Genomic DNA, 54,809 nt, shown 5'->3' with positions numbered 1-54,809 from the left:
CCCAGAGCGCGTAGGCGAGGTTCGTCTCGGCGGTCGCGGCGTGTTCGCTCTCGTCGCCGATCTGGAGCGCCTCGCGGTAGGCGCCGATCGCCTCATCGTACTCCTCGAGTTCGGCGTGGGCGACGCCCTTGTTCGTCCAGGCCTCCTGGGCGAGCAGGTCGTCCTCGGCGAAATTTGCGGTTCGCTCGAACGCCTCGGTGGCCTGCTCGAACCGGTTGATCTGCATGTAGTTGAGCCCGACGTCGAGCAACTCGATCGCGTCGACCTCGTCGCTGTCGATGTTCTGGCGGTCGAGGGTGTCGGTGACGACCCGGGAGTCGACGGGGTCGACCTTCGAGGGGTCGACGCCCAGTTCCGGCGGATCCAGATCGAACTCGTCGTAGTCGCCTCCGAACCCCTCCCCTTCGGAGAAGGGATGGTCGGAGTCGCCCTCTCGGTCAGTCATTGGTGGAAAGTGGTCGCGACGACTGTTAAGGGCTGCGACCTGGCGGTATCCGTCGTTCGAACTGATTTTACTGACGGGATCGGAAACACCACGAAAGCCCCCTCCCCTTTCGTGGTGGTCTCGGTCAGTTCGGTCACGACCCGGTTACGTGCGCGGACGATCCGTGGGGTTCCTTACCGCAACTGCCCTGAGAGCACCTTCGCCGCGACGAGGATCGGATCCCACGTCGTGTTGAAAGGCGGTGCGTACGCCAGATCGTAGTTCTCGAGATCCTCGACAGCGGCCCCTTCGTGGAGGGCCGCGACGGCGGCGTGGCTGCGGTGGACCGCGCCCTCGCCGTACTCGCTGACGAGACTCGCCCCGAGCACCCGCCCGGTGTCGCGGTCGGCTGTCAGCGTGACGGTGACGGTACCGTCCTCGGGGTAGTAGCCCGCCCTCGAGTTCGCGTCGATCGTTTCGCTGACGGGATCGAAGCCGGCCTCGCGGGCCTCCTCGTGGTCGAGGATTCCCGCTCGGGCCGCTTCGACGTCGAAGGCCTTGATCGCCGCCGTTCCAGCGATGGCGCCGCCCGTCGTCGGCTGCCCGGCGACGGTCTGGCCGACCGCGCGGCCGTGGCGGTTCGCGGTCAGCGCCAGCGGGACGTACGCCGGCTCGCCGGTTACCGTGTGGATCGCCTCCGCGCAGTCGCCGGCGGCGTAGACGTCGTCGACGCTGGTCTCCCGGTACGGGTCGGTCGCGATCGCACCCGTCTCGCCGAGCTCGATCCCCGCCTCTTCCGCCAGCTCTGTCCGCGGGCGAACGCCTGTTCCGAGCAGCGCCATCTCGACGCCGATCCGTTCGTCCGCGGCGACGACCGCCTCGACCGCGCCGTCGCCCTCAAGTCCCTCAACCTCGCTGCCGAGGTAGAGTCGGACATCCTGCTCGCGGAGGTGGTCGGCGACGGCCTCGCTGGTCGCCTCGCCGAACGTCGGCAGCAGGCGCTCGCCGCGCTGGAAGAGGTGGACCTCGAACCCGTTGGCGGCCAGCGCCTCGGCCATCTCGATGCCGACGTACCCGCCCCCGACGACCGCGACTGGACCCGTACAGTCCTCGAGATACTGACAGGCTATTCCCCGGTCGGGCTGCTGGAACGTCTCTTCCTCGCGTGCCCTGGCGACGTACTCTCGGAGCTCCTTCCCGTCGCTCATCGACCCCAGCGTGTAGACGCCCTCGAGATCGGTGCCGTCGACCGGCGGTTCGGTCGCGGCGGCGCCCGTCGCGAGCAGCAGGGAGTCGTACGACTGCTCGACGGTTCCGTCCTCGCTCTCGGCAGTCACCGTCTTCTCGTCGGGGTCGATCCCGACGACCTCGTGGCCAGTCCGCAGGTCGATGTCCCGCTCCTCGCGGAACTCTTCGGGGGTTACGGAGACCAGATCCTCGAGCGACTGTATCTCCCCCTTGACGTAGTAGGGAAGTCCGCAGGCGCCGTAAGAGACCCACTCACCTTTCTCGAAGACGACGACCTCGAGCTCGGGGTCGTCCCGTTTGGCTTTGCTCGCCGCTGACATCCCGGCAGCGTCGCCGCCGACGACGACGAAGGTGTCCGTCATACCCGCCCGTTCAGCCTGCAGCCGCTTAAGAGGGAACCACTTCGCCGTCGGCCTCGGTCCCGGGCACCGTCACCGTTGAGTACGATCCCGTCCAAGGGACGCGTATGCGACTGTTCGTCAGCGTCGATCTCCCGAACGACCTCGTCGAGCCGATCGCCGACCTTCAGAAGGAGTTCGCCGAGGCCAGCGGGCTGAACGTTACCGACGCCGAGCAGGCCCATCTCACGCTGAAGTTCCTCGGCGAAGTCGCAGAGGACCGCATCCCCACGCTCTCGCGGGAACTACGAGCTGCGGTTGACGAGGCCGCGGTCTCCCCATTCACCGTTCGGTTCGACGGACTCGGCGTCTTCCCCGACCTCGAGTACATCAGCGTCGTCTGGCTGGGCACCGAGGCGGGCGGAGCCGAGCTCACACGGCTCCACGAGGCCGTCGAGGAGCGAACGACCGCGATGGGGTTCGAGGAAGAGTCTCACGACTTCACGCCCCACGTCACCCTCGCGCGGATGGAACACGCTGGTGGCAAGGAGCTGATCCAGGAGCTCGTCCGCGAGCGCGAGCCGGCCGTCGGCGAGATGCGCGTCGACGAGATCCGCCTCACCGAGAGCACGCTGACCGAGGACGGCCCCGAGTACGCGACCGTCGAGCGGTTCCCCCTCGAGTAGGCCACTGCGAACCGTACCCCCGGGGCCTCGCGAGATGGACAACATTTTAACCCACCGCGGGCTACGTCCGGCTACTATGGGTAAGAAATCGAAGGGCCAGAAGAAACGCCTCGCAAAGCTCGAGAAGCAGAACAGCCGCGTGCCGGTCTGGGTCATGATGAAGACCGACATGGAAGTCACCCGGAACCCGAAGCGACGCAACTGGCGGCGCAACGACACTGACGAGTAACAATGAGTGCAAGCGATTTCGAGGAGCGGGTCGTCACCGTTCCGCTGCGTGACGTCAAGAAGGGCGCCAACCACGAGGCCGCCGACCTCGCGATGCGACTGGTCCGCGAACACCTCGCGAAACACTTCGCGGTCGACGAGGACGCCATCCGACTGGATCCCTCGATCAACGAGACGATCTGGTCGCAGGGCCGATCGAACCCGCCACGGAAGCTCCGCGTTCGCGCGGCTCGCTTCGACGAGGAGGGGGAGGCCGTCGTCGAAGCCGAGGTCGCCGACTAAACTTGCAGCGTCTCGCCTTCGCCGGGTCGGCCTACGTCGGCGTCTTCGCCCGCGCAACCGACTCCTGCGTGCTCGTCCGGCCGGACGTCGACGACGACACCGTCGCCGACCTGACCGACGAACTCGAGGTGCCCGCCGTCCAGACGACCGTCGGCGGCTCCTCGACGGTCGGCGCCCTCGCGACGGGCAACGACAACGGACTGCTGGTCAGTTCCCGCGTGCTCGAGTACGAGCGCGAGCGCCTCGAGGAGGAAGTCGACCTCCCGGTCGCCGAGCTCCCGGGGAACGTCAACGCCGCCGGCAACGTCGTGCTCGCGAACGACTACGGCGCCTACGTCCACCCCGATCTGACCCGAGAGGCGATCCAAGTCGTCAAGGACGTCCTCGACGTCCCCGTCGAGCGCGGCGACCTCGCGGGCGTTCGCACCGTCGGTACCGCTGCGGTCGCGACCAACTCGGGCGTACTCTGCCATCCCAAGGCGACCGACGAGGAACTCGACTTCCTCGAGGACGCCCTCGACGTCCGGGCCGACGTCGGCACCGTCAACTACGGCGCGCCGCTGGTCGGCTCGGGACTGCTCGCCAACGACGCCGGCTACGTCGTCGGCGAGGAGACCACCGGACCGGAGCTCGGTCGGATCGAGGACGCCCTGGGCTACCTCGACTGAGTTCGCTACTTCGTTTCCTCGTACCAGCGATATATCCACCCCGTCAGCGCCAGCGCCGCGATACCGCCGACCGCGATGGCGCCCCCGAGCAGCCACCGGCCGTCGAAGGCCACGAGCAACAGCCCGACGCCGGTCGCCAGCAGCCCGACGTGGGCGAAAAGGAGCGCGCTCACGAACGCGAGCAGCGTCTCCCGGGACATCTCGCTGAACGCCTCCTGTAGCTCCTCGCTCCCGTCGTCCTCCGAGTCGGCTTCGAACGGCGACGGGTCGTCCTCTTCGAGTTTCTCGAGCGGGTTGATCATGGTGTGTTGACCGACGGCCACACGCAGAGGGGAGCGTCGTTCATTCGACTGGCTCGAACTGGTGACGAACGACCTCGCTGTCGTCGTTCCACTCGAAGTCGTCGTGGGCGCGCTCGAGCAGCCGCTCGTAGGCCTCGAGGTCGTCCATCCCCTCTGCGCGGGCGTCCTCATCAGTGAGATCGCCGAGCGTCCGCTCGGTTACGTCCACGATCTCGAACGTCGTCCCCTCGATCGTGAACGTGTCACCCTCGTCAGCATAGCGGTGGCCGCGGTGGATCTGGGTCACCTCGCCCTCGAGAACCTGCCCCTGCATTCGTTCGCTCGGTAGCAACTCGGCCGGGTCGTGTTCGGTCATGGACGATCGTACGCTGGCTCGAGGGAAACCGTTTGGCCCAACACAGGAATCACCAGTCCGAACTGTTCACCTCAAGAACTATATTCCGTCCCGAACGATCGTTCAGTATAATGTTCAGCTCGCTGTTCAGACGGATCCGAACGGGTCTTCGGGTCGCGAAGGCGTCGTTCGGCGTCCTGCGCCGGGAGTACTGGCTGCTCGTCTTCCCGGTCCTGTACGGGATCGCCTGGCTGGCGGGAGCGATCGGTCTCGTCGCCGGTATCTTCGTCGCCCTCTTCGGCGCCAGCTACGGGCTGGCAGCCGTCGACCAGGTCGCGGCCGTCTCGGAGGGGCAGGCCGAAACGACCGTCACCGCACTTCTGGTGGCCGCTTCGGTCCTGTTCATGTTCGTCGCGACCGCGGTTGCGACGTTTTTCAGCGCGGCGCTCGTCCACTCGGTCGGCTCGCTGTTCGCCGGCGAGTCGACGAGCCTCAGGGACGGACTCGCGGGCGCGTGGGAGGCCAAACGGACGATTCTCGCCTGGGGTGCCGTCGGCGCCGCGGTCGGACTGGTCTTTCGGGCCCTCGAGAGCCGGGAGGGAACTGCGGCCCAGCTCGCCCGCTCGGTGGCCGGCTTCGCCTGGTTCGCGATGACGTTCTTCATCGTTCCCGTAATCGTCTTTCAGGACGGCGGCGTCCGGGAGTCGATGCGAAACAGCGTCGGACTATTCCGCGACACCTGGGGTGAGGCAGGCGGCACGACGCTCGGTATCGGGCTCGTCATCCTCCCGCTCGCAGCGCTCGTCGGCGGACTCGGGATTGGCCTCCCGCTGTTCGCGCTCGAGGCTCCGTGGGCCGTCCTCCAGTACACGCTCGTTCCGACGCTGCTCGCTATCGGCGCGTTGCTGGTCGTCCACAACGCGGCGACGGCAGTCGCGAAGACGGCGCTGTACGAGTACGCGACCGACGGCGAGCTACCGCCGGAGTTCGACGGAATCGATCCGGATCAGCTCGTCACGCGCAAGCGATCGGCCTCGTCGATGACGGGCTCGACCGGTCGCGGACCGGGCCAGATCTAGTGCCGACGGTTCGCCCGAAGCTACCCTCGAGCCACCCCCAGCTCCCCGTTCTGGGGCGAGTGCGTTCTCGCTGGCTGACTACGATGGAAGGGAAGATTCTTCCGACTGCCTGCCCCAAAGGCGGGTATGGGACAACAGCAACTTCAGCAGCTCTCGCAGGAACTTCAGGAGATCGAGGAACAGATCGAGGGGCTCCAGGGTAACGTCCAGCAGCTCCAGCAGGAGAAACACGACGTCGACGAGGCCATCGAGGCGCTCGACACCCTCGAGAGCGACTCGACGGTACAGGTGCCCCTCGGCGGCGGCGCCTACCTTCGGGCGACGATCGAGGATATCGACGAAGTGATCGTCGACCTCGGCGCCGACTACGCCGCGGAGTTCGAGGAGGACGACGCCGTCGACGCCCTCGAGAACCGCAAGGACCGGCTCGACGACCAGATCGAGGACGTCAACGAAGATATCACCGAACTTGAGGCCGAGAGCAGCGAGCTCGAACAGCAGGCCCAGCAGCTCCAGCAGCAGGCGATGCAACAGCAGATGCAGCAGATGGGACAGGGGCAGGGTCAGGGTCCGGACGAGTAACGTAAGGGGTCACACCCATGTTCGACAACCTGAAGAAGAAACTCGGGAGCTTCCGCGAGGACGCCGAGGAGGCCGCCGAAGAGAACGTCGAGGAGGTCGATGAGGAGTCGGCCGACGCGCTCGAGGAGGAGTCGGTCGACCGAACGGATGCCGAGGCGGCCGACCTCGAGGGGACGCCGACCGAATCCGACGAACCGGAGCCGGCGTCCGAACCGGCTGCACCCGATACTACCGACAAACCGGTCGGCGAGCACGACGTCGTCGCCGATCGCGACCGCGAGGTCGACGCGGTAACCGAGAGTGCGGACGCGGGTGCCGACGAGGCGGCTCGCGAAGCGGCGCCGTCGGCCGAGCCGACGAGCCGTGTGGACTCGACGCCCGGGTCCGGACTCGAGCCGGAAACGGCCGACGCCGACTCCGAACTCGAGAAACCGGAGGACTCGCTCGAGCCGGAGACGGACGCCGAGCCGGAGACGGACGTCGAGAGCGCCGAGGCGGGTGCCCCGGCGACGGTCGAGGAGAGCGATACGGTTCCGACCGACGACGGGGACGCCGTCGACGCGGCGTCATCCGCGCCCGAAGCCGAGCCCGAGCCCGAACTCGACGCGGATGCCGACGAGACCGAGGACGGAGCCGAAGCCGAGACCGAGGACGGAGCCGAAGCCGAGACCGAGGACGACAACAGTACCGGTTTCGGTGCCAAGGCTCGCTCGCTCGTCAAGGGGAAGTTCGTCATCGAGGAGGAGGATCTCGAGGAGCCGCTGCACGAACTCGAGATGGCACTGCTCACGAGCGACGTCGAGATGGGCGTCGCCGAGGAGATCTGCGACAACGTCCGCGACGAACTGGTCGGCGAGACCCGGACGTTTACGACCTCGACCGGCGAGGTCGTCGAGGAGGCGCTCCGGGACGCGATCTACGACGTGATCAGCGTCGGCCAGTTCGACTTCGACGAGCGCATCGCCGTCGAGGACAAACCCGCCGTCCTCCTGTTTACCGGCGTCAACGGCGTCGGCAAGACCACCTCGATCGCCAAGCTGAGCCGCTACCTCGAGGAACGGGGGTACTCGACGGTGCTCGCCAACGGCGACACCTACCGCGCCGGCGCGAACCAGCAGATCCAGCAACACGCCGACGCGCTGGATACGAAATGTATCAGCCACGAGCAGGGCGGCGACCCCGCCGCCGTGCTGTACGACGCCGTCGAGTACGCCGAGGCCCACGACGTCGACGTCGTGCTGGCCGACACAGCGGGTCGGCTCCACACCGACGAGGGCCTGATGGACCAACTCGAGAAGATCGACCGAGTCGTCGGCCCCGATCTGACGCTGTTCGTCGACGAGGCCGTCGCGGGTCAGGACGCGGTCAACCGGGCTCGCGAATTCAACGAGGCCGCCGCGATCGACGGCGCGATCCTCTCGAAGGCCGATGCCGACTCGAACGGTGGTGCGGCAATCTCGATTGCCCACGTCACCGGGAAACCCATTCTGTTCCTCGGGGTCGGACAAGAGTACGACGACTTAGAGCGGTTCGACCCCGACGAGATGGTCGACCGCCTGCTCGCCGACGAGGAGTAGCCGCCCCCATCGTTCGGCCTATCTTCGTTCGGCCTATCTTCGTTCGGAGCTGTCGGAAAGTCCCGTGTGAAGTTCTCACGTTCTCCGGTAGAACGGGTGTGCTACGAGAGTCGACTCGAGACCCCTTGTGGGTCCGACGGGACACAGGATGACGCCGTCACCCGACACCTCTCGATCAGGGACGTCCGCGAGAGCCGGGACGAAGAGCTCGCCGCGATGTTCGAGTGGTTCAATGAGTTGCCGATCGACGAACTGCAGGCCGACCACGACGTCGATTTCCACCGTTTCGAGGATTACCTCGAGCGAGCGTGGTAGGGCCGAGTGACTCGAGTTGGTCGATACTCTACTCGCGGTGATCCGCGTATCACGTCGCTCCATCCGGCAACAATTGCTGAGATATAGACGTACGGATCGATCGGTCAGCGCGTCAGTCGGTCGTTTTCGACAGCCACGAGACCGATCCGGTTCGGGATCGACATTGGTGCTGGCAAGTGTTACCTCGTCACGATAGCCCCGACATGGTTCGCCCGTTTGCGGGGCCGTATACGTGTGGACGTTCACCACGTGGTAATAGATGGCTTATCACGACCACTCGTCCGCCCGCTCGAGCCGGCGCGGCCTCCATCGTCGGTGGTGCCCATGAACACGACCGAGCGGTACAAACAAGAGAAACACCCGCTCGAGGTCGTCGACGACGTCTACGAGTACGCCGCGGACGGACTGACGTTCGAGGAGATCGAGGACCGCGCCGGCGGCGGGGAGTGGGAGCGCCTGAAGTGGGCCGGAATGTACGCCCAGAAACAGGCGGGCTACTTCATGATCCGGACGAAGGTGCCGGGTGGCCACCTCACGCCCGACCAGGCCGAAGTGATCGGCGAGTGCGCCGAGGACTACGCGGTCGCGCCCGAGGAGTACGGCGGGACGGAGCAGAACGAACTCTGGGGTGACGCCTACGTCGACATCACGACCCGCCAGGACATCCAGAAACACTGGATCCGGATCGAGGACGTCCCCGAGATGTGGGAGCGTTACGACGAGGTCGGACTCACGACGATCCAGGGCTGTGGAGACTCCGCTCGGAACGTGCTCGGCTGTCCCGCGGCCGGGGTCGGCGACCACGAGTGCTTCGACGCCCAGCCGGTCGTCGACGCAGTTTCCGACTTCTTCACGGGGAACCGCGAGTACGCCAACCTGCCGCGGAAGTTCAAGCTCACGATCACGGGTTGTGCCCACGACTGTGCCCAGTCACAGATCAACGACATCGGGCTCGTTCCGGCGGAGAAGGAACTCGACGGAGAGCACTTCTACGGCTTTCACGCCCGCGTCGGCGGTGGGCTCTCGGATGGGCCCCGGATGGCCTCCGAACTCGACGTCTTCGTCAAACCCGAGGACGCCGTCGAGTTCTGCCGCGCGGTCGCCCAGACGTTCAAGGAGCTCGGCGATCGGACGAACCGGGGCGTCTGCCGGATGCGCTACCTCGTCGAACAGCTGGGTCCCGCGAAATTCGAGGCAGCTGTTCGCGACCGCTGTACCGTCGATCTTCCCACCGGCGGCGAGAACCTGACCGTCGGCTACCAGGGCGACCACGTCGGCGTCCACGACCAGAAACAGGACGGCCTGCAGTACGTCGGCTTCAACGTCGTCGCCGGCCGAATGGGCGGCGACGAGTTCGCCGAGGCCGCTCGCGCGGCGCGGGAGTACGGCACCGAAAACGCCTCAGTTCGCCTGGCGACCGATCAGAACTTCCTCGTCACACACATCCCGGAGGAGAACGTCGCCGACCTGCTCGCAGAGTCGTTCGCCGAGGAGTACCAGCCGAACCCCGGCGCGTTCTCGAGGGGTGCCGTCGGCTGTACGGGCAACGAGTTCTGCAACTACGCGATCATCGAGACCAAGAAACGGACCAAGCGGTGGGCCCGCCAGCTCGACGAACGCATCGACGTCCCCGACGACATCGAGGCCATTCGAATGCACATGTCGGGCTGTTCCGCGTCCTGTGCCCAGCCCCAGATCGCCGACATCGGGTTTCGTGGGGAGACAGTCAAGCTCGAGAACGGCGACGCACCTGCGGACATCGAGAGCCCCAACGAGGAGGGAGATAACAGCGAGGCGTCTCCGACGCCTCGAGCAGACGGCGAAGCCGTCGATCTGATCGAGGGAATGGACGTCGGCCTCGGGGGCTCCCTGGGATCGGACAACGAGTTCCTCGACTGGGTCGAGAGCGCGGTTCCGGCCCACGCGGTAATTCCGGCGCTCGAGCAGCTGTTCGACGCCTACGCGGCCGACCGCGAGGATGGCGAACGGTTCTACGAGTGGTGCCGTCGCGCCGACAACGAGCGCCTGCGAACGATCATGCAAGGTGCCGAGGCGCCGGTTGCCGGAGGTGTTGCTCATGGGGATTGACGGCGAGGCCGAGCGAAGCGAGGCCTCGGAAATGCGAGCGGGAGCGGCGGGGGCCGAACGGAGTGAGGGCCCCGATGATGCGAGCGGTGAAACCGCGAGCGAGAAGCGACACGCGAGCCGCGAGGCCTCGGATCGTGGGAGTAGCGCGGAGCGAAGCTCCGCGGACCGTTCGAGCGGGCGAAACCCGCGAGAAGGCAGCGAAGCCGCGAACTGCGAGGACGAACAGCGTGAGTCCTCGAACCAAGTGAGCGGTGAAACCGCGAACCGCGACGACCGAGTCTTCCCGGCCGTTCCGGAGTCCGAGGACGAGGACGACGCCGTCATCGTCCCGGAGACGAGCGGCGCCGCGCCGCACTCCCGCGAGGGTCTCGACCACACCCGTGGCGGTGCGATCGAGACCGCCACGGACGAGGGCTGCGGTCCCGACACCTGTACCTGCGGCGAGAAGACCGCACCCGACGCGGAGGGTCGGTCCGTCGCGACCGACGGAGCGGGGGTCTCCAACGTCGACGAGACGGGGAGCCTCGGCGACCTCGAGTTCACCGAACCCGCCGAGGACGTGAGCCAGAACGTCGACGACGGCGAGCCTGACGTTCGCGTCGGAGTCCCCGAGGGCGTCGACCTCGACACCCCGACGTACTCAATTCGCTCCGAAATGAACGACATCGAGACGCCCGACGAGAAGACCTGGTTCATGGAGCTCGACGAGGCGGTCATCGACGAGGGTCGGTGTATCCAGTGTGGCACCTGCGTCGCCGCCTGCCCCTCGGACTCGATCGGCGTCGGCGACGACGACCTGCCCGAACTCGTCAAGATGTGTACCGGCTGTTCGCTGTGCTGGGACTTCTGTCCCCGCGGCGGGCTCCGGTACGAACGCCAGTGGAAGATCACGGGCGGCGAGGACAACGTCAAGGGCGCCGGTGATCCGATCACGGAGTTCTCCGCGAAGGTCGACGACGACTGGACGGACGCCGCCCAGGACGGTGGCGTCGTCACCGGAATGCTGGCGAGCCTGCTCGAGGCCGGCGAGATTGACGGCGCCCTGATCGCAACCGAGAGCGAGGACGAACCCTGGAAAGCCGAGAGCTTCCTCGCGACGACCGAGTCAGAACTGATCGAGAACGCCGGTACCGTCTACAACCAGACGCTCGCGCTCGGCAACCTCGACCTGAAGCGGTGGGAGCACAAGCTTCCCGACAAGGACTGGGACGAGCTCAGCCTCGCCCTGGTCGGCACGCCCTGTGAGATCGAGGGCATCCGGGCCCTGCAGGACTTCGAGTGGGATTACCAGTCCCACGACGAGGGTATCGGCGCCGTCGAGTACACGATTGCGCTGATGTGTACGAAGAACTTCAATTACTACAGCCTCATGGGCGAACAGCTCGAGGTCCAGCGGGGGGTCTCGCCCGACGAGATCGGCAAGATGGACGTCCTCCACGGGAAGCTGATGGTCTACGATCACGACGGCGGGATGATCCTCGAGGAGGACATCGAGAACTTCCACGACGCCGCCCTCAAGGGCTGTGACGAGTGTGCGGACTTCACCGGGTTCTGTGCCGACGTCACCGTCGGCTCCGTCGGCTCGGCGGACGAGTACTCGAGCGTCATCCTCCGGACCGAGCAGGGGGTAACGGCCTGGGAGCACACCGAGCCGAAACTCGACTACCACGACCTGGAGGACAAGTCGGCGGTCGGCAAGCTCCAGGGCTGGGACAAGAAGAAGGCCTTCGAGAGCCTCGAGCGCCCGTTCGATCCCGACGCACCGCGTTTCATCGACTACACGGACCACGCCGAGAACTACGGCACGGCGATGAACCCCCACGACGAGGGCCACTGACGGCATCGAACCGTCGTTTCCAACGGCGTCCGCCCCTCGCTTTCGCTCGCGTACGGATTAGTAGGTCGGCCCCGATAGTCCGGTAGTGACTCGAGACGGCATCTACCGATCCGCGAACGGGGAGCGCGCGATCACGCGACTGTACGGGAGGCTTCTGGCGGAACTCGAGGCCTCGTTCGAGCGGCGGTGGGTCGACACCCGGTTCGGGGAGAGCCACCTGCTCGTCACGGGACCGAACGACGCCCCGCCGCTGGTCGTCTTCCACGGCGGCAACGTCGTGAACCCGATCAGCCTCGAGTGGTTCCTGCCGCTCGCAGATCGGTTCCGGATCTACGCGCCCGACACGATCGGCCACCCTGGATTCAGCGCCCAGACCCGGCTTTCGCCGCGCGACGAGAGCTACGGTGCGTGGGTGGTCGACCTCCTCGACGGGCTCGGCCTTGAGCGCGCGCCGATGATCGGCCCCTCATACGGCGGCGGGATCGTCCTCCGAACCGCCGCGCACGCACCCGAGCGGATCGAACGCGCCTGCCTCGTGGTCCCGTCGGGACTCGGAACCGGATCCCTGCGTCGGATGCTCCTCGAGATCGTGCTCCCGATGGTCGCCTACCGGCTCCGACCATCCCGGGCGCGCCTCGAGCGCGCCGTCCAGCCGATGTTCTCCGAGCCTGCCGCAGAGGTCGACGAGACGTTGCTCGAGGTCGTCGGAGCCGTCTTCGAGGAGGTGAGACTCGAGCGATCGTTCCCGAAGACCGTGACGGCCAACGAGCTCTCGGGGTTCGACGCGCCGACGCTCCTCGCCGTCGCCGAGAACGACGTGTTCTTCCCGCCCGAGGTCGTGATTCCCCGGGCTCGAGCGACGGTTCGAAACCTCGAGCGAGTCGTCCTGCTCGAGGGGGAATCCCACTTCCCGACCTCGGACGCGCGGGCGGCGCTCCGCGAGCGCCTCCGATCGTTTCTGATGGCCGACGGCTGACTCTCCTCTCGTCGCAATTGGGTGGTGGCTCGCTTCAGCGAGCTTATTCTCGTTCGGGGAAATCCACTCCTATGAGCGCAAGCATCCGAGTCGCGGCCCCGTCCGACACGGTGTCGGTCCGTGAGATCTACGCGCCCTTCTGCGAATCGTCCGCCGTCACCTTCGAGGAGACGCCCCCCACCGAGGCGGAGATGGCCGACCGCATCGCATCGACGCTCGAGAGCTACCCCTGGCTCGTTTGCGAGCGAGCGGGCGAGGTGGCCGGCTACGCCTACGCCGGCCCGCTTCGCAAGCGTCGGGCCTACCAGTGGGTCGTCGAACTCTCGGTGTACGTCGCCGAGGACGCGCGTCGAACGGGGGTCGGCGAGGCGCTGTACAAGGCGCTGTTCGCCGCCCTCGAGCGCCAGGGAGTTCGCGACGTCTACGCCGTGACGACGCTTCCGAACCCGGGAACCGTCGGCTTCCACGAACGACTGGGGTTCGAGCGGGTCGTCGAATTCCCCGCGATGGGGTACGTCGAGGACGAGTGGCACGACGTCGCCTGGTGGCGCCGCTCGATCGGGGAGAAACCCACCGATCCGGAGCCGATCCGACCGTTCCCGTCCATCCGGGACGACGAGGACTTCGAGGAGCTGCTCGCGCTCGGCGAGCGGCGACTCGAGGGGATGTCCCGGGGGCGGCAGTAACTCAGCTCGCGAGCGCGTCCGCCAGCTCCTCGAGCCCCGCCACGACAGCGTCGGGATTTGGCCCGAACGGCTCCCCGGGATCGCCCTTCCGATCGAGCCAGACGCCCTGCATTCCGGCGTGGGCCGCGCCCTGGACGTCGAACCAGAGCGCCGAGACGTGGGCGACCGCTCCGATCGGGGTCCCCGTCCGTCCCGCGGCGTGGCGGTAGAGCTCGGGTGCGGGCTTGAACGTCTCGAGCTCGTGGGCGCTGATCGTTCCCTCGAGCAGGTCGCGGATCTCAGCGCCCTCGACCATCGACTCGAGCATCTCCGGGTTACCGTTCGAGAGGACGTAGCAGTCGTAGCCCGCCGAGCGCAGCCGCTCGACGCTCTCCCGGACGTCGTCGAACACCTCGAGGTCGTGGTAGGTCGACAGGATCTCCTCGCGGTCGTCCTCGCCGACGTCGACCCCGTGGGCCGCGAGGGCGTACTCGAGGGCGTCGCGGTTGAGTTCGTAGAACGTCTCGTAGGCGTCGACGTGGTTCGCGACGAGGGTGTACTGCATCGAGCGCTCGCGCCAGGTCCGCGAGATTGGCGTGGAGTCGTCGACGGCCGCGTGGGCCTCGAGGGCGCGTTCGACGTCGTCGACGTCGACGAGGGTGCTGTAGGAGTCGAAGGTGACGGTCGTGACGGCGTCGGGCTCGAGGGTCATACGTCCCGTGTTATCGTCCGTTACAATCAGTGTCCGGGTTCCGTTATCGAGCCACTCCTCCGGGCCGACGCGTCGGCACGCCCACGCGTCCCTCGAGTAGCACCTGCGGGAACCGTCGGCTCTTTGACCCGTACGCGTACAGTATCACCCATGGCACCGACGAACTGGGGAACGTACCTCATCACGCAGGCGTCGATTTCCGAGGGTCGGTCGACCCTCGAGATCGTCCGTGCAGCGATCGACGGCGGCGTCGACGCCGTCCAGCTCCGGGAGAAGGGAGAGAGCGCGCGCTCGCGGTACGAGCTGGGTCTCGAATTACGCGAGCTGACCGCCGAGGCCGGCGTCGATCTGCTCGTCAACGATCGCGTCGACATCGCACAAGCGATCGACGCCGACGGCGTCCACGTGGGCCAGTCGGACCTCCCCGTCCCGGTCGCACGGGAACTGCTCGGCCCGGAGGCGACCGTCGGCTGCTCGGCCTCGACGGTCGCGGAGGCCCGGCGTGCCGAGGCCGCCGGTGCGGACTACCTCGGCGTCGGCAGCGTCTACGGGACGAGCTCGAAGGACGTCCCCGAGGCCGAAACCGGTGTCGGCCCCGAACGGATCGCCGAAATCGCCGAGGCGATCTCGATCCCCGTCGTCGGTATCGGCGGTATCACGGCCGACAATGCGGGTCCCGTCGCCGAAGCCGGCGCCGTCGGAGTCGCCGTCATCAGCGAGATTACCGCCGCCGACGATCCGGCTGCCGCGACCGCCGACCTCGTCGAAACCGTCGAAACCGCGAAGGGCCTCGAGCACCGAGAGTGACAGCACCATGACGAGATCCGATACGGCCCATCCGACAATCGTGGACTCCCTCGAGGCGCTCGCCGAGACCGAGCCGCTGGTACAGTCGCTGACAAACGAGGTGACGATCAACGACGTCGCGAACCTCACGCTCCACTGGGACGGGCTGCCCGTAATGGCGGACTCGCCCGGCGACGCCGGCGAGATGGCCGCGCTCGCGAGTTCGGTTCTGTTGAACACCGGCCAGATTCCGGAGTCGAAGCTCGAGGCGATGCGCGAGACGACGGCGACGGCGAACGACCGCGGGATTCCGGTCGTACTCGACCCCGTGGGCGTCGGCTCGACGCCGACGCGGGAGGCGGTCGCCGAGGAGTTCCTCGCCGAGTACGAGTTCGCCGTGATCAAGGGAAACTACGGGGAGATCAGCGCACTCGCGGGCGTCGAAGCCGAGGTCAGGGGCGTCGAGTCGGTCGGCGACTACGACGCCATCGAGGAGACGGCCCGCTCACTCGCCGAGTCGACCGATTCGGTCGTCGTCGCCTCCGGTGTCGAGGACGTCGTCGCCGACGGCGACGGCGCGACCCGGATCGCGGCGGGCCACGAGCGTCTGAGCGAGGTCGTCGGCACGGGCTGTATGCTCGGCGGGACGCTCGCGACGTTCTGTGGCGCTCTCGGGGACCCCCACCGAGCGGCGATAGACGGGACGCTCGCGTTCGGAATTGCCGGAGAACGGGCCGCCGACATCCCCCACGAGGGACCGGCGAGCTACCGAACGAACTTCCTCGACGCCGTGGCCGGCCTCTCCCCCGAGGTCGTCACGGCGTACGACCTCGAGTCCCGGCTCGAGCCGGTCGAGTGAGCGGTCAACAGACCGGTTTGGGGTTCGCGCCGAGCTCCTCGAGCGAGGTGACGTACTCCCCGTAGGCGGCCTCGATCGCGCCGCTTGCGGCCTCGAGGGCCCGCTCGCGGTCGGTCTCGTCGGTACAGACTTCCTCGAGTAGGTCGGTCGCGCGCTCGAGCTGGTCGTCCAGATCGTCGCCGAACTCCCGGAACAGCCCCGCGGTCTGCGGGTCGGCGTCGCCGACGAAGTAGCCGACGACCTGATCCTTCGAGCGCTGGCTCGCGAGGATCCGGCCGATCAGCGCGCCGGTGCGATCGACGGTGTCCTCGAGCCCGCGCAGGTACTCGTGAAGGGTCGGCACCGTCTCGGGCTCGTACCCGTCGAGTTTCCCGGCGACCGTCTCGTAGTGGGCTCGCTCCTCGGCGGCCGTCACCTCGAAGGCCTCGCGGGCGCCCTTGTGACTCTCGTCGTCGGCCCAGGCCTCGAAGGTCTTCCAGGCAGCGTACTCGGCGTCGGCTGTCGCCCGCAGTACGGGTTCGGTGTCGATCTCGCCGCTCGTATCGGCGTACAGCGACTTCGACGAGCCGAGCCGCGACAGTTCGGTTTCGTTTTCGGCACGGACTGTCTCGAGGAACTCCGCGGTATCGGTCATCGGAGACCGACCGTTACTCCCCGGTCTCGACCGGCGCGTTCACGAGGTTGCCCCACTCGGTCCAGGAGCCGTCGTAGTTGACGGCGTCCTCGTAGCCGAGCAGTTCGTGGAGCGCGAACCAGGCGACCGACGAGCGCTCGCCGATCCGGCAGTACGCTATGGTCGTCTCGTCGCCGTCGATACCCTCCTCGGCGTAGAGCTCCTCGAGCTCGTCGCGGCTCTTGAAGGTGCCGTCCTCGTTCGTGACGGCGGACCACGAGATGTTTTTCGCGCCGGGGACGTGGCCGCCGCGCTGGGCGGTTTCCTGGAGGCCCGGCGGGGCGAGAATCTCGCCGGAGAACTCCTCGGGCGAACGAACGTCGACGAGAGGGACGTCCCGTTCGATCGCCTTCTCGACGTCGTCGCGGTAGGCGCGGATCGTCTCGCGCGGACCGCCGGCCTCGTAGTCGACCTCGGGGAACGACGGCACCTCGTCCGTGGTGGGGTAATCGTTCTCGAGCCAGTACTCGCGGCCGCCGTCGAGCAGGTAGACGTTGTCGTGGCCGTAGTACGTGAACTGCCAGTAGGCGTAGGCGGCGAACCAGTTGGCGTTGTCGCCGTAGAGGACGACCGTGGAATCCTCGCCGATACCGTGACTGCCCACCAGCTCCTCGAACTCCTCCTTGTCGAGGATGTCGCGTCGGGTCTGGTCCTGAAGTTGCGTCTCCCAGTTGAACCCGATCGCGCCGGGGGCGTGTTCCTCATCGTACGATTCCGTGTCGACGTCGACCTCCACGAGCCGGAGGCCGGGATCGTCGGACTGGAACTCGCTGAGTCGCTCCTCGACCCAGTCGGCCGTGACCAGTGCGTCGGTCGCGTAGTCGTTCGTTGCCATATTCGACACGTGGTGTGGCGGCCACATAGGGCCGCGCTAACCGGTCAATTCGGTCGACGCTAGACTGTTTCGGCAGTCCTTTCCGATATCTCGGTCGATCGTAACGTTCTCGTGGACTCGAGCCACGGTTCACGCGCCGAGCGGGGGAACGTGTGCGGTGGCGGCGTCGATCGGACGACCGGGGGCTGCAAGTATTGCCACGGTCTCGGTACGACGGGGAGACGTGCCGGGTCCGGTGGCTACTCCAGCCCGCCGCGACAGGTCTGAACTGATGGACGACTCCGTCATCGTTTCGCCCGACTGGCTCGCGGCTCGACTCGAGGAACCCGGGATCGCGGTCGTCGACGTCCGGGACGCCTGGGAGTACGACGGGATCGGTCACGTACCCGGCGCGGTCAACGTCCCGTTCGACAACTACCGCGACGAAACCGCCGACGATCCCGGCACCCTCCCCGGGCGGGGGGCGTTCGAGGGGCTGCTCGGCGAGGTCGGGATCGAACCCGAGGATACGATCGTCGCCTACGACGACACGCACGGCGTCTTCGCAGCCCGCTTTCGGCTCACCGCGCTGGCGTACGGCCACGACGACGTTCGCCTGCTCGACGGCGACTTCAGCGCCTGGAACCCCGAATACGAAACCGAGACCGAACCGCCGTCGGTCGAGCCGACCCCCTACACCGCTGCGCCGTTTTCGTTCGCCGATAGCCCGTTGATCGACCGTTCGGGCGTCGAAGCTGCACTCGAGGGCGACGCCGTCCTCGTCGACACCCGAGACCCTGAAGAGTTCGCGGAGGCCCACCTCCCCGGGGCGGTCCGGTTCGACTGGCGGGCGACCGTCGACGACGAGACGCGACGGGTGAAACCTGCCGAGGAACTCGAGACGCTGTTCGCCGACCACGGGATCGATCGGGATCGGGAGATCGTCCTGTACTGCAACACCGCCAGACGGATCAGCCACACCGACGCGGTACTCGAGGCGCTCGGCTACGAGGACGTCTCGGTCTACGAGGGCAGCCTCACGGAGTGGCTCGCGACAGACGGAGAGATCGAAACCGGCTCGATGGCGTAGTTACTCGATCGACGCGTCCGGAAGGGAGAGACAGAACGTCGTCCCCTCGTCGGGATCGGGGTGGATCCAGATCTCGCCGCCGTGGCGCTCGACGATCCGCTGACAGAGCGCGAGTCCGATCCCGGTCCCGGCATGGGCGTCGTGACTGTGGAGCCGCTCGAAGACCTCGAACACCCGCTTGCGGTTGTCGGGATCGATCCCGATGCCGGCGTCGCTGATCGAGATCACCCACTTGCCGTCCCCCGACGAGACGGCCTCGCCGCGGGCGCCGACCGAGTCGGTTGCGGTCTTCCGATCGGCCGTAATGTTGATCGACGGCGGCTCATCGCCGCTGTACTCCACCGCGTTCTCGAGCAAGTTCTGGAACACCTGCCGGAGCTGGTCTTCGTCGCCCTGTACTCGGGGCAGCGAGTCCATCGAGAGCGTCGCGTCGGTCTCCTCGAGCCGGAACTGCAGGTCGTCGACGACGTCCTCGAGGACGGTCTCGAGGTCGACGGGCTCGAAGGGGTCGCCCTGGGTCTCCACCCGGGAGTAGGTGAGCAACCCCTCGATCATCTCACGCATCCGGTCTGCGCCGTCGACGGCGAACGCGAGGAACTCCTGGCCGTCCTCGTCTAAGTCCTCCTCGTAGCGCTGCTGGATCAACGAGAGGTAGCTCGAGACCATCCGCAACGGCTCCTGGAGGTCGTGGCTGGCGGCGTAGGCGAACTGCTCTAACTGCTCGTTCGAGGCCTCGAGGCGTTCTCTGTAGCGCTGTCGCTCGAGCTTGTACCCGATCCAGTTCGCGAGCAGCCCGACGAACGTCTGCTCCCAGTCGGAGAACCCCTCGGGACAGGGTTCCCGATCGTAGAAACAGAAGGTACCGTAGACGGAGCCGTCGACGAAGATCGGCGTTCCGAGATAGCACGAAACCTGGCCCTCGCCGCTGGTGGCGCGTTCGCCGAGTTGGGGCGTGTCGGTCTCGAGGTCCTCGATCGCCACCGTTCGCTCCGCCGCAACGACCCGCTGGCAGTTCGTCGAATCGAGGGGTATCGTCGTTCCGGGCTCGACGACGATCCCCTCGTCCGCGTCGACGGCCTCGATGGTGTACTCGTTGGTGCCCTCCTGGATCGACGAGAGCGTCCCACACTCCGTCTCGAGCGTCTCGCGGATGATACGCAACAGCCCCTCTACCTGCTCGGAGAGCGGCCGATTGGCGTCCGCCAGTGCCTCGTAGGCATCCTGAAGCGCGCGTTCGCGTCGTCGGAGCTGGTCTTCCCGCCGGACCCGGTCCGTGATGTCCCGGAAGTGTACCGTGACCGCCGTTTCGGCGGGGTAGACGCGGAGTTCGTACCAGGTATCGAGCGAGGCGAAGTACTCCTCAAACCTGATCGACTCCTGGGTTTTCAGCGCGTGTTCACACCCCTCACGAACCGTCGAGCCGACGCCGTTCGGAACCGCGTTCTGGACCGCCGTCCCCCGGAGATCCGACCCGCACTCACCGAGCACCCGCTCGCTTCCCCGATTACAGAATGTGATCCGGAACTCCCCGTCGAGCGCGATCACCGCGTCGGTGATCCGCTCGTACGTCCGCGCCGCGCCGTCGCCGCCCGGGGTCGTCGACCCCGATTGTTCACCCATTTTGGATACGTAACGTGACTATGATAAATAAATCACTCGTCACCGATATCGTCCCGGGCTGGTGTCGTCAAGGCCGAGCCGTGGCCGGCTTGCCGACGCGTCGGCCGACGAGTACCGGCCACACGCGACGTCGTCGGCCGCGTCGCGGTCTATAGCCAGTCGTCGCCGGTATCGTCGCTCTGGCCGTCCGTGTAAGTGGCGACGGTTTCCGCGAGATTCGCGATCGCTGCTTCCTCGGAGGGGCCCTGGCTCGAGACGCCCGTCACCTCGTCGTCGGCGATGTAGAGGCCGTTCTCGAGGCGGACGGTGACGTCGGCGTCCTCGAGGACAGGATACTCGCTCGTGTCGATCTCCGGTTCGGTTGGCATACCCGAACTTGTCGGCGGACGGCTGAAATACTCTCCGACGCCGCAGTCCGACCGTCAGTCGCGCTTGGAACCTCCGTAGTAGCCGTCGCGTGGGGAAACAGGACTGTCTCGGACCGAACGTAGGATCCCGTTATCGGCAGTTGTACGGTTTCGTTACCGGTCTCGACACCGAATCCGGCCCGCACGTTAGTCTCTCTGAAAAGGGATCTTCCTCGCACGAACACGAGGATGGTCACGCCCCCAGCCGACGTGCTCGAGTACTTCATCCCTCTCGTCGTTTCCTCACACGGTGGTGGCCGAACAGGAGTGCTCGCGGTCGAGAAAAAGCCTTTAACGCCATCGCCACGTACACCGAGCAAATGGTACTCGACGATCTCGGGAGTTCTCTGCGGGGAACCCTCGACAAACTCCGCGGGAAGTCACGACTCAGCGAGGAGGACATCGAGGAGATCGTCAAGGAGATCCAGCGCTCCTTGCTCTCGGCCGACGTCGATGTCTCGCTCGTGATGGAGCTGTCGGACAACATCAAGGAACGCGCCCTCGAGGAGGAACCCCCGGCCGGCACCCCGGCGCGGGACTTCGTCCTCCGCATCGTCTACGAGGAACTGGTCGACCTTATCGGCGAGTCGACCGATCTCCCCCTCGAGGAGCAGACCATCCTGCTCGCTGGCCTCCAGGGGTCCGGTAAAACTACGTCCGCCGCGAAGATGGCCTGGTGGTTCTCGACGAAGGGACTCCGCCCCGCCGTGATTCAGACCGACACCTTCCGGCCCGGCGCCTACGACCAGGCAAAGGAGATGTGCGAACGTGCCGAGGTCGACTTCTACGGCAACCCGGACAACGACGACCCGGTCGAGATCGCCCGGAACGGGCTCGAGGAAACGAGCGAAGCCGACGTCCACATCGTCGACACCGCTGGACGACACGCTTTGGAGGACGACCTGATCGACGAGATCGAGCAGATCGAGGAGACGGTCGACCCCGACAAGTCGCTGCTCGTGCTGGACGCAGCGATCGGCCAGGGCGCGAAGGACCAGGCCCAGCAGTTCGACGAGTCGATCGGCATCGACGGCGTCGTCATCACCAAGCTCGACGGGACCGCCAAAGGTGGAGGGGCACTGACGGCGGTCGACCAGACCGACTCCTCGATCGCCTTCCTCGGTACCGGCGAGGAAGTACAGGACGTCGAGCGCTTCGAGCCCGACGGCTTCATCTCGCGGCTACTCGGGATGGGCGACCTCGGCCAGCTCGCCGAGCGCGTCGAGCGGGCGATGCAACAGACCGACATCGAGGACGACGAGGAGTGGGACCCCGAGGACATGCTGACGGGCCAGTTCACCCTGAACGACATGCAAAAGCAGATGGAGGCGATGAACAACATGGGTCCCCTCGACCAGGTGATGGACATGATCCCCGGCTTCGGCGGCGGGATCAAGGATCAGCTCCCCGACGACGCGATGGACGTCACCCAGGAGCGGATGCGCACGTTCAGCGTCATCATGGACTCGATGACCGAGACCGAAAAGGAGTATCCGAAAGCGATCGGCGCCGACCAGATCGAACGCATCGCCCGCGGCTCGGGGACGAGCGAGGAACAGGTTCGAGAACTGCTCCAGCAGTACAAGATGATGGAGCGCACGATCAAGCAGTTCCAGGGGATGGGTTCGGACAAGGAGATGCAGCGGATGATGCAACAGATGCAACAGGGCGGCGGCGGTGGCGGTGGCGGCGGTATGGGCGGGATGGGACCGTTCGGGTAGATCTCGCAGCGCTTGCTCGAGAACAGGTTTCGACCTAGATAGCTAGTAAACCGATCGTTTCCTTCCGGTCTCGTCGAGAGTCGACTGGACCTCGATCGGTATCTCCGAACCGGGTTCGCGTCGATCGAACGAACGAGACTCTGACCGTCCGAAACCGATCCGGTCTGCAGTCAGGCGTCGACGGGTCGGCCGTCCTCGGTCGGGGGAGCGATGTGGTCGACGTAGCTCTCCACGTCGGGTTCGTGGACGCGAACGCGGACGGCGATCTCGCCGAGTTCGTCCGGTTCGCCGACCGAGAAGTTGACCCGGTCCTCGAACGCCGCCTGCTTTTTCAACACGAACGAGAAGGCGTCGCCCGCTCGGTTCCCGAAGAACTCCCCGCGGGCGGTGTCCAAGATCTCCTGTCGGTGAAGTAGTTCGGAGAAGTGATCCAGCGAGTGGACTTCTCCCCTGATCTCGCCGAACTCCTCCTCGAGGTCGGCGTTCGGGAAGACGTTCGTAACGGCATCGGCGACGCGGCTGGTTACCTCGGTGTCGTACACTGGTGCGGTGATCTCGACGTCGACGCTGTAGATCTGGGTCATGACTGGTGGGGTTCGGTTTCCTGCTCGGCGCTCTCGCCCGCTTCCTCGCGGATGATCGTCCGGATTCGCTCGTGAAACGCCTCGAGCGAGTCGGTGTTCTCGATGACGACGTCGGCGCGGTCCATCGCGTCGTCCATCCCGAACCCGCGCTCGCGCTCGTCGCGTTTCTCGAGGGGTTCGCCGCCGTCGTTCGCGCCGGCGTCCCGTCCGCGTGCGTCGATACGTTCGGCTCGCACATCGAAGGGCGCTTCGATACTGACGAGTGTGAACGCGTCGCCGAACCGTTCCTCGAAGGTATCGACCTCGACGCCCGATCTGAGTCCGTCGACTAGTACGGCCTCGTGGTCCGCGAGGCGGTCGGCGATCATCGGCAGCGAGCGCTCGGCGATCGCCGCCGGGCCGTTCTCCTCGCGGAGTGCCCGGGCGACGCCCCCGTGGTCTTTCGCGGGATCCAATCCGCGGTCGGTCGTCTCCTGGCGGACGACGTCGCCCATCGTCACGACGGGAATCCCTTCCTCGCGCGCGACGGTGGCGGCCTCGCCCTTGCCGCTTCCGGGCAGTCCCACCGTTCCGATGACGTGCATCGGACGAACGTACCGTCGAGACGTGCATAAGGGCTGTGTTCGTCGCGAGCATCGATCGAAACCCGCAGTCGACCGCGGGCGCCGACCCCGGTTGCTGTGAAACAACCTCATTATGAACCGGTGTAGGTCGTCCGTTACGTCCCCCTCTCCCGGGAGCACAGCGGTTCTCGGAGGGAAAATACGGACCACAGGATGGCGAGTAGAGCCGGAACGACGACCGGTCGTGCTTTCAGTTGCGAAACAGCGGGCGTGTTCGCAACCGTTTATCGAGTCGAACTGGTCAGCGCAGAACTCATTTAAATCGAAACCAACCGTCGAAACGGAGTGTACCCGTTATTTACTAGCCCGGTCTTCGGAACAGACGCGTACTATGGCAAAACTCGATAGACGGAAATTCACGATGGCAGTCGGTGCTGGTATGGTTGCGGCAATTGCTGGCTGTGCCGATGACGAAGAGGACGACGACCTCGAGGACGATCCCGAAGAGAACGGGATGGACGACGAAAACGGCATGGACGACGAAAACGGCATGGATGACGAGGACGACGACCTCGAAGACGACGACGACGACGCCATGGATGACGAGGAGGACGACGACCTCGAAGACGACGACGACGCCATGGATGACGAGGAAGACGACGACCTCGAAGACGACGACGACGCCATGGACGACGACGACGCCATGGATGATGACGACGACGAGGACGACGACGGCGTCATGGATGACGACGAGGACGACGACGGCGTCATGGATGACGACGAGGAGGACGACGACGGTCTCGGGGACGACTAAATAGACTGACGCAGTGGGCTGACGTCAGTTTGGGTCTTTCCCTTTTCGACCTTCGACGCGCTCGAACCGATAGCCGCTCGTGTATCGCGAGTACCCGGCATGAGGTTCGATCGCCGGGAACCATGGTGTGTCACGACAGCGGGGCGACGTGGTGGTCGCTATCCGCACGCTTTTCACAGGCAGCCGAATCCCAACCGCTTATATCGCTCGATGGACGACTCGTACTCGAGGGCACGTAGCTCAGTCCGGAAAGAGCGTCGGACTTCTAATCCGACGGTCGTGGGTTCAAATCCCATCGTGCCCGTACAGCGAGCGAAGTGAGCGAACCGGCACGTGGGATTCGAATCAGGGAGCAGCGAAGCTGCGACCGTGGTTCAAATCCCATCGTGCCCGCTGATTCTACGACGATCGAACGAGGAGTGAATTACGAACCGGCAGCATCGAAGCCCGTCGATCGCAACGTCCGATTGGATCGTGTAGGGGTCGTAGCATCCTGCGGCGTGTCCGTAACCGCACAGTAGCACCAGTTGTATCATCGCGAACGATTTGATAACCGGATAAACTATACACAAATCCTAACTATATAGGGTTTCAGGCCGCTGGTCTCTCGAGGCGCCGATCGATATCGACTCCTCGACGATCCGGCTTTCCCGTTTCTCGGACCGAAGTAAACGTATGCTACCTGCGCGAACGGCGGACGACTGTCCGGGTTCGGCTCCGGTCGTGATCGCTGCGGGTAGCCCGGTTGACTCCTGCGACGCGCGTACCCGACTGACACCTCGATCGCCTGTGCAGGCAGCCGATACAACTCGCTCGAGTCGCTGTCACGGATATGAACGAACCGACCGCCGAGACGGTCACCGGCGCGGAGACGTTCGCCGAACAGGCTCGACGGCGCGCGGAAACCGAGCGGGAGGCCGTCGAGTGGGCCATCGACGAACTCGAATCCGAGATCGACGAGCAGGGGATCGAACTCGAGGCGCTGCTCGAGTACGCCCGGCGGAGCCGCGAGAGCCTGCCGGATCGCCACGACCGGGCCTACGAGGCGATGGCCGCGGCGTTCGACGTCGATCCGGCTGTCTACGAGGCGTACGTCTTCGCGTACTCGGAGCTCTGCGAGGAGCTGGCCGACGGGGAGGGGCGCTCCGAGAAGAACCCGAAGGGGTGTACGAACATGCTCGTCGCACCGCCGGATTCGGGGACGCCCGTCGGCGTCGATTCGGCATCCGGTGGACCGCTCGTCCTCAAGAACCGGGATATCGCGGGCCGAGGTGCCCGTCCGAAGTCGATCGTCGAGCAGCCGCCGATCGGCGACTACTACGGGTATCTGACGGTCGACACCTGTGGAACCATCTCCATCTTCAAGGGAGTCAACGATCGGGGACTGGTCGCGGCGAACACCTACATCGACAGCAAGCGAGACGACGTCGATCCTGAGAACCAGCTCCGCAACGGAACCGTCATCCGGATCGTGCTAGAGGAGTGTGCCACCGTCGAGGAAGCTCGGTCGCTGCTCGAGTCCATCCCGACCCGTCAGCTGTGCGGACAAACGCTGTTTCTCGCCGACGACACCAATGCCGTCTTGCTCGAGATCGATCCGGCTGCCGAGCGGATCGCCGTCGACGACGCGCCCGTCGTCGCGCGAACGAACCACTTCGTGCTGTCGTCGTCGACCGAGACCGAAAGTTCAATCAGGCGGCGACGCAGGACACTGTCGCTGCTCGAGGGAAGTGGATATCCAGACAGAGACGAGCTGTGGACGGTCGCACAGGATCACGAGAACGGCCCCGGTGACAAGTCGATCTGTCGGCATCCGGAACCCGAAGCGGACGAACCGCACGCCTTCGGCCAACTGACGACGGCGAGTGCGGCCGTCTTCGAGGGCGGCTCGCCGGAGATTGAAGTCGCGATGGGGAACCCCTGTACGGGACAACGGACGCGATGGTCGTTCGGTGACGAGATCCCGGCCGATCTTCGAACCGGACGGCGGTGGCTCGAGCAACGGTAGCGATCGGCTGTTGACGGCCTGAGGCCGGCAAAATAGTCGTTCAGGCGCGAACGCGTGACTGATCGAGATCGATCTCGAGTTGCTTCGCGGCTTCGAGCCGCAGTCGCTTTGCCCGGCGTTTCGTTATCCGCGAGTCGGGTAGTCGATCCGCGAGCGGATCGTACTCCTCGGGGGAGAACCCTAGCTTCCGCAGGTAGCGTCGTACGCTCGAGCTCTCGGGTCCGTCGTGGATCGCGGCGTCGGTGACCGTTTCGACGGTTTCGAATTTGGGGAGGGGTATCTCCTCGTCGGTAGCGTCGGCCGACGGCTCGGCATCGGCGACGGCGGTTCCGCGGGCATCCGCGTGGGTGACGATCGATCGAACCGCCTCGGTTAGTTGAAGCACCTGACTCGGCAGAGCCGCGTCCGGCGATCGCCACTCGACCGTCGGCATCGCCTTCCGCAACCGAACGGGGGTCCAGACCGCCTCGTACGGATCGAACTCGGAATCGAACTCGTCCGGCTCGACGCCGCGCTCGAGGGCGCGCTCGCGGAACGTCTCGTAGGCGTCCTCGAGGTGTTGTTCCCACTCGGCGACGCCGTCGACGTAGGGCCAGAGCTGACCCTGCTCCGGACAGGCGTCGTAACACGAACGCCGGTAGAGGTAGGGGCGTGCACACGCGGCGATCCGCTCGCCGCGGTAGTGCGACGAACTGTTGACGAGGGCGAACGCAGGGTCGATCGCCGTCAGGGCGTTGAGCTGATCGGCGACGTTCGACTGCTCGAAGTGCATGTGCGTTCCGGCACAGACGCGAGCGTCGTCGAACGTCGGTCCCACGATCCGACGCTGGAGGTCGGTCCCTCGCTTCTCGCGGTACGGTATCTCAGCCGGCGAGGCGTACAGCGGGGTCGCCAGCGGAACGAGTCGCTTGTCTTGTGCGCGTGCCGCGTCGACGACGCGCTCGATCCGATCGAGGAACTCCTCGCGGAGTTCGGTCATCGACGTACACGGGGTGGTCTTGATCTCGAGCATCGGCTCGACGAATTCGGGGTCGATCCCCTCCGCGACATCGAGCAGTGTTCCGGGTGGAACCAGGTCACCGTCGTCGTCGATGACCCAGTACTCCACCTCGAGGCTGGTTTTCATAGGGGTGTTCTCCGTTGAGTTGCGGTCGTTTGGCCCTCGGACGGGCTGTCGTCGGGCCGGCGCTGCGGTCGGACGCGGTCCGTCGAACCGTCGGACGGCGTCCTTTTTTCTCTCCGGATGCCAGTCTAAGCCAGTCCGTCGTGAACCGCTTGAGCCTGCATATCAAAGGAAATCACACCCTTTCTGGACCGAATCTGCGCCACGATACAGAGAAAGCTCGAGTGCGAGCCGCCGCTCTCGGCGATGGTCGCCCGCCCCTGAACGTTGGGTCGGAGCTTATTCGCTCTCGGCTCCTTTTGCCAGTATGGCTGGTGGCGGGACGACCAGGCGGAGACTACTTTCGACGCTCGGTACTGCCGGGGCGGTCCTCGCGGCCGGCTGCGTCGGATCCGACGAGGAAGCGGAAGACGACGGCAACGAGCCGATCGTCGACGAGGCCGAAACGCTCGAGAACGACACCCATCCCGACGTGTGGCGAAACGTCGACGAGATCCGCCTCGACGCCTACGTCGGTGGCTGGGTCGGGGTCGAACCCGCCCACATCGACCGCGTCGAGAACCCGACGCTGGTGTTGTCCGAGGGTCGATCCTACGAGATTACCGTCGAGAACCGGGACAACGTGAAACACAATCTGGCGATCTGGGACCGGGCCGACGAACGCATCGGGGAGTACGCCACCGACATCGTCGCCGACACCGGAGCGACCGAGACGCTCGCGTTTACTGCGACCGACGAGATGGCGACCTACATCTGCGAGCATCAGCCCGGGATTCAACTCGGCGATCTCAAGGTCGTCTGAGCCCTCGGGTCAGCGAACCACGGTTACCGGAACCGGCGCGCGGCGGACGATCTTCTCGGCGACGCTGCCCAGCAGGACTCGAGAGACGCCCTCTCGGCCGTGGCTGCCGATAATAATGTGGTCGACGTCGTGCTCCTCTGCGAACTCGACGACCTCGCGCTCGGGTTTCCCGACGGCGGTCTCGATCCGAAACTCGATGTCGGCGGTGTCGAGCGGTTCTGTGACGTCCTCGAGGGAGCTCGAGGCCTCCTCTTCCCGATCGCGGAGCGCTTCCTGCAGGAGGTTGATTCCGGCCTCGGTCGAGCCGCTCGCGGCTTCGACGACGCGAAGCAGAACGATCTCCTCGTCGGCGTGGGAGTCGAACGCGTACTCTACGGCCTTCTGTGCCGACGCCGAACCGTCGTATGCGACGAGTACTGCCATACGCTACTCTACCCAGTTCCGAACCATAAGCGCGATGCACGATCCGTGTCGTCGGTCCCCGATCCAGCTCCGTCTTCGTACGGGGAGCTTCCCGGCGAGTCAGCCGGAGTACCGTTTCGACTCGAGGCGACTGACGCGGCTCACGCCGCTCGTTACGATCTACTCCTCGAAGCCGTTTCCACGGTTCGCGATGCTCACCGTTCCGCTTCGAGGTCTTCGCTACGCTCAGACCTCGCCTTCCTCGCGGGTCGCGGTGCTCACCGCTCGGTATTTCGGCGTTTTCGCTGCCGCTCAAACGCCGCCGTCTCCACGGCTCGCGATGCTCGCCGTTCCGCTTCGAGGTCTTCGCTACGCTCAGACCTCGCCTTCCTCAAACCGGAAGGTGCCATCGCGCTGGACGACCTCGCCGTCGATCTCGATCACCGAATTTTCGCTCATGTCGACGATCATGTCGACGTGGACGGCAGACTCGTTGGCTTCGTTGCCCTCGCCGACGGTATCGTCGTAGGCCCGGCCGACCGCCATGTGGACCGTATCGCCCATCTTCTCGTCGAACAGCATGTTGTACGTGAATCGATCGATGTCGCGGTTCATCCCGATGCCGAGCTCGCCAAGCCGCCGGGCGCCGTCGTCGGTCTCGAGGACGTTCGTCAGCACGTCTTCGTTTTTCGCCGCCGAGTGCGAGACGACCTCGCCGCCCTCGAATTCGAGGTAGACGTCCGTGATCTCCCGACCCTGGTGGTACAGCGGCATGTCGAACAGCACCTCGCCCTCCACGGTGTCGGGCTGGGGTGCGGTGAAGACCTCGCCGCCGGGGAGGTTGTGCTCGCCGTGGTCGTTGATCGTCGGGTTGCCGTCGATCGACATCGTGACGTCGGTCGTCTCGCCGCTTTTGATGCGGATCTCCTCGCCGGCGTCCATCAGTTCGACCATGTTCGCCTGGTGTTCGCGCTGGGCTTCCCAGTCCTTGTTGACGGCGTCCCAGACAAACCCCTCGTAGGCCTCGGTGCTCATCTCGGCGAGCTGGGCGTTCGCGGGCGCCGGGAACTGCGTGAGACACCACCGGGTCGACAGGCGCTCCTCGAGGATCGGCTGGTGGGCCTGCCGGTGGGCCGCCTGCGTCTCGGGATCGACGTCGCTGCTCTGGGTGACGTTGTCGCTGGCTCGAATCGCGATGTAGACGTCGGTGTTTTCGATGAGCGCGAGTTCGTGTTCCGGCGTGTCGAACTCGTCGTCGGCCGCGCGGAGATAGGCGCGCTGTTGGCGTTTACCGGTTCGCTGACTGGTCGTTACGGGATTCGCTCCGCGGTCGCCGATCACCTCGTGAAGAGCGACGACCAGGTCCTCGGCGACGGGGTGTGCGTCGACGACGACGTTGTCGCCCTCCTGGAGATCGACGGAGTGGTTCGCGATGATCTCGGCGTGCTCGCGGATGCGTGAGTCCATGTGTCACGACTCTCGTCGCTTCGGAATACCGTTTTCGAATCGAAATCCTCCGTGGAGTTCACTCCCCTCGATTCGCGAGGAAGATTCCGAGGTAGATCGAGGTGACCGCGCAGGCGATCCCCAGCAGAAAGGCGAGCGTGAACGGCGACTCGAGCGAGAAGGCAGCCGCCTCGCCCGTCGCCCAGCCGACGAATCCGGTCACGACGAGTACGACGGCGGCGAGCCGAAGGACGGTGATGAGTTGCCGTGCGTTCATGGCGGACGATAGCGGACCGCCGGTACATATTTTGTCACCGACTCGGGAACGGCGGCTATTTGACGGCCCGCCGGTTACCGAATCGCATGATCGATCTGCGCTCGGACACCGTGACGAAACCCGACGACGAGATGCGGGACGCAGCCGCCGCGGCCGAGGTCGGTGACGACGTCTACCGCGAGGATCCGACGGTAAACGACCTCGAGGCTCGTGCCGCCGAACGGGTCGGGAAGGAGGCAGCCCTCTACGTGCCGACGGGAACGATGGGCAACCAGATTGCCGCGCGGGTTCACACCGAGCGCGGCCAGGAGGTGCTCGCCGACCGAAAAAGTCACGTCGTGAAGTACGAACTCGGCGGGCTCGCCCAGCTGGCGGGACTACAGGTGCGGATGCTCGACGCCGACCCGCGGGGCGTACCGACACCCGAACAGATCGACGCGAGCTACGTCGCGGAGGACCTCCACCGTCCGGGGACGGGCCTGCTCTGTCTCGAGAACACCCACAACGCTCGCGGCGGGCTCGCGATCGAGCCGGAGAAGATCGAAGCCGCGGCCGACGGTGCTCACGATCGCGACGTTCCGGTCCACGTCGACGGCGCGCGGCTGTTCAACGCCGCGACAGCACTGGACGTCCCCGTCACCGACCTCACCGATCCCGTCGACTCGGTCATGTTCTGTCTCTCGAAGGGGCTCGGCGCTCCGGTCGGCTCGATGCTCGCGGGCTCCGAGGAGTTTATCGAACGAGCCCGTCGGGTCCGCAAGCTGTTCGGGGGCGGGATGCGCCAGGCCGGGATCGTCGCCGCGCCCGGGCTGCAGGCCCTCGAGAACGTCGGGGATCTCGAGACGGACCACGAGAACGCTCGCCTGCTGGCGGACGGACTCGACGAGATCGGGGGGCTGGAGGTACAGGGGCCGGAGACGAACATCGTCCTCGTCGACGTCTCGGCCCTCGGCCTGACAAGCGAGGACGCCCTCGAGCGACTGGGCAACGAGGTTCGGGCGTCGGCGTTCGGCGAGACCACGCTCCGGTTCTGTACGCATCGCTGTCTCTCGCGGAACGACGTCGAAAACGCTGTCGAGCTGGTCGCCGAGCGCCTCGAGTAGCCTAGCGCCCCTCCATCCCGTCGCGGAACTCGAGGATCGTCCGGCGCAACAGCAGGTAGGTGAAGAAGATCAGCGCAAGCAGGATCAGAACGATCGCGATGATGACCGGATCGTCGGGGACGAGACTAACCATATCCGAGCGGTACAGCATCGGCCCGCAAAACCGTTTCGACGTTTTGTTACTTATACGATAAAATCGAATTAAAGATAGCTAAAACCGCGCTTTCAGCTTGCATCGACTATATTGGACAGCGGTCCGTAGCGACGGTAGGCCTCGGTGCCCGATCGTCTGCCCGTCGGTCCGAGGCCGCTCCGGCCGGCTTCCCTCCGTCGTGCCGGAGGCCCGTTTGGCGGCTCGCTGGACCGCCGAGCGGGCGATTCGCGGGGGTCGCGGCGCGGTCCCGCTGGCGCCGGTCACTCGTCCGCGATCCTCTTTCGTTCTCACCGCCGAGTCGCGACACTGACGGTCTCGAGAACGGTTCCGTCCGGCTCCCGAATCTCGCCCGAAAGCTCGTCGCCGTCGCGCTCGAGCACGGCAAACCCTGGCCGGTTACCACGGGGCTGGACGTGGCTGCCGGGGTTGAGCAGGACAATGTCGTCGGTTTCGACCACGGTCGGTCGGTGGCTGTGTCCCGAGACGACGACGTCGGCGTCCCGCGACCGACCGAACATCGCTAGCCCGGTTGCGCCGCCCTCCCGACGGTGCGTGACGGCGAAACGAACCCCCTCGGCCTCGACCGTACGCGCCGTCGGCAGGCGCTCCCGAACCGCCGCACTGTCGGCGTTGCCGTGGACGGCGAACAGCCGATCGCACTCGGCGCGGAACGCCTCGAGCGCCGCCGTGCTGGTGAAGTCGCCGGCGTGGATCACCGTCTCGGCGTTCCGGGCGGCCTCGAGGGCTTTGCCCTCGAGTTCGTGGCCGTCGCTGCTGTGGGTGTCCGAGAAGATCGCGATCATGGCCGGGGTTCGGCCGCGGAGGGTAACGTCCCTTTCGCCTTCCGTCGTTCAGCTCTCGCCCGTCCCGTCGTAGATCGCTACGATCGTCGATCCCGACGGGCGATCGCCCAGCGTCGCCGACACCGTCGTCGCCTCGAGATCGACCGTCGACTCGAGGCGCTCCCAGCCGTCGTCGGTCTCGACGGCGATCCCGACATCGGTCGGGCTCGCCCCTGGAGGTAGCGCCGAGGGGTCGTAAACGAGTTCGATCCGGAACGCATCGACGGCCCGCAGCTCTGCGAGGCCGACGAACTCGACGGCATCCGCGAGCGCGGTCGCCGTCGGATCGCGGCCGCTACGCTCGAGGCCGAACTCGTCGGGGACGACGCCCGCGACGACCTCGGCGCGAGCGCCTGCGCGTTCGAGAGCGAGCTCGACGACGTTGCCGGAATCGTAACCGGGGATGGCCATACTCGAGGCGAAGCCCTCGAGGGGTATGGCCCTGTAGCGCGCGCACGCCGGCTGTGGGTACGTCTACCAGGGGACGGCCACAATCGGTGTCGCCGATTCCGAAGCGGCCGCCGGGATCGGAGACGAATCCTTTTATCGAAGCGGGAACCACTCACTACCGTGTCCGAGACAGCCGGGTACATGCGATTCTTCCCGTACGAGCAACCCTACGAGAACCAGCGCGAGGCGATGGACCGGATCTACAACGCGCTGGTCCGGGACCAGGACGTGCTGTTCGAGGGTGCCTGCGGGACCGGCAAGACCCTCTCTTCGCTGGTTCCGGCCCTCGAGGTCGCCCGCGAGCAGGACAAGACCGTCGTCATCACGACCAACGTCCACCAGCAGATGCGTCAGTTCGTCGCCGAAGCCCGGGAGATCACCAGCGAGGAGGCGATTCAGGCGATCGTGTTCAAGGGTAAGGGGTCGATGTGCCACATCGACGTCGGCTACGAGGAGTGTCAGACCCTGCGGGACAACACCCGGGCCGTGGTCGACGCCGAGCGCGACCGCGAACAGTTAGCGCGCCGCCAGCGCGAGCTGCTCGCCGAGAGCCAGGAGGGAAGCGACGGCTCCGCGGCGGACGCTCGCAGCGCGGTCATGGACGAACTCGAGAACGTCGAGGACCGCCTCGAGGAGTTGGAGGAACAGAACGTCTGTGACTACTACCGGAACAACCTCACGGCGGATACCGACGACTTCTTCGCCTGGCTGTTCGACGACGTCCGCACGCCCGACGAGATCTACGAGTACGCCGAGAAGCGCGATTTCTGTGGCTACGAGCTCCTCAAAGAGGGGATCGAGGGCGTCGATCTGGTCGTCTGTAACTACCACCACCTGCTCGACTCGACGATCCGAGAACAGTTCTTCCGCTGGCTCGGCCGCGAGCCCGAGGACGTCATCGCCGTCTTCGACGAGGCCCACAACGTCGAGGACGCGGCCCGCGAGCACGCCACCCGCACCTGCTCGGAGCGCACCTTCGACTCGGCGCTGGACGAACTCGCCGACAGCGACGACCCCCGGGCCGAGGACGCGACCAACGTCCTCTCGGCGTTTCACCGCGCGTTAGTCGAGACCTACGAGGACTCGTTCGAGTTCGGCGAACGCGAGCGGATCGGCGAGAACTGGACGGACGTCCCGATCGCAAACGAGGATCGGCGCGACGAGCTCACCCTCGAGTTCCTCCAGCGGTATTCGGGACAGGGGATCGACGACGACCTCGAGGCCGCAATGACGCTGGGTCAGGAGCTCGACGAGGAGTACGAGGAGGCGTACCGAGAGGGTGAGACGGCCACCCGGACGGAGTGTCAGACCCTGCAGGCGGCCGGCTTCGTCAGCGCGTGGATGGACGAGGGGACGAAGGAAGGCCTCTACCCCGTCGTCTCGGTCACTCGAGACGCCGGCACCGACGAGATCTACGGCCGCGCGGAGCTGTACACCTGCCTCCCTCGCCAGGTCACCGGGCGGCTGTTCGAGGAGGTCTCCGCCACGATCCTGATGAGCGCAACGCTCCAACCGTTCGACGTCACCGAGGACGTGCTGGGACTCGAGGAGCCGATCTCGATGGCCTACGGGCTCGAGTTCCCAAGCGAACACCGCCGCACGTACGCCGTCGAGACGCCGCCGCTGTTTTCGTCCGACAGGGACGACCCCGCGGTCCAGGAGCAGGTCGCGGGGACGATCGACGACGCGGTCCGGATGACGGCCGGCAACACGCTCGCCTTCTTCCCGAACTACGGCGAGGCCGAACGGTACGCAGACCGCCTCGAGCGCCGCGAGTCGGCGACGGTCTACCTCGACGAGCCCGGCGTCGCCGTCGAGGAGCTCCGGCGGGAGTTCGTCGACGACGACGACGCCGTCCTCTGTACCTCGCTGTGGGGAACTCTCGCCGAGGGCGTGAGCTTCGATGGCGACGACGCGCGGACCGTACTGGTCGTCGGCGTCCCCTACCCGCACCTCGACGACCGGGCCGACGCGGTTCAGGAGGCCTACGACGCCGCCTTCGAGGGAACCGACACCGGCTGGCGCTACGCCGTCGAGATCCCAACAGTCCGCAAGACCCGCCAGGCGCTCGGTCGGGTGCTCCGTTCGCCCGAGGACATCGCCGTCCGCGCGCTGCTGGATCGGCGCTACTCGAGGGACGCGAAGTCCGATCTGGGCAAGTACAGCGTCAACGGGACCTTCCCTCACGAGGAACGCGAGGAGCTGATCGACATCGAGCCCTCGAAGCTCAAGTTCGCGATGCGGAACTTCTACGGGGACCACGCCGCCTACGACGGCGACCCGCCCGCCCCCTGATTACTTTCGGTCGAGTGTCACGTGGGCGGCGCCGTTCGTCACGGTGACGACGTGGTCGCCGCTCTCCTCGACTTCCACGTCGAAGCTCCCGCTTTCGGAGACCGAGCGGGCCTCGAGCGGCCCCTCGCCGATCTTCGCGACCTGGACGCTGACCGCGTCCCCGTTCTCGACCCGTTCGACGTCGATCTCGACCGCGAACTCGTCGCCCTCGTCGGCGCTGAACTCTGCGGTGTGTTCGTCCTCGAGCGTCTCGTCGATCTCGTCGTCGCCCACGAGGTCGGTCGCGGCCGAACAGCCTGCGACCGAGACGGCGGCGGCGACGCCGAGAAGTGACCGTCGGTACATGCTCTACTACCTTCGTACAGTATTATATGTGCTTTCTGGGAGGAAAAACCCCACCGGACGGCGGACTACGCCGACAGCACGACCCGGCTCACCGGAACCCCGTCCGTCCCGTCCCGGAACTCGAGTTCGCCGACGGTCCACTCGACCGGCTCGATCTCACGGTCGGCCAGCCGTCTCGCAGTCGGTTCGTCGCCCCCGCGGGCCAGGGTGACGTGGGGGACGTAGTCCTCGCCCTCGAGCCCCGCGACGGTGCCGAACTCCTCGACGAGGCGGGCGTGGATCGCCTCGAGCCCGGGGCTGTCGACGGCGAGGTAGACGACCGGAGCCGACCCCAGTGGCGGATCGGCGAAGAAGTCGATTCCGGTGACGCGAGCCTCGACCGGGGAGATCCCCTCGAGGACGCGGTGGGTGCGGTGTTGGAGCTGAGTGACGTGGTCGGCCTCGCCGAGGCGCTTGAGCAGACAGGAGTGATCCTCGCGAACGATATCGAATCCGATCAGCTCGGGGTAGAGGGCGTCCGCGAGTTCGCGGACGCGCCCGGGGACCGGGACGGTGACGCTGTACACGTTCTCGCGAGTACGGACGATCGCCCTATGAGTGTGGCGTTCGACGGCTCAGCCGTCGTCCCGTGGCCGTTTCCGTCCCTCGTACTCGGGAGTGACGGCGGGACGGATGTTGCCGCCGTCGTCGGAAAGACCTATTTAGGCGGCTCTACCATCTTCTCGTAATGGATGTGCGGGGGCTCCGAGCCCTAGTGGTGCTCGTGGTGGTCGGATGCCTGCTCGTTCCGATGCCCGCCTCGGCCGTGGTGGCGGCCGACGGTGACGCCGGATCCCAACAGCAGGTGCTCCAGCAGACTGACGACGGATTGCAGTTCGACGACGCTGACGAGATCCACATCGACGCTGATATCTACGAGAACGGGTCGGCGACGTTCACCGTTGACTACCGATTCCCGATAAACACCGAGAACGAGTCGATCGAAGAGTGGGAACTCCTCCAGGACGATATTGAGTCGAACCCCGAGGAGTACATCGAACGGGAGGCCGAGGGCTGGAACGAGGTCGCCGCCGACGGTGAGAACGCGACGGACCGGGAGATGGAGATCTCGAACTTCACCGTGACGACCGACGAAAGTACCGCGCCACGGGATCTGGCCCACGTGAAGTACGAGTTCGAGTGGTCGTCGTTCGCCCACGTCGAACTCAACCGCATCGAGGCCGGTGACGCGCTGTCCGGGTTCACGCTGGTCGACGACACGACGCTCCAGTTCTTCTGGCCGGATACCTACTCCGCGTACGAGATCGATCCGGACTCGGACGACAGGGGGGACGGATCGGTCTTCTGGGACGGCGGTGACACCGAGTTCGCCGACGATCAACCGCGAGTCGTTCTGATCGAGGACACCGAATCCACCGGTGAGCCGACCGAGGCCGAGGAGGGGCTGGCGATGCCCTGGCTGGCAGTTTTCGGTGCCCTCGGTGCGCTCGCGCTGGCCGGCGTCGCCGGCTGGTGGTACCGGTACGGACAGGGATCGGACTCCGAGAGCGTCGATCCGGTAGAGCAGTCGGAACCGACCGCTGCTGCCCAACCGACCGGTCCGCCTGCGGAGCTGTTGAGCAACGAGGAGCGAGTGTTACAGCTGGTCGAGGACCGTGGCGGACGGATCAAACAACAGGAAGTCGTGGCCGAACTCGACTGGACGGAGGCCAAGACCAGCCAGGTCGTCGGCGGACTTCGAGAGGACGACGAGATCGAGGTCTTCCGCATCGGCCGTGAGAACGTTCTCGCGCTCCCCGACGAGGATATCGACGAGGAGTAGCCGGACCGCCACAATACTTGCCTGCCGAGTAGGATTTAAGAGGACTCGTTTTCATAGGGAGACCTAATGAGCGGCTCCGCCGATAGCTCGGTACCCCTTTTCGCTACTGCCGGAGCCGTCACGCCGCGACGACCTCGACGACCGGGCCTTTGAGCCCACCCTATACCCTACCTCCTCGTCCCGAACCTGCGAAAATCCAAAAACTCCAGTTTTTCGACGTAGCGTAGCCTACAACTTTAATTTCCTAAACTAAGAACGACGAATTTAAGTCTATCCTCCCGCTCCACTCGAGTAGAACATGACACGCGTTGCACTCGCGTTCTCGGGGGGACTCGACACGACCGTCTGCGTCCCGCTGCTCGAAGAGGAGTACGGATACGACGACGTTATCGGCGTCACCGTCGACGTCGGCCAGCCGGAGTCGGAGTTCGACGAGGCCGAGGAAACCGCAGAGGCGCTCGGACTCGAACACTACGTCGTCGACGCGAAAGAGGAGTTCGCGGATCTCTGTTTCGAGAGCGTCCGCGCGAACGCGACCTACCAGGGCTACCCGCTAGGGACCGCACTCGCCCGCCCGGTGATCGCCAGCGCCATCCTCGAGGTCGCCGAGGAGCAGGACTGTACGGGTATCGCCCACGGCTGTACGGGGAAGGGGAACGACCAGCTTCGCTTCGAGGCGATCTGGCGCGACTCCGATCTCGAGGTCATCGCCCCCGTGCGCGAACTCGGGCTCACGCGCGAGTGGGAGAACGAGTACGCCGAGGAGAAGGACCTGCCCGTCGAGGGTGGCGGCGGCGGCAAGTGGTCGGTCGACACCAACCTCTGGAGCCGCTCGGTCGAGGGGTCGGAACTCGAGGACCCGAGCTACGTTCCCGGCGAGGAGATCTACAACTGGACGCAGGCTCCCTCGGGCGACACCGAGGAGATCGAGATCGAGTTCGACGAGGGCTACCCGGTCGCCATCGACGGCGAAGCGTACGAGCCCGTCGAACTCATCCAGCACCTCAACGAACTCGCGGGCGCCTACGGCATCGGTCGCACGGACTCGATGGAGGACCGTATGCTCGGGCTGAAGGTCCGCGAGAACTACGAACACCCCGCGGCGACGACTCTACTCAACGCCCACGAGGCCCTGGAGGGGCTCGTCCTCACCCAGGAGGAACGTGAGTTCAAGCAGCTGATCGACCAGAAGTGGTCGAAGAAGGGGTACGAGGGCCTCGTCGACGCGCCGCTGGTCGGCGCACTCGAGGGCTTCATCGCCGAGACCCAAAACCGCGTCACCGGGACGGTGACGATCCGCTTCGAGGGCGGCCAGGCCCGTGCGGTCGGCCGCGACAGCAAGTACGCCGCCTACTCCGCCGAGCACGCCTCGTTCAACACGGAGACGGTCGGCAAGATCAGCCAGGAGGACGCCACGGGCGTCGCGAAGTACCACGGCTTCCAGCGCCGTCTCGCAAACGAGTCGATCGCCGCGAACCAGGACGAGGAGGTCGAGCTCGCGACCGACGGAGGCGAGGAGTAAGATGAGCGGAGAGGAAGCTCCCGACGCGGACGGACTGGACGACACAGGTGTCGTCCGACGGGATCGCTTCAGCGGCGGCCCCGCACGGAGCTTCCTCTCCTCGCTTGCGGCCGACGAGCGGATCTTCGAGGCCGACCTCGAGGTCGACCGCGCCCACACCCTCATGCTCGCCGAACAGGGGATCCTCGCGGACGACACCGCCGGGGAGATCCTGACGGCGCTGGACGCGATCGAGGTCGACGGCCACGACTCGCTGCCCGACGGTGAAGACGTCCACGAGGCCATCGAAACCGCCGTCATCGAACGCATCGGAGAGGAGGGTGGGAAGATGCACACCGCCCGCTCGCGCAACGACGAGGTCGCGACCTGCATCCGCTACCGCCTGCGCGAGGACGTCCTCGACGCCGTCGAGACGACACTCGCGCTGCGCGAGGCGCTGCTCGACGTTGCCGACGAGGGCCGAGAGACGATCATGCCCGGCTACACGCACCTTCAGCCGGCCCAGCCGACGACGGTGGCTCACTGGGCGCTGTCCTACGAGGGGGCGGTCCGTCGCGACACCGAACGCCTGCTCGACGCGTACGGACGGATCAACGAGTCGCCGCTGGGCGGTGCGGCGTTCGCGGGGACGACGTTCGATATCGATCGCGAGCGCACGGCCGACCTGCTGGGCTTTGCTGGAGTCGTCGAGAACTCGATGGACGCTTCCTCGAGTCGGGACTTCCTGCTCGAGACGACCCAGGCGCTGTCGACCCACGCGACGACGCTGTCGGGACTCGCGGAGGACCTCATTATCTTCGCGAACCGCGGGTTCGTCGACCTCGCGGACGACTACTCGTCGACGTCGTCGATCATGCCCCAGAAGAAGAACCCGGACACGCTCGAGCTCGTCCGTGCGGTCGCGGGCGACGCCGCGGGCGGCGTTCAGGGGCTGACGACGACGCTCAAGGGGCTGCCCCGCGCGTACAACCGCGACTTACAGCGGGCGACGACCCACGCCTGGGAGACCGTCGACGCCGTAACGGAGGCCGGCGAGGTCGCGGCGGGCGCGGTCGCGACGGCCGACTGGAACGACGAGGCGCTCGCGGCGGAGGCCGGTGCGGGCTTCTCGACGGCGACCGGCGTCGCCGACCTGCTGGCGGCGAACGGACTGCCGTTCCGGACGGCTCACGAGATGGTCGCCCACGCTGCGGAGAACGGGGGAGACTACGACGCCCTCGAGGCCGCCGCAGGGGACGTACTGGGCGAACCGCTCGAGTCGTTCGTCGATCCCGCCGCCGTCGAGGACGCCCTCGACCCCGAGGCGAGCGTTGCGAGCCGGGACTCGCGGGGCGGACCCGCTCCCGAGGCGGTCACCGACCAGCTCGAGTCGGCTCGCGAGACGCTCGCGGCCGACGAGGCGACGCGGGCGACGACCGACGAGGTGCTCGAGGACGCCCACGCGGCGCTTCGTGAGGAGGTGAACCGGTATGTCTGATCGGTTCGCCCCTCGAGACCCGGTTCGGCCGAGCGTGGCGACCCCGCCGCCGTCCCCGCCGGGGGACGATACACAACCTGAATGATACGAGGGACAAAATCTGCCGGAAAACGCCAGTCACACACCGTTAGTGTGTAGTGCGTCTATTGTAACTTTTCTGTTAGGTTCGAAGGTTTTAAGGGTACCGCGGTCCCAGTGTGGAGTACAATGACAGAATGCGTCGAGTGTGGGGCGGAAGTGTCCCTGCACGACGATCTGGAAGTGGGAGAGATCGTTGACTGTACGACCTGTGGAGCCGAGCTGGAAGTCGTCGACACCGAGCCGCCAGTCCTCGAGCGAGCCCCGGAGCTCGAAGAGGACTGGGGTGAGTGACCTTGCAGATAGGAATACTCTACTCCCGGATCCGCAAGGACGAGAAGCTCCTCCTCTCGGAGCTGCGCGAGCGCGACCACGAGGTCACGAAGATCGACGTCCGCAAGCAGACGTTCGACATCGGCGAGGCTCCTGAGGCGTTCGCCGACCTCGACGTTGTCGTCGACCGCTGTCTCGCCACGAGCCGCAGCCTCTACGCGACGCAGTTCTTCGAGGCCTACGGTATCCCCGTGGTCAACAGCAACGAGACGGCCGAGATCTGTGCCGACAAGGTCAAGAACAGCCTCGCACTCGAGAAGGCCGGGGTCCCCACGCCCGCGACGAAGGTCGCGTTCACCAAGGAGACCGCCCTCGAGGCGATCGAGGAGTTCGGCTACCCCTGCGTGCTCAAACCCGTCGTCGGCTCCTGGGGTCGTCTGATGGCCAAGATCGACTCCCGCGACGCCGCGGAGGCGATCTTGGAGCACAAGGCGACGCTCGGCCACTACGAGCACAAGGTGTTCTACGTCCAGGAGTTCGTCGAGAAACCCGGCCGCGACATCCGCGTCGTCGCGATCGACGGCGAACCCGTCGCGGGAATGGTTCGCTCGTCGGACCACTGGATCACGAATGCCGCAAAGGGTGCGGAGACGAACGTCTTCGAACCTGACGACGAAGCCACCGAACTCGTCGAGAAAGCCAGCGACGCCGTCGGCGGCGGACTGCTGGGTATCGACCTTATGGAGACGGACGATGGGTACACCGTCCACGAGGTCAACCACACCGTCGAGTTCAAGGCGCTCAACGACGCCGTCGAGACCGACATCGCGGGAACCGTCGTCGACTGGCTCGAGGAGAAAGCCGCCGAGAACGACTCCCAGGAAGTCGAGGTGACGTTCTGATGGCCGTCGGTACCGACGCCAGCACCGAGGAGTCGAGCGAGACCGTCACCGCGACCGTCATCGGCGGGAGCGGTTTCACGGGTGGAGAACTCCTCCGACTGCTCGCCGGCCACCCCAACTTCGAGCTCGCGGAAGTGACGAGTCGCTCGAAGGCCGGCAAGAGCGTCGGCTCGGTTCACCCGCCGCTTCGCGGGACCGACCTACGCTTTACCGAACCCGACGATCTCGAGAGTGTCGACGTCCTCTTTGCGGCAACGCCACACGGCGTCTCGATGGGGCAGGTCGACGAGTTCTTCGAGGTCGCGGATACGGTCGTCGACCTCTCGGCGGACTTCCGCCTCGACACCGAGGAACAGTACGAGGAGTGGTACGACGGCCACACCGCACCCGAATACCTCGAAAAGGCCGAGTACGCGCTCCCCGAGGTCAATCGCGAGAATCTCCCCGGTGCGGAGCTGATCGCCGGCGGCGGCTGTAACGCCACCGCCACCATTCTCGGACTGTACCCGTTGTTCGAGCACGGAATTCTCGAGGGCGGCGAGCAGGTCGTCGTCGACGTGAAGGTCGGCTCTTCGGAGGGTGGTGCCGGCGGCGGCGAGGCCTCGAGCCATCCGGAGCGCTCGGGCGTCGTTCGCCCCTACGCGCCGACGGGACATCGTCACGAGGCCGAGATCGAACAGTTTCTGGACACCTCCGTGGCGTTTACCTGCCACGCCGTGGACATGATCCGCGGCGCCAGCGCGACGGGCCACGTCTTCCCGTCCGGGCCGGTCTCGAAGGGCGACCTCTGGAAGGCGTACAGAGGATGCTACGAGGACGAGCCGTTCGTCCGCATGGCCGCGGGCGGCTCCGGCGTCTACCGTTATCCGGAACCGAAATCCGTGGCAGGGACGAACCTCGCCGAGGTCGGCTTCGAACTCGACCCATCGAACAAGCGGATCGTCGTCTTCTCGGCGATCGACAACATGATGAAGGGCTCTGCGGGACAGGCGGTCCACGCAGCGAACATCGCGCTCGGCTTCGAGGAGACGGCCGGACTCGAGTTTACGGGGCTCCACCCCGTGGGGGCACCCTGAGATGACCGTGGTAGTGAAGATCGGCGGCGCTCGCGCCGTCGATCCTGAAGGTGCGCTCGCCGACGTCGCCTCCCTCGTCGAGGACGGCGAGGATGTCGTCCTCACGCACGGCGGCTCGACGGCCGTCGACGAGACTCTCGAGGACCTCGGCCAGGAGCCTACCTACGTCGAGACGCCTGGTGGCGTCGTCGGCCGCTTCACCGACGAAGACACCATGGACGTCTTCAAGATGGTGATGCCAGGCAAGCTCAACACGGATCTCGTCGAGAGTCTACAAAACGAGGGCGTCAACGCCGTCGGGCTCTCGGGAACGGACGGCAAACTGCTCGAGGGCAAGCGAAAATCGGCCGTCCGCGCGAAGGTGGACGGCAAGAAGAAGATCCTGCGCGGCGACCACTCGGGGAAGATCGAGTCGGTCAACGCCGATCTGCTCGAGACGATGCTCGAGGGCGGGTACACGCCCGTCGTCTCGGTCCCGATGCTCGGAGCCGAAAAAGGCGGCGGGTACACCGCCGTCAACGCCGATGCCGACCGCGCCGCGGCGGCGATCGCGGGTGCGCTCGAGGCCGACCTGGTCGTTCTCACCGATGTCTCGGGGATCTGCGAGGATCCCGACGACGAGTCGACGAAGATCGAGTCGGCCACGACCCCGGAGGAGTTCGAGGCCGTCACGGACGCTGCCGAGGGGTTCATGACCAAGAAGGTCATGGCCGCCAAGGAGGCCCTTGATGGTGGCGCCTCGTCGGTCATCGTTGCGACGGCGAACGCGGACGCACCGATCTCGAGTGCGCTCGCAGGCGAAGGGACGACCCTCGAACCCGGCGTGCTCGCCGACGACGAAACGGACGCGGAAGCCACACAGGAGGCCACGAAATGAGCGATCACGACTTCATCTCCGGCAGCAAGCCGATCGGCATCGAGCGCGGCGAGGGACCGCACCTCTACAGTACCGACGGCACGGAGTACCTGGACGCCGGCGCGAGCTACGCCTGTACGCCACTGGGCCACAGCCATTCCGCGGTCGTCGACGCGGTCTGCGAGCAGGTCGAGAAGCTGACGTTCGTCGACTCCTCGTTTCCCGTCCAGTCGCGCGAGGACGCTTACGCCGCGTTCGTCGCGGCCACACCGGAGGAACTCGAGTCGGCCTGGTTCTGTAACTCCGGGACCGAGGCCAACGAGGCCGCGCTGAAGTTCGCCCGCTCTGCGACCGGCGAGTCGAAGATCATCGCGGCGACCCGTTCGTTCCACGGCCGGACGATGGGCTCGCTCGCGGCCACCTGGAAGGACAAGTACAAGAAGCCGTTCGAGCCCCTGGCCGGCGACGTCGAGTTCGTCCCCTACGGTGACGGGGAGGAGCTCGCCAACGCCGTCGACGACGAGACCGCAGCGGTCATCCTCGAGCCGATCCAGGGCGAGGGCGGGATCAACGTCCCACCTGCGGGCTACCTCGAGACCGCCCGCGAGCTGACCGGGGAGGCCGGCGCGGCGCTCGTCTTCGACGAGGTCCAGACCGGGATGGGCCGCACGGGCTCGATGTGGGCCTGCCAGAACGCGGGCGTCACGCCCGACGTGCTCACCGCGGCGAAGGGCCTCGGCAACGGCCTGCCCGTCGGCGCCGTCGCAGTCCAGGACTGGATCGCCGACGGCGCGGCCTCGCACAACGCCACGTTCAGTGGCGGCCCCGTCGTCTCCGCGGCGGTCCACGCGACGATCTCGACGCTGGTCGAGGAGGAGTGGCCCGCCCACGCCGCCGAGATGGGCGACTACCTCGTCGACGAACTCGAGGCTGCCCTCGGCGACGCGGTCCGCGAGGTCCGCGGCGAGGGACTGCTCGTCGGGATCGAGCTGAAACGTGGTGCGAACCGCGTCGCCCGTGATCTGGCGATGAACCACCAGATCCTGGCGCTGCCGGCGGGTCGGACCGTCCTGCGTCTGCTGCCGCCGCTCGTGATCGACGAGGACGACGCGGATCGGCTCGTCGACGCGCTGACGGAAACCATCGCGCCCGAAGCCACACCCGAATCATGAACGCGAGTACGACCGGTGCGACCGACGTCTCCCGGCAGGACGCCCGGAACCTGCTGGTCGATCTCGTCGCGATCCCCTCGCCGACCGGCGAGGAACGGAAGGCGGCCGAGCGTCTCGTCGAATTTTTCTCGGCGAACGGCCGCGAGGCCTGGATCGACGAGGTCGGCAACGTTCGCGCGCCCGCGGACGACGCGGCTCTCCTGACCTCTCACGTCGATACGGTTCCGGGCGAGATCCCGGTCGAGGTCCGCCCCGCGGACGCAGAAGACGTCGAGGACGAGGTCGCCGACGAGGAAGGTGAGGACGTCCTCTGGGGTCGTGGCAGCGTCGACGCCACCGGCCCGCTGGCCGCGATGGCCGTCGCCGCCGTCCGAACGGGCGTCTCCTTCGTTGGCGTCGTCGGCGAGGAAACGAGCTCCCAGGGGGCTCGCCACCTGGTCGTCGACCGCGAGGAACCCGACGCCGTCATCAACGGCGAGCCGAGCGGCACGACCGGGATCACGCTGGGGTACCGGGGCTTTCTCTCCGGCACCTACGTCGCGACCAGCGAGTCGGGCCACACCTCCCGACCCGAGCCCAACGCGATCCAGCACGCCACCGAGTGGTGGACGAACGTCGAGGCCGCCTTCGAACAGGACGAGTACACGCCCGTCTTCGAGCGCGTGACGGCAAAACCGGTCGACATCGACGGCGGGATCAGCGAGGACGGGCTCTCCGTCGAGGCGACCCTGCAGGCCCAGCTTCGGATCCCTCCGTCGCTCGACGCCGAATCGGTCCGCGAAACGGCCGAGGCCGAACTCGAGATCGGCACCGTCTCCTGGGCCGAACCGATTCCGCCCGTGATGGAAAGTCCCCGAACCGAGGTCGCTCGCGCGTTCCGCGCGGCGATCCGCAAGGAGGGCTGCGATCCGCGGCTGGTTCGAAAGACCGGAACCAGCGACATGAACCTCTACGCCGGCGCGTGGGGCTGTCCGATGGTCACGTACGGCCCGGGAAACTCCGATCTCGATCACGCGCCTAACGAGCGCCTCTCGCTTTCGGAGTTCGATCGGTCGGTCGACGTGCTGACTCGGGTCGCGACGACCCTCCGCGGAGGCGAGAGCAAATGAGTGAGCCGCGGCACTTCCTCGAGATCGACGACCTCTCTCGCGAGGAGCTACAGGTGGTACTCGAGCGCGCGGAGCGGTACAAACGTGCCCAGGAAAACGGAGAGGATCACACCGATCTCTCCGGCCAGACCCTCGGCATGATCTTCCAGAAGCCGAGCACGCGAACCCGGGTCTCCTTCGAAACGGGAATGACTCAGCTCGGCGGCCACGCGGTCTTCCTCGGCGCCGACGACATCCAGCTCGGCCGTGGTGAGCCCCTAAAAGACACCTCGAGAACGCTCTCGCGGTACGTCGACGTCGTGATGGCTCGACTGTTCAAACACGACAACGTCGAGGTACTCGCGGAATACTCCTCGGTACCTATCGTCAACGGTCTGACCGACGATGCCCACCCCTGTCAGACGCTCGCCGATCTGCTGACGATCCGCGAGGAGATGGACGGATTCGACGGCGTCTCGGCGGCGTGGGTCGGCGACGGTAACAACGTCGCCCAGTCGTTCGTGATCGGCGCAGCGCTGGCCAACATCGACCTGACGATTGCGACACCCGACGGCTACGGCATCGACGACGCCGTCCTCGAGCGCGCTCGCGAACTCGGCGGCGACCCGACGACGACGACCGACCCCGTCGACGCGGTCACCGATGCGGACGTCGTCTACACCGACGTCTGGACCAGCATGGGCCAAGAGGACGAGTACGACGTCCGGATGGACGCCTTCGAAGGGTTCCAGGTCAACTCGGAGCTACTCGAGGGCGCGAACGACGCCTCGGTGATGCACTGTCTGCCCGCCCACCGTGGCGAGGAGATCACCGACGCCGTCATCGAGAGCGACCGCTCGGTCGTCTTCGATCAGGCCGAGAATCGGCTCCACGCCCAGAAGGCGCTGTTAAGCTGGCTTCTCGAGTAGCCAGCCGCCCGTTTTCCGCGTTAGCGCTCGAGGAACCCGTACGCCGCACCGAGGACGACGCCGTAGACGGCGTGGCCCACCAGACTCCCGACGTCGATGTTCGGCAGCGGCGGTGCCATCGGGAAACCGACGAGCGAGAGCCAGACTGGCATGACCACGACCGCGAGGCTCGCCCAGACGACGACCCCGTAGGCGAGGCCGAGACTAGTCGTTCGAACGACGCCGCGCTGCGACTGGCCGGTAATCGTAAGCAGGGCGGCGAAGACGACGCCGATCACCGCGCCGTGAGAGACGTGGACGATCCAGCCGACGAGTCCGCCCTCAAGCCCGTACATCGCGGGAATTCCCATCTCGAGCATCGCGGGCATCTGGACCGCCATCAGCGCGCCGAAGGCGATCGCGCCGGCGATTCCGCCGACGACGCCGGCCTGCCAGGACTCGAATGCGGTCCCGGTTCGTTCGTCCGTCCGAGTTCGTACTTTGGATGCCATGTAATAGCAGTGGGCTCGAGGGTGCGTAGCGGTATCCCGGTCTGGCACCGGCGATGCACGAACGTCGAACCGACCGTAAGAACGGTCGGGACGCGAAGGTTCTTTGACCGCGCTCGCGCAGCTCGTACCGATGACTGACCCGCTTCGAATCGCCACAGGTGACCTCGAGTTCGACGCGATTCTCGAGGCGATCCAGAGTGGTCGCCGGGTCGTCGTCAGCATAACGACCTTGGGCGACGAACACGAGGTCACGCTTCGATACGACGGCTCGGTGTACTACTGCGATACGCCGACGCGATTACACCGCCACCAGAGCGAGCGCGAGATGCGCACCTGCATCCGAAACATGGGGTACGGAGCGTCGCCGTCCGGAGAGTGAGTGACTCTTTCACGTACGAGGTCGTAGGAAGCGTATGGCGCCCGATCCCGAACACCGCCTCGGCGAACTGATGGAATCGTCGAACCCGTCGTTCGAGACGGTGATGAGCTGCGTGTTCGGGATCGAGCCCCACGAGACGCGGACCTACCTCGCGCTCGTCGATCAGCCCGGGAGTACGATCGACGAACTCGAGGGCCCGCTCGAACGCGACCGGAGCACGATCAACCGCGCGATGGCGACGCTGTACGAACGCGGACTGGTTCGGCGCGATCGCCGCCTCCTCGAGGGCGGGGGATACGTCTACCAGTACACCGCCGTCACACTCCCGGAAGTCAGGGCGATTCTCCACGGAGCCCTCGATACGTGGACGGCGACGGTTCACGACGTGATCGATGAGTTCGACGGCGAGTAGCGGTCTCCTGAGCGGTGGCAGCGCTCACGCCAATCAGCCCACTTTTCTCCGTCGCCTCCCACGTTCAGGTAATGAGTCTCAGTCTCTCCCCGGACGAACCCGCCGTCCCGAACGACGCGACCGACGGTGTCTGGCTCGAATGTATCGACTGCAGCGAGACGTTCGCTCCCTTCGAGGACGTCCGCTACACCTGTGACGCCTGCGACGGCCTGCTCGAGGTCCGCTACGCCGACCTCCCGACGTTCGACGACTTCGAGGGACGAGGGGTGTGGCGCTACGCCGACGCCCTGCCGCTCGAGTCGGGAGTCACGACCCAGGAGGGAGCGACGCCGCTGTACGAAGTCCCGCGACTCGAGGACGACCTTGGGCTCGAGGCCGTCCGGATCAAACACGAGGGGATGAACCCCACCGGGAGTTTCAAGGACCGCGGGATGACCGTCGGGGTGGCCGTCGCGAAGGAACTCGGCGTCGATCGGCTGGCCTGCGCGTCGACGGGCAACACCAGCGCCGCGCTTGCAGCCTACGGCTCCCGCGGCGGAATGCAGACGCTCGTGCTCCTTCCGGCAGGGAAGGTGGCCGCGGGCAAGGTCGCCCAGGCGAGCCTTCATGGCGCGCGTATCCTCGAGGTCGACGGCAACTTCGACGCCTGTCTCGACATCGTCCAGGAGCTCGCGGCCGAGGGCGAGGCCTACCTGTTGAACTCGCTGAACCCCTTCCGGCTCGAGGGCCAGAAGACGATCGGCCTCGAGATCCTCGAAGCGTTCCGCGACGACTACGGCACGTTCCCCGACCGAATCGTCCTTCCGGTCGGCAATGCGGGAAACACCGCGGCGCTGTACAAGGCGTTCCGCGAACTCCTCCAGGCGGGCGCGATCGACCGCGAGGACGTGCCGAAACTTACCGGCGTCCAGGCCGCAGGCGCCGCACCGATGGTCGAGGCAGTCGAGAACGGTTCGGACGAGGTTCGGCGCTGGGATGACGTCGAGACCCGAGCGACGGCAATTCGGATCGGGAATCCGGTTAACGCCCCAAAGGCGCTGCCCGGGATCCGCGAGACCGAGGGGACGGCGATCGCCGTCTCCGACGAGGAAATCACCGAGGCCCAGCGCGACCTCGCCGGCGAAGGCGTCGGCGTCGAACCCGCTTCCGCGGCCTCGGTCGCCGGCCTGCGGAAACTCCGCGCGGAGGGGATCGTCACCGAGGACGAGCGAGTCGCCTGCCTCACGACCGGTCACTTGCTCAAAGACCCCGACGCGGCGGCTGCCGCTGGCGACGACCCCGAACCCGTTCCGGCGACGACTGAGGGCGTGCTCGAGCACCTCACGGGCGAGAGCCGGCCAGGGCGATAGCTCCACCGCTTTTGATCGACCGGCAACCGACCGGTTCGGACGAAACCCAGATTTAATTTCAGTGGTTTCTAGAGGAAATCTTATATTTTAAGTAGCAGGGCGCGCCATAGTTTTTCCTAGCTGGTGAATATTACCAATGGCTGCAGATGATTCGAACGGGTGCTGTTCCGAGTGCGGCGGACGACTGCGGACGACGGAAACTGAACGTATCTGCGAGGAGTGCGGTCTCGTCTCCGGAGAGGACGCTATCGACCGCGGACCCGAGTGGCGAACGTTCGACGACGGTCCCGACCGACGTCGAACCGGTGCACCGTTGACGCGGTCGCGACACGACCGCGGACTCTCGACCGAGATCGGCTACGGAACCGGTTCTCGTTCCCGCCTAACCGGCCGTAAACGGCGCCAGATCGCCCGACTTCGTCGGGAACACAACCGCGCTCGCATCTCCACGAAAGCCGACCGAAATCAGGTGTACGGGTTCACCGAAATCAAACGGGTCAACGCGTTGCTCTCGCTTCCGGACTCCGTCAGAGAGCAAGCCTGTTCGCTCTTCAAGTCTGCTCAGTCCGAGGGGCTGCTTCAGGGTCGGTCGATCGAGGGATTCGCTGCGGCCACAGTGTACGCTACCTGTCGAATCAACTCCTTCGCCAGAACGATCGACGAGATCGTTGCAGTCGCCCGCGCCGACGAGGCCGAACTCAAGGCCGCCTACGACGCGTTGAACCGCGACCTCGAGCTTCCAACGGGGCCGATCGATCCGACGCAGTACCTGCCGCGGTTCGCCACGAAACTCGACCTCGAGACGACCGTCGAGAACCGGGCCCGCGAACACGCGACAACGCTGCTCGAGAACGGCAGCGTCGGCGGTCGAAACCCTAGCGGCGTCGCCGCAGCCTGTCTGTACAAAGCCGCCGCCGAGCGCGAGGAGTGGCCGTCGGTGACTCAGGTCGACGCGGCCGACGTCGCCGACGTCGCGCCCGCGACGATCCGGTCGACGGCGCTCGACATCGACGAACAAGGGCGGTAGCGTCCGTCGGCGCTACGTCGTCCGGAGCGTATCAGTGCTCGGCTCGTAGACCTCGCCCTTCTGTTTGAGCTTGTCGATCTCGTGTTCGGCCTTCGACTCGTCCAGGCCGATCTCGTCGGCGCGCTCGAGAACGATGTCGACCGGCGCACCCTCGTCGTACTCCTCCTCGATGTCGCTGATCAGTCCCTTGATGTTCTTGATCCGGTCGCGCTGGGACTTCGAGGTGCCGGCCTCGACGATGTCGGCGTCGAACTCTCCCGTTTCGGGATCGACGCCGATGTCCTGCAGACACGAGCGCACGATCTCGACGACCTGCTCGGCGTCTCGTTGCTCGACCGTATCGGAGAGGCGCACCCGGGCGCTTGCCTCCGAGAGGCGAACGAGCGCCTCGAGCTTTCGAGCCGTGACGGGAACGGGGGCGTCCTCGTCGGTTCCCTTCGCGCGCAGGTCGACGTAGAAATCGCGGATCGTCTTTCGGGCCTCCTCGGTCATCCGCGGGTGGCAGTTCTGTTTCGCGTAGGCGATGTACTTTCGGAGGAGCTCGGCGTCGATGACGGGATCGACCTGCTCGGTCATCTCCTCGATCTCCTCTTCGCTGACCTCGAGGGAGGTCATCTCCTCGCGCTGGGTCGTCAGCTCCCCCGCGTAGTTGGTCGTGAGGATGTGCTCGGCGAGGTTCTTGTCCTTCTCCTCGTCGGGCTGGTCCGTAACGGTAAAGATGAGGTCGAACCGCGAGATCAGGGCCGGCTCGAGGTCGATCTGCTCGCCGATCGGCTCGTACTGGTCGAATCGACCGTACTTGGGGTTCGCGGCGCCCAGCAGCGAACAGCGGGACTTGAGCGTGGCGTTGATGCCGGCCTTCGAGACCGAGATCTTCTGTTGCTCTAAGGCCTCGTGCATGGCCGAGCGGTCCTCGCTGCGCATTTTATCGAGCTCGTCGACTGCCGCGATCCCCTGATCGGCGAGGACGAGCGCACCGGCCTCGAGAGTCCACTGCTGGCCGTCGCCGAAGTCGTCGCGAACCGCTGCTGCGGTGAGACCCGCCGAGGACGAACCCTTGCCCGAGGTGTAGACGGAGCGAGGAGCGATGTTCTGGATGTAGCCCAGCATCTGGGAGTTATGTGAGATGACTCCGTTCGAGACGTAGTTGTGCGTCTCTTCGATCTCGAGGTCGTACACCCATTCGTAGTCGGGTTCGAGGGAATCGATCGAAACGATACGATCGGTCTCGGCACTTCCGTGGGCGGTTACCGTTCCGCCATCGGCGAGAACGGATCTCTCCACTTCGGCTGCTCGGCTGACCGATCCCGTCCCCGTCGATGTCACGGCGACGGAATCCCCGACCGACAGGTTATCCGCACGAACTGCCTGATAGCCGCCGGCAGTCGGGACGAACAGTGGATGTGATGGCGTCACCTCCAGTTCGCGCCCGCTCGAGGTCCGAATCCGATACATCCGATCGGGAGCCTCACGCTTCCAGACCTTCGTCGCCTGCTGTGGGGCGATCGAGCCGTCGTCCTGCAGCGACGGCACTTCGAGATCGATCTCGTCGTACCAGCCGTCGTCGATCGGTTTCGGGTCCTCGAGGTTCGCCTCGACGAGTTCGCGGATCGGAACCGTTCGTCCATCTGAGAGGGCGACCTTCGAATCGCCTTTTAAACACTTCCCGGTACCCGGATCCCCGATCAGTAGCATATGCAGGTCGCCGCGGATCCTCGAGCCGTCGGGCAACTGCTTCGTCACGCCCGAAAAGAGCTGGAGGATCATCGCGAGTTTCTCCTGTTCGTAGCCGTAGATCGAGGGGGCGATCGAGCCGACCATCTGCTCGTAGATGTCGTCGCTCGAGGAGAGCCGGACGATCTCCGCTTTGTCCTCCTCGGTGATGTCCATGTCCTCGAACTGCTCCTCGTCGATGTCGACGGACATCCCCTCCATGTAGAAGTCGAACACCGGAGACTTGTCCTGGCCGTCGCCCTGTTGCTCGAGGCGGAGGACGCCGGTCGTGGAGACGTGATCGCCGGGAGTCACCTCGCCGGTGATATCGTCCTCGACGTGGACGTCGAGCGACTGGGGTGTCTCGCCGCCCCTGAGGCCTTCAGGACTCTCCTGAATGCGCAGTTTCTGGGAGTCGACGAACTCCGACTGGTCGAAGTTCACGCGGAAGGGCCCCTGGCGTTCACAGCCCTGGCACTCGTGGGGTTCCTGGAAGTCACCACTGGACTGGGGGACTCGCGTGAGGGTCCCACAGAGCTGGCACTCGAAGGCGGCCTCCTCGATCTTCGGGCGAACGTCGGTCGCCTTTCGGACGATCCCTCGAGCCTGCACGAGGGAGTTCATATCGCGGGCGCGGATCTCCCGGATCTCGGGCGACTCGGTTTCGGGGAGGTTCCGGATCCGAACGTGGGCCTGGCCGAGGCTGACGTCGATCGGCAGGTCGTACAGCCGCAGGGCCTCTTCGGCGTAGCGCTGGAGCTGTTCGGGCTGGGCGAGGAAGTCGTCAGCCAAGTTCGGATCGTACCGGTAGAGATCCTGCCAGTCGACGTGGAGCGATCGCTGCTCGTTGGGGTACTGCTGCGCAAGCTGCTTGATTTCGTTGTCGTAGTAGTTGCGGAAGAACTGCTCGAAGGAGTCGACGAGTTCAGAATTTCCCGCTTGCGCCATTGCACTCTCGTAGGGTCGCCATCGTGTATAAATGGTTGCAAAGCGGGGCGAAACTGATCGCGGTCGAAGTCTCGAGCGACCGTGGTCTCACCTCTGGCTCGAGCCGAACGGCCTGTCGTTGGCTGCCCGTTCGTCCGCGTCGTCGGCCGTCTCCGTACCGAGTTCGTCGACGGAGACGCCGAGTGTCGCGATCGACCGGACGGCTTCCTCGACGGTGATGTCGACGTCGTAGACGTGTTCGGCCGAGACGTGCATTACGTAGCCGTTCGTCGTCGGATTCGGTCCCAGCGGAACCATGATCGTCATCATCTCCTCGCCCCCGACGGTTTCTTCGATCTCCGTCGGAGTATCCGCCGTCAAAAAGCCGAACATGTAGGCGTCGTCGTGGGGAAACTCGACAAGCTTGACCTCCTTGAACTGGTCCGTCTCGTCGTCGACGAGGATGTCGCTCGCTCGTCGGACGCTCTCGTAGAGCGTGCTCACACCGGGAATCGTCTCTACCGTCGCGTGAACCCGCCTCGAGAGGTGTTTCCCCGGGGTGTGTTCGGCAATGAACCCGATCACCAGGAAGAATCCGACCAGCGACGCTAGCGTCGTTAGCTGGATCACGATCCGGGGCGGCTCGTTCGGCCAGACGTACTGTACGCCCGCGACGATCGGCGAGAGGATTCCGAGGACGAAATCGATAACGACGAGCAACACGAGCAGTGTCACGACGAGCGGGATCGTCAGAATGATGCCGTTGACGAGCCAGCGCTTCGGTCGTTCGGAGACCGCTACCATACGGCCAATTTTGGACGGTCGGTAGAAACAGTTCGGGTTGCACGTGTCGTCTCCTGACTTTCGTTCGTTCTCTGACTCCGACCGTAGATGTGTTTTTGTTCGCTGGGCGCGTACCGGCCGTATGACCCCCCGATCGGCATCGCGTTCGGAAGCTACCCGTCAACGGGCGGTAATCAACCGCCTCGAGGCGACCACGAAACGCCTCGAGACGATCGAGAACCGACAGCGCCAGCTCGAGCGAACGATTGCGGCGCTGGCCCGGGAGACTGGTCTCTCCGTCGGCTGTCCGTGCACGCGCTGTAGCCGAAGCTTCACGCTCGTGAAATCCGGCGTCGTTTACTGCCCGGAGTGTGGGTACAGACACACCCTGTGAGCGACCGGCTTCGGGGCCGCCAGCGGGTCGTCCTATCGTCGCCACTACTCGGGTGAAGTGCGTCGATCGAACGGCGATCGTTCGATCGGTGTAGAAATCGGTTCGGTCGCCGTTCGGCGACCGGATACCGGATTAGTTACTCGCGAACGACGTTCGTCGCGCGCGGACCCTTGGGGGCCTGTTCGATGTCGAACTCGATCTCGGTTCCCTCAGTCAGGTCCTCGCCGCCGACGTCTTCCATGTGGAAGAACACGTCCTCGTCAGCATCCTCAGTCTCGATGAAACCGTAACCGCCTGTGTCGTTGAAGAAGTCAACCGTACCGTTTGCCATTACGAGTATTCAGTATTCCGGCACACGGTTAAGGCTTGGCTTTCGCACTTCTGAAAGCTACCACGGAGGACAACCGTAAACCGAAAACGCAGAAATCGAGATACTTATGCGAAGGTCGCCGATTCTGTCGGGAGACGCTGCCTGATCCGTCGGCTCTGTCCGGAACGCTCGTCGAGGGCACGCTTTCGGACGCCGAGATTCCGACGCCGACGGTGTCGTATCGATCTCGCGCGGGGAATCCCTCGAGCATCATCTGGTCTACGAACACAGACTGCGCGAGCCGGCTGAC

The 54,809-nt window shown here is 65.8% G+C and carries 60 protein-coding genes and 1 tRNA gene (1 of these 61 cut by a window edge); 37 read left to right on the top strand and 24 right to left on the bottom strand.

The window, feature by feature from the left end:
• Positions 1–445, bottom strand: partial view of a tetratricopeptide repeat protein gene (locus QA600_RS00840; protein ID WP_278290082.1) — the 5' portion only. The gene continues 413 nt to the left of window position 1, outside the view; the window shows 445 of its 858 coding nt (coding positions 1–445); the start codon lies at positions 443–445; the stop codon falls past the left edge of the window.
• Between the two features lie 173 nt (positions 446–618).
• A complete protein-coding gene (locus tag QA600_RS00835; RefSeq protein WP_278290081.1) occupies positions 619–2,034 on the bottom strand; it encodes an FAD-dependent oxidoreductase in 1,416 nt (471 codons plus the stop codon).
• A gap of 104 nt (positions 2,035–2,138) precedes the next feature.
• Between QA600_RS00835 and thpR the strand changes: the two genes are divergently transcribed.
• The 4 genes from thpR to QA600_RS00815 all read left to right on the top strand — a co-directional run bounded on the left by thpR (position 2,139) and on the right by QA600_RS00815 (position 3,874).
• Positions 2,139–2,696 carry an RNA 2',3'-cyclic phosphodiesterase gene (thpR, locus tag QA600_RS00830; RefSeq protein WP_278290080.1) on the top strand — a complete coding sequence of 186 codons (558 nt, stop codon included), beginning with the start codon at positions 2,139–2,141 and terminating at the stop codon, positions 2,694–2,696.
• Positions 2,697–2,772: 76 nt separating this feature from the next.
• A complete protein-coding gene (locus QA600_RS00825) occupies positions 2,773–2,925 on the top strand; it encodes a 50S ribosomal protein L39e (protein ID WP_005554674.1) in 153 nt (50 codons plus the stop codon).
• 2 nt (positions 2,926–2,927) lie between these two features.
• Positions 2,928–3,206, top strand: coding sequence for a 50S ribosomal protein L31e (locus QA600_RS00820; protein ID WP_005554673.1), 279 nt, complete (start codon positions 2,928–2,930; stop codon positions 3,204–3,206).
• A gap of 2 nt (positions 3,207–3,208) precedes the next feature.
• On the top strand, positions 3,209–3,874 hold the full coding sequence (locus QA600_RS00815; RefSeq protein ID WP_278290079.1) for a translation initiation factor IF-6: 666 nt from the start codon (positions 3,209–3,211) through the stop codon (positions 3,872–3,874).
• Between the two features lie 5 nt (positions 3,875–3,879).
• Here QA600_RS00815 and QA600_RS00810 read toward each other — a convergent pair whose 3' ends face one another.
• Both QA600_RS00810 and QA600_RS00805 read right to left on the bottom strand, forming a co-directional pair.
• Positions 3,880–4,176, bottom strand: a complete 297-nt coding sequence (locus QA600_RS00810) for a hypothetical protein (RefSeq protein WP_278290078.1) — start codon at positions 4,174–4,176, stop codon at positions 3,880–3,882.
• Between the two features lie 40 nt (positions 4,177–4,216).
• Complete coding sequence (locus tag QA600_RS00805) at positions 4,217–4,531, bottom strand: ASCH domain-containing protein (protein WP_278290077.1); 315 nt, start codon at positions 4,529–4,531, stop codon at positions 4,217–4,219.
• A 110-nt stretch (positions 4,532–4,641) separates the two neighbouring features.
• Here QA600_RS00805 and QA600_RS00800 point away from each other — a divergent pair, with 110 nt between their 5' ends.
• From QA600_RS00800 to QA600_RS00765, 8 genes are all read left to right on the top strand, one after another.
• Entirely contained in the window at positions 4,642–5,589 is a 948-nt protein-coding gene (locus QA600_RS00800) for a DUF6159 family protein (protein ID WP_278290076.1), read from the top strand.
• A 126-nt stretch (positions 5,590–5,715) separates the two neighbouring features.
• Positions 5,716–6,171, top strand: a complete 456-nt coding sequence (gene pfdA, locus QA600_RS00795; protein WP_005554667.1) for a prefoldin subunit alpha — start codon at positions 5,716–5,718, stop codon at positions 6,169–6,171.
• 17 nt (positions 6,172–6,188) lie between these two features.
• The gene (gene ftsY / locus QA600_RS00790; protein ID WP_278290075.1) at positions 6,189–7,748 is read left to right on the top strand and encodes a signal recognition particle-docking protein FtsY; all 1,560 of its coding nucleotides are present in this window, start codon (positions 6,189–6,191) and stop codon (positions 7,746–7,748) included.
• A gap of 66 nt (positions 7,749–7,814) precedes the next feature.
• Positions 7,815–8,063 (top strand): hypothetical protein, encoded by a 249-nt coding sequence (locus QA600_RS00785; RefSeq protein WP_278290074.1) that lies wholly within the window; start codon positions 7,815–7,817, stop codon positions 8,061–8,063.
• Positions 8,064–8,387: 324 nt separating this feature from the next.
• Positions 8,388–10,151 carry a ferredoxin--nitrite reductase gene (locus QA600_RS00780; RefSeq protein WP_278290073.1) on the top strand — a complete coding sequence of 588 codons (1,764 nt, stop codon included), beginning with the start codon at positions 8,388–8,390 and terminating at the stop codon, positions 10,149–10,151.
• Positions 10,141–11,988 carry a Coenzyme F420 hydrogenase/dehydrogenase, beta subunit C-terminal domain gene (locus QA600_RS00775; protein ID WP_278290072.1) on the top strand — a complete coding sequence of 616 codons (1,848 nt, stop codon included), beginning with the start codon at positions 10,141–10,143 and terminating at the stop codon, positions 11,986–11,988. Before QA600_RS00780 ends, QA600_RS00775 begins: the two co-directional genes overlap by 11 nt.
• A gap of 85 nt (positions 11,989–12,073) precedes the next feature.
• A complete protein-coding gene (locus QA600_RS00770; RefSeq protein WP_278290071.1) occupies positions 12,074–12,964 on the top strand; it encodes an alpha/beta hydrolase in 891 nt (296 codons plus the stop codon).
• Positions 12,965–13,035: 71 nt separating this feature from the next.
• Positions 13,036–13,650: a GNAT family N-acetyltransferase gene (locus QA600_RS00765; protein WP_278290070.1), complete on the top strand. Its 615-nt coding sequence runs from the start codon at positions 13,036–13,038 to the stop codon at positions 13,648–13,650.
• 1 nt (position 13,651) lies between these two features.
• Here the strand turns inward: QA600_RS00765 and QA600_RS00760 are convergent, their stop codons facing one another.
• Positions 13,652–14,341: a haloacid dehalogenase type II gene (locus QA600_RS00760; protein WP_278290069.1), complete on the bottom strand. Its 690-nt coding sequence runs from the start codon at positions 14,339–14,341 to the stop codon at positions 13,652–13,654.
• Between the two features lie 150 nt (positions 14,342–14,491).
• Here QA600_RS00760 and thiE point away from each other — a divergent pair, with 150 nt between their 5' ends.
• Both thiE and thiM read left to right on the top strand, forming a co-directional pair.
• Positions 14,492–15,148, top strand: a complete 657-nt coding sequence (gene thiE, locus QA600_RS00755) for a thiamine phosphate synthase (RefSeq protein ID WP_278290068.1) — start codon at positions 14,492–14,494, stop codon at positions 15,146–15,148.
• A gap of 7 nt (positions 15,149–15,155) precedes the next feature.
• Positions 15,156–15,986 (top strand): hydroxyethylthiazole kinase, encoded by an 831-nt coding sequence (thiM, locus tag QA600_RS00750; RefSeq protein ID WP_278290067.1) that lies wholly within the window; start codon positions 15,156–15,158, stop codon positions 15,984–15,986.
• A gap of 4 nt (positions 15,987–15,990) precedes the next feature.
• Here thiM and QA600_RS00745 read toward each other — a convergent pair whose 3' ends face one another.
• On the bottom strand, positions 15,991–16,620 hold the full coding sequence (locus QA600_RS00745) for a rubrerythrin family protein (protein ID WP_278290066.1): 630 nt from the start codon (positions 16,618–16,620) through the stop codon (positions 15,991–15,993).
• Between the two features lie 13 nt (positions 16,621–16,633).
• Complete coding sequence (locus tag QA600_RS00740) at positions 16,634–17,494, bottom strand: sulfurtransferase (RefSeq protein WP_278290065.1); 861 nt, start codon at positions 17,492–17,494, stop codon at positions 16,634–16,636.
• Between the two features lie 271 nt (positions 17,495–17,765).
• Between QA600_RS00740 and QA600_RS00735 the strand changes: the two genes are divergently transcribed.
• The gene (locus QA600_RS00735) at positions 17,766–18,563 is read left to right on the top strand and encodes a sulfurtransferase (RefSeq protein ID WP_278290064.1); all 798 of its coding nucleotides are present in this window, start codon (positions 17,766–17,768) and stop codon (positions 18,561–18,563) included.
• On the opposite strand, the gene QA600_RS00730 is transcribed toward QA600_RS00735, so the two are convergent.
• Both QA600_RS00730 and QA600_RS00725 read right to left on the bottom strand, forming a co-directional pair.
• On the bottom strand, positions 18,564–20,183 hold the full coding sequence (locus QA600_RS00730) for an ATP-binding protein (protein WP_278290063.1): 1,620 nt from the start codon (positions 20,181–20,183) through the stop codon (positions 18,564–18,566).
• 149 nt (positions 20,184–20,332) lie between these two features.
• The gene (locus QA600_RS00725) at positions 20,333–20,551 is read right to left on the bottom strand and encodes a hypothetical protein (RefSeq protein WP_278290062.1); all 219 of its coding nucleotides are present in this window, start codon (positions 20,549–20,551) and stop codon (positions 20,333–20,335) included.
• A 359-nt stretch (positions 20,552–20,910) separates the two neighbouring features.
• Between QA600_RS00725 and QA600_RS00720 the strand changes: the two genes are divergently transcribed.
• Positions 20,911–22,311 carry a signal recognition particle protein Srp54 gene (locus QA600_RS00720; protein ID WP_278290061.1) on the top strand — a complete coding sequence of 467 codons (1,401 nt, stop codon included), beginning with the start codon at positions 20,911–20,913 and terminating at the stop codon, positions 22,309–22,311.
• Positions 22,312–22,481: 170 nt separating this feature from the next.
• On the opposite strand, the gene QA600_RS00715 is transcribed toward QA600_RS00720, so the two are convergent.
• Positions 22,482–22,895 carry an RNA-binding domain-containing protein gene (locus QA600_RS00715; RefSeq protein ID WP_278290060.1) on the bottom strand — a complete coding sequence of 138 codons (414 nt, stop codon included), beginning with the start codon at positions 22,893–22,895 and terminating at the stop codon, positions 22,482–22,484.
• The gene (locus QA600_RS00710) at positions 22,892–23,479 is read right to left on the bottom strand and encodes an AAA family ATPase (RefSeq protein WP_278290059.1); all 588 of its coding nucleotides are present in this window, start codon (positions 23,477–23,479) and stop codon (positions 22,892–22,894) included. Before QA600_RS00710 ends, QA600_RS00715 begins: the two co-directional genes overlap by 4 nt.
• Before the next feature lie 418 nt (positions 23,480–23,897).
• On the opposite strand from QA600_RS00710, the gene QA600_RS00705 reads away from it, so the two are divergent.
• The 3 genes from QA600_RS00705 to QA600_RS00695 all read left to right on the top strand — a co-directional run bounded on the left by QA600_RS00705 (position 23,898) and on the right by QA600_RS00695 (position 26,280).
• A complete protein-coding gene (locus QA600_RS00705; protein ID WP_345782000.1) occupies positions 23,898–24,272 on the top strand; it encodes a hypothetical protein in 375 nt (124 codons plus the stop codon).
• Positions 24,273–24,501: 229 nt separating this feature from the next.
• A tRNA-Arg gene (locus QA600_RS00700) sits at positions 24,502–24,576 on the top strand.
• A 528-nt stretch (positions 24,577–25,104) separates the two neighbouring features.
• Positions 25,105–26,280, top strand: coding sequence for a C45 family peptidase (locus tag QA600_RS00695; RefSeq protein ID WP_278290057.1), 1,176 nt, complete (start codon positions 25,105–25,107; stop codon positions 26,278–26,280).
• 40 nt (positions 26,281–26,320) lie between these two features.
• On the opposite strand, the gene QA600_RS00690 is transcribed toward QA600_RS00695, so the two are convergent.
• Entirely contained in the window at positions 26,321–27,406 is a 1,086-nt protein-coding gene (locus QA600_RS00690) for a glutamate--cysteine ligase (RefSeq protein WP_278290056.1), read from the bottom strand.
• Between the two features lie 304 nt (positions 27,407–27,710).
• On the opposite strand from QA600_RS00690, the gene QA600_RS00685 reads away from it, so the two are divergent.
• Entirely contained in the window at positions 27,711–28,205 is a 495-nt protein-coding gene (locus QA600_RS00685; protein ID WP_278290055.1) for a hypothetical protein, read from the top strand.
• A 9-nt stretch (positions 28,206–28,214) separates the two neighbouring features.
• Here QA600_RS00685 and QA600_RS00680 read toward each other — a convergent pair whose 3' ends face one another.
• From QA600_RS00680 to QA600_RS00670, 3 genes are all read right to left on the bottom strand, one after another.
• Entirely contained in the window at positions 28,215–28,628 is a 414-nt protein-coding gene (locus tag QA600_RS00680) for a universal stress protein (RefSeq protein ID WP_278290054.1), read from the bottom strand.
• Positions 28,629–28,982: 354 nt separating this feature from the next.
• Complete coding sequence (locus QA600_RS00675; RefSeq protein WP_278290053.1) at positions 28,983–30,074, bottom strand: aminopeptidase; 1,092 nt, start codon at positions 30,072–30,074, stop codon at positions 28,983–28,985.
• Positions 30,075–30,132: 58 nt separating this feature from the next.
• The gene (locus QA600_RS00670; RefSeq protein WP_278290052.1) at positions 30,133–30,330 is read right to left on the bottom strand and encodes a hypothetical protein; all 198 of its coding nucleotides are present in this window, start codon (positions 30,328–30,330) and stop codon (positions 30,133–30,135) included.
• Positions 30,331–30,416: 86 nt separating this feature from the next.
• On the opposite strand from QA600_RS00670, the gene QA600_RS00665 reads away from it, so the two are divergent.
• Positions 30,417–31,433: a low specificity L-threonine aldolase gene (locus QA600_RS00665; protein WP_278290051.1), complete on the top strand. Its 1,017-nt coding sequence runs from the start codon at positions 30,417–30,419 to the stop codon at positions 31,431–31,433.
• Between the two features lies 1 nt (position 31,434).
• On the opposite strand, the gene QA600_RS00660 is transcribed toward QA600_RS00665, so the two are convergent.
• From QA600_RS00660 to QA600_RS00650, 3 genes are all read right to left on the bottom strand, one after another.
• Positions 31,435–31,566, bottom strand: a complete 132-nt coding sequence (locus QA600_RS00660; protein WP_005554633.1) for a hypothetical protein — start codon at positions 31,564–31,566, stop codon at positions 31,435–31,437.
• A 308-nt stretch (positions 31,567–31,874) separates the two neighbouring features.
• On the bottom strand, positions 31,875–32,390 hold the full coding sequence (locus QA600_RS00655) for a metallophosphoesterase (RefSeq protein WP_278290050.1): 516 nt from the start codon (positions 32,388–32,390) through the stop codon (positions 31,875–31,877).
• A gap of 48 nt (positions 32,391–32,438) precedes the next feature.
• Positions 32,439–32,840, bottom strand: coding sequence for a hypothetical protein (locus QA600_RS00650; protein ID WP_278290049.1), 402 nt, complete (start codon positions 32,838–32,840; stop codon positions 32,439–32,441).
• A 159-nt stretch (positions 32,841–32,999) separates the two neighbouring features.
• Between QA600_RS00650 and QA600_RS00645 the strand changes: the two genes are divergently transcribed.
• Positions 33,000–35,174 (top strand): ATP-dependent DNA helicase, encoded by a 2,175-nt coding sequence (locus QA600_RS00645; protein ID WP_278290048.1) that lies wholly within the window; start codon positions 33,000–33,002, stop codon positions 35,172–35,174.
• Here QA600_RS00645 and QA600_RS00640 read toward each other — a convergent pair whose 3' ends face one another.
• Positions 35,175–35,519 (bottom strand): hypothetical protein, encoded by a 345-nt coding sequence (locus QA600_RS00640; RefSeq protein ID WP_278290047.1) that lies wholly within the window; start codon positions 35,517–35,519, stop codon positions 35,175–35,177.
• Positions 35,520–35,584: 65 nt separating this feature from the next.
• Positions 35,585–36,085, bottom strand: a complete 501-nt coding sequence (locus tag QA600_RS00635; RefSeq protein WP_278290046.1) for a 2'-5' RNA ligase family protein — start codon at positions 36,083–36,085, stop codon at positions 35,585–35,587.
• 161 nt (positions 36,086–36,246) lie between these two features.
• On the opposite strand from QA600_RS00635, the gene QA600_RS00630 reads away from it, so the two are divergent.
• The 10 genes from QA600_RS00630 to argF all read left to right on the top strand — a co-directional run bounded on the left by QA600_RS00630 (position 36,247) and on the right by argF (position 46,714).
• A complete protein-coding gene (locus QA600_RS00630; RefSeq protein WP_278290045.1) occupies positions 36,247–37,341 on the top strand; it encodes a hypothetical protein in 1,095 nt (364 codons plus the stop codon).
• A gap of 298 nt (positions 37,342–37,639) precedes the next feature.
• A complete protein-coding gene (locus QA600_RS00625; RefSeq protein WP_278290044.1) occupies positions 37,640–38,863 on the top strand; it encodes an argininosuccinate synthase in 1,224 nt (407 codons plus the stop codon).
• A 1-nt stretch (position 38,864) separates the two neighbouring features.
• The gene (gene argH / locus QA600_RS00620; protein WP_278290043.1) at positions 38,865–40,340 is read left to right on the top strand and encodes an argininosuccinate lyase; all 1,476 of its coding nucleotides are present in this window, start codon (positions 38,865–38,867) and stop codon (positions 40,338–40,340) included.
• A gap of 207 nt (positions 40,341–40,547) precedes the next feature.
• On the top strand, positions 40,548–40,712 hold the full coding sequence (gene lysW / locus QA600_RS00615; RefSeq protein ID WP_005554620.1) for a lysine biosynthesis protein LysW: 165 nt from the start codon (positions 40,548–40,550) through the stop codon (positions 40,710–40,712).
• On the top strand, positions 40,709–41,593 hold the full coding sequence (lysX, locus tag QA600_RS00610; protein WP_278290042.1) for a lysine biosynthesis protein LysX: 885 nt from the start codon (positions 40,709–40,711) through the stop codon (positions 41,591–41,593). Before lysW ends, lysX begins: the two co-directional genes overlap by 4 nt.
• The gene (argC, locus tag QA600_RS00605) at positions 41,593–42,669 is read left to right on the top strand and encodes an N-acetyl-gamma-glutamyl-phosphate reductase (protein WP_278290041.1); all 1,077 of its coding nucleotides are present in this window, start codon (positions 41,593–41,595) and stop codon (positions 42,667–42,669) included. The genes lysX and argC overlap by 1 nt, the downstream gene beginning before the upstream one ends.
• 1 nt (position 42,670) lies before the next feature.
• A complete protein-coding gene (locus QA600_RS00600; protein WP_278290040.1) occupies positions 42,671–43,546 on the top strand; it encodes an acetylglutamate/acetylaminoadipate kinase in 876 nt (291 codons plus the stop codon).
• On the top strand, positions 43,543–44,697 hold the full coding sequence (locus tag QA600_RS00595) for an aminotransferase class III-fold pyridoxal phosphate-dependent enzyme (protein WP_278290039.1): 1,155 nt from the start codon (positions 43,543–43,545) through the stop codon (positions 44,695–44,697). The genes QA600_RS00600 and QA600_RS00595 overlap by 4 nt, the downstream gene beginning before the upstream one ends.
• Entirely contained in the window at positions 44,694–45,806 is a 1,113-nt protein-coding gene (locus tag QA600_RS00590; protein WP_278290038.1) for a [LysW]-lysine hydrolase, read from the top strand. The genes QA600_RS00595 and QA600_RS00590 overlap by 4 nt, the downstream gene beginning before the upstream one ends.
• Positions 45,803–46,714: an ornithine carbamoyltransferase gene (argF, locus tag QA600_RS00585; RefSeq protein ID WP_278290037.1), complete on the top strand. Its 912-nt coding sequence runs from the start codon at positions 45,803–45,805 to the stop codon at positions 46,712–46,714. The genes QA600_RS00590 and argF overlap by 4 nt, the downstream gene beginning before the upstream one ends.
• 20 nt (positions 46,715–46,734) lie before the next feature.
• On the opposite strand, the gene QA600_RS00580 is transcribed toward argF, so the two are convergent.
• Positions 46,735–47,205 (bottom strand): histidine kinase, encoded by a 471-nt coding sequence (locus QA600_RS00580; RefSeq protein WP_278290036.1) that lies wholly within the window; start codon positions 47,203–47,205, stop codon positions 46,735–46,737.
• A 130-nt stretch (positions 47,206–47,335) separates the two neighbouring features.
• Between QA600_RS00580 and QA600_RS00575 the strand changes: the two genes are divergently transcribed.
• From QA600_RS00575 to QA600_RS00560, 4 genes are all read left to right on the top strand, one after another.
• Entirely contained in the window at positions 47,336–47,584 is a 249-nt protein-coding gene (locus QA600_RS00575; RefSeq protein WP_278290035.1) for a hypothetical protein, read from the top strand.
• Between the two features lie 34 nt (positions 47,585–47,618).
• Positions 47,619–47,996, top strand: coding sequence for a helix-turn-helix domain-containing protein (locus QA600_RS00570; protein ID WP_278290034.1), 378 nt, complete (start codon positions 47,619–47,621; stop codon positions 47,994–47,996).
• Positions 47,997–48,067: 71 nt separating this feature from the next.
• Positions 48,068–49,345: a threonine synthase gene (thrC, locus tag QA600_RS00565; RefSeq protein WP_278290033.1), complete on the top strand. Its 1,278-nt coding sequence runs from the start codon at positions 48,068–48,070 to the stop codon at positions 49,343–49,345.
• 136 nt (positions 49,346–49,481) lie between these two features.
• A complete protein-coding gene (locus QA600_RS00560) occupies positions 49,482–50,372 on the top strand; it encodes a transcription initiation factor IIB family protein (RefSeq protein WP_278290032.1) in 891 nt (296 codons plus the stop codon).
• Between the two features lie 12 nt (positions 50,373–50,384).
• Here QA600_RS00560 and QA600_RS00555 read toward each other — a convergent pair whose 3' ends face one another.
• Positions 50,385–53,033, bottom strand: coding sequence for an ATP-binding protein (locus tag QA600_RS00555; RefSeq protein WP_278290031.1), 2,649 nt, complete (start codon positions 53,031–53,033; stop codon positions 50,385–50,387).
• Positions 53,034–53,120: 87 nt separating this feature from the next.
• Complete coding sequence (locus QA600_RS00550; RefSeq protein WP_278290030.1) at positions 53,121–53,816, bottom strand: DUF502 domain-containing protein; 696 nt, start codon at positions 53,814–53,816, stop codon at positions 53,121–53,123.
• Positions 53,817–53,937: 121 nt separating this feature from the next.
• Between QA600_RS00550 and QA600_RS00545 the strand changes: the two genes are divergently transcribed.
• A complete protein-coding gene (locus QA600_RS00545) occupies positions 53,938–54,189 on the top strand; it encodes a hypothetical protein (protein WP_278290029.1) in 252 nt (83 codons plus the stop codon).
• A gap of 136 nt (positions 54,190–54,325) precedes the next feature.
• Here the strand turns inward: QA600_RS00545 and QA600_RS00540 are convergent, their stop codons facing one another.
• On the bottom strand, positions 54,326–54,520 hold the full coding sequence (locus QA600_RS00540) for a cold shock domain-containing protein (protein WP_005554594.1): 195 nt from the start codon (positions 54,518–54,520) through the stop codon (positions 54,326–54,328).
• Positions 54,521–54,809 lie beyond the last annotated feature (289 nt).

It is taken from the genome of Natronococcus sp. A-GB1 (genome assembly GCF_029688845.1).
Lineage (GTDB): Archaea > Halobacteriota > Halobacteria > Halobacteriales > Natrialbaceae > Natronococcus.
Note: the sequence above shows the minus strand (reverse complement) of the source record. Positions and strands in the feature narration are given on the sequence as shown.

Bases quoted from the DNA above. Each gene is read 5' to 3' on its own strand.
- QA600_RS00835 (WP_278290081.1), bottom strand. From the start codon at position 2,034: ATGACGGACACCTTCGTCGTCGTCGGCGGCGACGCTGCCGGGATGTCA.
- thpR (WP_278290080.1), top strand. From the start codon at position 2,139: ATGCGACTGTTCGTCAGCGTCGATCTCCCGAACGACCTCGTCGAGCCG.
- QA600_RS00825 (WP_005554674.1), top strand. From the start codon at position 2,773: ATGGGTAAGAAATCGAAGGGCCAGAAGAAACGCCTCGCAAAGCTCGAG.
- QA600_RS00820 (WP_005554673.1), top strand. From the start codon at position 2,928: ATGAGTGCAAGCGATTTCGAGGAGCGGGTCGTCACCGTTCCGCTGCGT.
- QA600_RS00810 (WP_278290078.1), bottom strand. From the start codon at position 4,176: ATGATCAACCCGCTCGAGAAACTCGAAGAGGACGACCCGTCGCCGTTC.
- QA600_RS00805 (WP_278290077.1), bottom strand. From the start codon at position 4,531: ATGACCGAACACGACCCGGCCGAGTTGCTACCGAGCGAACGAATGCAG.
- QA600_RS00800 (WP_278290076.1), top strand. From the start codon at position 4,642: ATGTTCAGCTCGCTGTTCAGACGGATCCGAACGGGTCTTCGGGTCGCG.
- pfdA (WP_005554667.1), top strand. From the start codon at position 5,716: ATGGGACAACAGCAACTTCAGCAGCTCTCGCAGGAACTTCAGGAGATC.
- ftsY (WP_278290075.1), top strand. From the start codon at position 6,189: ATGTTCGACAACCTGAAGAAGAAACTCGGGAGCTTCCGCGAGGACGCC.
- QA600_RS00780 (WP_278290073.1), top strand. From the start codon at position 8,388: ATGAACACGACCGAGCGGTACAAACAAGAGAAACACCCGCTCGAGGTC.
- QA600_RS00775 (WP_278290072.1), top strand. From the start codon at position 10,141: ATGGGGATTGACGGCGAGGCCGAGCGAAGCGAGGCCTCGGAAATGCGA.
- QA600_RS00765 (WP_278290070.1), top strand. From the start codon at position 13,036: ATGAGCGCAAGCATCCGAGTCGCGGCCCCGTCCGACACGGTGTCGGTC.
- QA600_RS00760 (WP_278290069.1), bottom strand. From the start codon at position 14,341: ATGACCCTCGAGCCCGACGCCGTCACGACCGTCACCTTCGACTCCTAC.
- thiE (WP_278290068.1), top strand. From the start codon at position 14,492: ATGGCACCGACGAACTGGGGAACGTACCTCATCACGCAGGCGTCGATT.
- thiM (WP_278290067.1), top strand. From the start codon at position 15,156: ATGACGAGATCCGATACGGCCCATCCGACAATCGTGGACTCCCTCGAG.
- QA600_RS00745 (WP_278290066.1), bottom strand. From the start codon at position 16,620: ATGACCGATACCGCGGAGTTCCTCGAGACAGTCCGTGCCGAAAACGAA.
- QA600_RS00740 (WP_278290065.1), bottom strand. From the start codon at position 17,494: ATGGCAACGAACGACTACGCGACCGACGCACTGGTCACGGCCGACTGG.
- QA600_RS00735 (WP_278290064.1), top strand. From the start codon at position 17,766: ATGGACGACTCCGTCATCGTTTCGCCCGACTGGCTCGCGGCTCGACTC.
- QA600_RS00730 (WP_278290063.1), bottom strand. From the start codon at position 20,183: ATGGGTGAACAATCGGGGTCGACGACCCCGGGCGGCGACGGCGCGGCG.
- QA600_RS00725 (WP_278290062.1), bottom strand. From the start codon at position 20,551: ATGCCAACCGAACCGGAGATCGACACGAGCGAGTATCCTGTCCTCGAG.
- QA600_RS00720 (WP_278290061.1), top strand. From the start codon at position 20,911: ATGGTACTCGACGATCTCGGGAGTTCTCTGCGGGGAACCCTCGACAAA.
- QA600_RS00715 (WP_278290060.1), bottom strand. From the start codon at position 22,895: ATGACCCAGATCTACAGCGTCGACGTCGAGATCACCGCACCAGTGTAC.
- QA600_RS00710 (WP_278290059.1), bottom strand. From the start codon at position 23,479: ATGCACGTCATCGGAACGGTGGGACTGCCCGGAAGCGGCAAGGGCGAG.
- QA600_RS00705 (WP_345782000.1), top strand. From the start codon at position 23,898: ATGGTTGCGGCAATTGCTGGCTGTGCCGATGACGAAGAGGACGACGAC.
- QA600_RS00695 (WP_278290057.1), top strand. From the start codon at position 25,105: ATGAACGAACCGACCGCCGAGACGGTCACCGGCGCGGAGACGTTCGCC.
- QA600_RS00690 (WP_278290056.1), bottom strand. From the start codon at position 27,406: ATGAAAACCAGCCTCGAGGTGGAGTACTGGGTCATCGACGACGACGGT.
- QA600_RS00685 (WP_278290055.1), top strand. From the start codon at position 27,711: ATGGCTGGTGGCGGGACGACCAGGCGGAGACTACTTTCGACGCTCGGT.
- QA600_RS00680 (WP_278290054.1), bottom strand. From the start codon at position 28,628: ATGGCAGTACTCGTCGCATACGACGGTTCGGCGTCGGCACAGAAGGCC.
- QA600_RS00675 (WP_278290053.1), bottom strand. From the start codon at position 30,074: ATGGACTCACGCATCCGCGAGCACGCCGAGATCATCGCGAACCACTCC.
- QA600_RS00670 (WP_278290052.1), bottom strand. From the start codon at position 30,330: ATGAACGCACGGCAACTCATCACCGTCCTTCGGCTCGCCGCCGTCGTA.
- QA600_RS00665 (WP_278290051.1), top strand. From the start codon at position 30,417: ATGATCGATCTGCGCTCGGACACCGTGACGAAACCCGACGACGAGATG.
- QA600_RS00660 (WP_005554633.1), bottom strand. From the start codon at position 31,566: ATGGTTAGTCTCGTCCCCGACGATCCGGTCATCATCGCGATCGTTCTG.
- QA600_RS00655 (WP_278290050.1), bottom strand. From the start codon at position 32,390: ATGATCGCGATCTTCTCGGACACCCACAGCAGCGACGGCCACGAACTC.
- QA600_RS00650 (WP_278290049.1), bottom strand. From the start codon at position 32,840: ATGGCCATCCCCGGTTACGATTCCGGCAACGTCGTCGAGCTCGCTCTC.
- QA600_RS00640 (WP_278290047.1), bottom strand. From the start codon at position 35,519: ATGTACCGACGGTCACTTCTCGGCGTCGCCGCCGCCGTCTCGGTCGCA.
- QA600_RS00630 (WP_278290045.1), top strand. From the start codon at position 36,247: ATGGATGTGCGGGGGCTCCGAGCCCTAGTGGTGCTCGTGGTGGTCGGA.
- QA600_RS00625 (WP_278290044.1), top strand. From the start codon at position 37,640: ATGACACGCGTTGCACTCGCGTTCTCGGGGGGACTCGACACGACCGTC.
- argH (WP_278290043.1), top strand. From the start codon at position 38,865: ATGAGCGGAGAGGAAGCTCCCGACGCGGACGGACTGGACGACACAGGT.
- lysW (WP_005554620.1), top strand. From the start codon at position 40,548: ATGACAGAATGCGTCGAGTGTGGGGCGGAAGTGTCCCTGCACGACGAT.
- argC (WP_278290041.1), top strand. From the start codon at position 41,593: ATGGCCGTCGGTACCGACGCCAGCACCGAGGAGTCGAGCGAGACCGTC.
- QA600_RS00600 (WP_278290040.1), top strand. From the start codon at position 42,671: ATGACCGTGGTAGTGAAGATCGGCGGCGCTCGCGCCGTCGATCCTGAA.
- QA600_RS00595 (WP_278290039.1), top strand. From the start codon at position 43,543: ATGAGCGATCACGACTTCATCTCCGGCAGCAAGCCGATCGGCATCGAG.
- QA600_RS00590 (WP_278290038.1), top strand. From the start codon at position 44,694: ATGAACGCGAGTACGACCGGTGCGACCGACGTCTCCCGGCAGGACGCC.
- argF (WP_278290037.1), top strand. From the start codon at position 45,803: ATGAGTGAGCCGCGGCACTTCCTCGAGATCGACGACCTCTCTCGCGAG.
- QA600_RS00580 (WP_278290036.1), bottom strand. From the start codon at position 47,205: ATGGCATCCAAAGTACGAACTCGGACGGACGAACGAACCGGGACCGCA.
- QA600_RS00575 (WP_278290035.1), top strand. From the start codon at position 47,336: ATGACTGACCCGCTTCGAATCGCCACAGGTGACCTCGAGTTCGACGCG.
- QA600_RS00570 (WP_278290034.1), top strand. From the start codon at position 47,619: ATGGCGCCCGATCCCGAACACCGCCTCGGCGAACTGATGGAATCGTCG.
- thrC (WP_278290033.1), top strand. From the start codon at position 48,068: ATGAGTCTCAGTCTCTCCCCGGACGAACCCGCCGTCCCGAACGACGCG.
- QA600_RS00560 (WP_278290032.1), top strand. From the start codon at position 49,482: ATGGCTGCAGATGATTCGAACGGGTGCTGTTCCGAGTGCGGCGGACGA.
- QA600_RS00555 (WP_278290031.1), bottom strand. From the start codon at position 53,033: ATGGCGCAAGCGGGAAATTCTGAACTCGTCGACTCCTTCGAGCAGTTC.
- QA600_RS00550 (WP_278290030.1), bottom strand. From the start codon at position 53,816: ATGGTAGCGGTCTCCGAACGACCGAAGCGCTGGCTCGTCAACGGCATC.
- QA600_RS00545 (WP_278290029.1), top strand. From the start codon at position 53,938: ATGACCCCCCGATCGGCATCGCGTTCGGAAGCTACCCGTCAACGGGCG.
- QA600_RS00540 (WP_005554594.1), bottom strand. From the start codon at position 54,520: ATGGCAAACGGTACGGTTGACTTCTTCAACGACACAGGCGGTTACGGT.